Genomic DNA, 57,671 nt, shown 5'->3' with positions numbered 1-57,671 from the left:
AGAAGATACTTTTTATCGCAAGCATAACTCGAGATAACTCTCCACCTGAAGCAACTTTTGAAAGTGGCTTTAATGGTTCACCAGGATTAGTTGAGATAAAAAACTCAACTTCATCAATGCCATTTTTTTTATATTTCACAGGAGTTTCATTAGAGAAAGATGTTTCATGAATCCCCTCTTTTTTTGACAATGCAACGTCAAAGGTCGTTTTATCCATATATAAATGTTTAAGTTCTCTTTTAATATCTTTAATCAACAGCTCAGCATAGTGCTTCCTAAGACTGGAAAGATTTTTAGCCTCTAATAACAAATCAGCTGATATACCTTCTAGTTCTTTTTTCAGTTGAAGAACATGACTATCACGATTTTGAATCGTATCAATTTCTTCCTCGATTGTTGCTGCGTATTCAAGTATATCTTGAACTGTTCTTCCGTATTTTCTTTTCAAATGATTTAATTCATTCAAACGTCCTTCTATAAAATTCAGCCGATCTGGGTCATACTCGAGCTCATCTAATTGATTACGTATTTTATATGAAATTTCCTCCACCAAATAATAACTATTGGAAACTGTCTCAAAGGCTTCTTTTAAATTTGCATCATAGGTGGAGACACCATCTAGATGATTCATCGCAAGCCCAAGCCAATCTAACCCTCTTTGCTCTCCTAAAAGAGACTGATAAGTATTATGTAATGCTTCATATATTTTTTCAAAGTTAGCAATTTTCGTTTTTTCATCAAACAATTCATCATCTTCATTTGGAATCAGATTCGCTTCTTGAATCTCCTTCGATTGAAACTGAATTAAATCTAACCGATGTGCCATTTCCTGTTCATTGTCATTTAGTTTTTGGAGTTTATTCGTTAATTTAACATATTTTTTATAAAGAACATCATATTCACTAAGAGCTGACTTTATGTTCTTGCCGCCATATTGGTCGAGCAAATATAAATGATTGTCAGCAATCATCAGCTCCTGATGTTCATGCTGACCATGTATATCTACCAACGTAGCACCAATTTCTCTTAAAGTAGCAATTGTTACTAGCTTTCCATTCACTCGACAAACGCTTTTACCTGTTGTATACATATCACGATGTAGGACGACCATTCCATCACTTATTTCAATACCTAATTCTGCTGCTTTATTGTAGCACGAATGAGCATCATCATCGAGTAAAAAGAGCCCTTCAATTTCCGCTCTCTTTTCTCCATAACGCACTAAATCTGAAGAGCCCCTTCCTCCAGCGAGCAAATGGATGGCATCAATAATAATTGATTTACCTGCACCAGTTTCTCCCGTTAACACAGTTAGTCCCTTATCGAATGAAATCGAAAGGGAGTCAATAATTGCAAAGTTTTTTATTGTTAATTCTGCTAGCATACCACACCTCACTTACAGCATATCTAAAAACCGTTGAGATATGATCTCTCTATCATCAGGCGTTCTACAAATGATCAAGCAAGTATCGTCTCCACAAATTGTTCCTAATATTTCTTCCCAATCAAGGTTATCAATTAGAGCACCAATAGCATGGGCATTGCCAGGTAACGTTTTCATTACTAGTAAATGACTAGCGCCATCTATCCCAACAAATGCATCAATTAATGATCTTTTTAATTTCTGTAACGGATTAAAACGTTGATCTGCTGGCAAGCTGTATTTATATCTTCCATCCATGGTTGGAACCTTTACTAGATGGAGTTCTTTTATATCTCGGGATACTGTAGCCTGTGTTACATTAAAGCCAGCTTCCTTCAGTATGTCAACTAGTTCATCCTGTGTCTCTATCTCATTATTAGTAATGATATCCCTTATCCTTATATGTCTTTGCCCCTTGTTCATGCTAAGCACCTCTCATGTATAATTATTTCGTCCATTATAAAGGTGTGATACTCATAATCTTATATTACCTGAATGGTCGGCATGTGCATATTTGAATTATGCATTGTTTACAAAATAGTTAAAATTAGACCATGCTGTTTCCACATGGGTGGTTGTTAAACACCTACACATGCTAGAGGCATCTTTTCAACTGTTCAATAGAACAACATCTCATTTATATCCTCATCTTGATGTTCTAATTTGTTAACAATACAACAACGGTTACGACAGAATCCTTAGATAAAAAGATTCCATTGTAGTAACAATTATTTTTTCCTTAACTCTTCATGTGCATTCTCTACAACTTTTTCAATAACTTCAGTATGAAATTGGTCAACTTTCTGGTCTGTTGCAGACCATTTAAGATGAAGAAGGAATTCTATATTCCCATCACCACCTGTTATTGGAGAAAATGTAACATCCATAACATCATACCCTTGCTCATCTGCAAATTGAACAATTGCATTTAATACTGATAGATGAACATTTTTATCCCGAACGATTCCCTTCTTGCCTACGAATTCTTTACCTGCTTCAAATTGAGGTTTCACAAGGGCTACTACATCACTATTTTCCATAAGCAATGTTTTAAGTACAGGGAGTATTAAACGTAAAGAGATAAAGGATACATCTATTGATGCAAAATTTGGCATTCCATTTGTTAAATCTGTTGGTTTAATATAACGAAAATTCATTCTCTCCATCACGATAACTCTTTCATCCTGCCTCAGTTTCCACGCCAATTGATTATAACCAACATCAATGGCATAGGATAGCCTTGCACCATTTTGCAAAGCACAATCAGTAAACCCTCCTGTAGATGAACCAATATCAATCATCGTTTTATGTTCCACAGTTATATCAAAGTATTTTAGTGCTTTTTCAAGCTTTAACCCGCCTCGACTAACATATGGATGATCGTTCCCCTTCACAGATAAATGAATCGTAACATCAACTTTTTCACCAGGTTTATCGAGTCTAATTTCGTTTGAATAAATTAACCCTGCCATAATCAAGCGTTTTGCTTTTTCTCTGGACTCAGCTAACCCACGTTCCACTAATAACACGTCTACTCGTTCTTTCTTAACTTTCATTCTTTTATGCCCTTTTTTGAATTTTAGGTATACTTTTTCTTATTCTATCTGCGACTGCTTCACTGGTCAGCCCAATTTCTGCCAATAAGTCTTTTACACTGCCATGCTCTATAAATCGATCCGGAATTCCCATTCTCTCAATATGCGCGTCATAAAAGCTTTGGTCGTGCGCAAATTCTAGAATAGCACTGCCAAAACCACCTTGCAACACAGCTTCTTCAACTGTTACAATCGGTATCTTTCTTTTCAATATTGTTGTTAGCATCTTTTCATCGAGAGGCTTGATAAAACGTGCGTTAACGACTTGTACTGAAACATTCTCTTTCGCTAACATATCGGCTGCTTCCAAAGCCATTCCGATCGTCGTACCAAATGTTAATATAACAGCATCGGATCCATCCTTAAGAATTTCCCAACTACCAATCGGTATTGCTTTCAATTCTTCGTCTAAAGCAACACCTAGACCATTACCTCGTGGAAAACGAAGTGCAATTGGGCCATCATCATACTGTATTGCAGTATGAACCATATGTTGGCCTTCATTCTCATCTTTCGGCATCATCAGCACGATATTAGGAATATGACGGAGAAAAGCAATGTCAAATACACCTTGATGTGTTTCCCCATCAGCACCTACTAAACCAGCACGGTCAATTCCTAAAAATACATTTAAGTTTTGTCGGCAAATATCGTGGACGACTTGGTCATATGCTCTCTGTAAGAATGTAGAGTAAATCGCTAAAAAAGGCTTCATCCCTTGTGTTGCTAAGCCAGCTGCCATCGTGGCAGCATGCTGTTCAGCGATTCCTACATCATACATACGGTCAGGAAATTCACTAGCGAAGCCTTCTAACTTCGATCCTACAGGCATTGCGGGTGTAACAGCGACAATTCTATCATCGTTGCGTGCTAATTTACGAACCGTTTCACTAACTAAACCACTCCAAGATGGAGGCGTATTCACTGGTTTTATTAAATCACCAGTTTCTATCTTGTATGGCCCTGTTCCGTGCCATGTACCAACTTTATCAGATTCTGCTGGGTAATAGCCTTTTCCCTTTTTGGTAATGACATGTAGAAGAACTGGACCTTCAGTTTTTTTAGCATAATGAAGATTTTCGAATAAATCTTCATAATTATGACCATCTACTGGTCCTAAGTAGGTGAATCCTAACTCCTCAAAAAACACTCCAGATACTAGCAGGTACTTAAGACTATCTTTGACACGTTCTGCTGTTGTTGCAAGTTTCCCCCCTACTGATGGGATTTTCTTCAATAGCATCTCTAACTCATCTTTTACCCAATGGTATTTACCTGCTGTCCTAAGCCGACCTAAAACAGTATGAAGTGCACCTACATTCGGTGCAATAGACATCTCATTATCGTTTAAAACTACAAGAATATTCTTTTTTTCATGACCGATATGGTTTAGTGCTTCTAGAGCCATACCACCTGTAATTGCACCATCACCAATGATTGGTATAATGATGTCATTAGTTTTCTTTAGGTCTCTAGCTAATACCATTCCCATCGCTGCAGATAATGATGTTGAACTGTGACCTGTTTCCCAAACATCATGTTCACTTTCATTCATTTTCGGAAAGCCACATAAGCCTTGATATTTTCTAAGCGTATCAAATTCATTGGCACGGCCCGTCAATATTTTGTGAACATAGGACTGATGACCGACATCCCAAAGAAATTTATCCTTAGGGCTGTCGAATACTTTGTGTAAGGCGATCGTCAGTTCAACAACTCCTAAATTGGGTCCAATATGACCACCGGTCTTCGAGAGCTTTCCAATTAAAAACTTACGAATTTCTTCAGTTAGTTGTTCTAGTTCGTGACTTGATAAGTTTTTTAAAAAACGAGGATCTTTTATTGTCGATAGATCCATAGGACCACTCACCTTCATCTGGTTTTTCTTTGCTTGTTTTTCTTCTTTTTATCCTTTAATAGTTCAATATTAAACTTTTCTTCAAGAAAATAAAACAACTTACCAACTTGAAAAATAATCTCTGTAGAATATGCAAGTGCTAGTGATTTCCCCATTGCTTTTCCACCAACCGTCAATGCAGCCACTACACTTGTAAAAATCACTGATACAATAATTTGGAAAAACGAGCCTTCATTATAATGAAAAGATACAGTGAACTGGACAATCACTACCGCCGAAGCAGTTCCACTAATAATTCCAGATATATCACCAATTACATCATTACAGAAGCTCGCAAATTTATCTGCATTGCGAACGATTCGGATCGCTGGTTTTGCTCCATTTATTTTTTTTGAAGCCATTGAATGAAATGGCACTTCGTTAGCAGCAGTAGCAGCTATTCCTATCATATCAAAAAATATTCCAGTTAATACAATTGCTAAAACGATGAGCATGCCTAATCCCCAAGTTACGCCGCTTAACATACTTGTAGATACAACTGAAAAAAGAGCCGCTAACACAAAAGTGATAACGGCAATCCCCATGCTCCAATTTATTGATTGTCGAAAAACTTGTTTCATGTGGTATACTACACCCTATTCAACCGTATTTCCTATCTTATATTCAAACATAAATGTCAATTTATTATGTATAGTAGGGTGGTCATGAAAAGAGTAAAAATTACGGCTTAGGTCCAGTAGGTTTTCCCAAGCAAGTACCAAGCGTTGCCACTTTGGCGGTTTCCCTTCAAACTTGTTTTAGCTATGTCACCATATGCTAGACTGGATTACCACTTAGTCCGTACTATAATCCTCTTTTCATGTCAATGGAACAGTCTAGGAGTTTTCCTCAACAAACCTTAACCAAATCCTTATCCTCTTTTGCAGAGATGATTTCATATGGACTGATGAGGCATATATCAATGGCCAACTGATGTATACCTTAAACCATAATCCCCTCAAACTCCACTCAAGGCAGGCTACGCTGCTTGTAATTTGACTTACAGTGACAGGTTCATTCCCCATCCCATAGATTTAATAAATCTACAAGTATGGGCCTCCGCGGAAGCTGGGTCAACGCCCACATGCCATTGTGGATCGCCCAGCAACCTTAACTCCCAGCACCAACCCAAGGCTGGGCGCCTCAAGCCGACACAAGGAACTTCATCGATATGCCCTTTGGCGGATTTTTAGGCCCGCCTTCAGGAACGGTGGTTTGACTAGAATACTGCACCACCCCTAGCTAAAATTAAATATACCATAAAATTAAGTATTTCTCAATTGATCGTAATTTTAAGCTTAATTTTCCCTAGTTGCAATAAGATCACATATATATTCTAGAATATCATGATTGATATTCGCTTGCTGTAATTTAAACTTTGCATGAGTGATGTGGAAAGACAGTTTTTCTTTTGCACCACTCAAGGTTAATAAAGCTGGGTATGTCATCTTATCCAGTTCTTCATCACTACCTATAGGCTTCCCTATTTTGTCCTCAGAACCTTCAATATCTAATATGTCATCCCTTATTTGAAATGCCAATCCAATATGCATTGCGAATTCTTTCAGAACACTTAATTGCGCATCTGATGCTCCTGCAAGTATAGCTCCAGCAATCACACTGTAAGCAAGGAGCTTACCTGTTTTGTGCTTATGAATATATTCCAACGTCTCGATTGAAGGTGTTTTTCCTTCACTTTGTATGTCAGCAACTTGACCACCAACCATACCTTCGGGCCCTGCAGCTTGAGCGAGCTTTGTTATAAGTAACAACTTGACTTCAGGTGATACCGATGGATGGTTTATGTCAGCAATTAATTGGAAACTATATGTCAACAATGCATCTCCTGCTAAAATAGCCATAGCTTCACCAAACACTTTATGATTCGTAGGGTTTCCTCTACGCAAATCATCATCATCCATGCTTGGGAGATCATCATGAACTAGTGAGTATGTATGTATTAATTCTATTGCAACCGCCACATCAATTCCAAGATCTTCATTTTTGTTAAAAGCACGTAATGTAGCAAGTAACAACATTGGTCTTAGCCTTTTTCCACCAGCTTGAAGAGAATAATTCATAGATTCCTTTAAAATGTCAGGTGAGGACAATGCTTGTATGCCAGTTAATAAATTTTTTTCAATAACTTTTTTTTGTTCCGACAAATATTCTGCTACTTCTACTTGCATGTATGTCACTCATCCTCTCGAATAGTGAAAGGTTCAAGCTCACCGTCTTCACGAAGTATTTGATCCATTTGTTTTTCTACATTTTGTAGTTTTTCATGACAAAATGATGAAAGTTTCATACCTTCTTTAAAGAAATCAATTGCCTCCTCCAGAGGAACATCTCCTTCTTCAAGTTTCTCAACAATCTTTTCAAGCTGCTCCATTGCTTGTTCAAATGTTATCTCCTTATTCATCTATCATTCGCTCCTCTACACTGCAAACTTCACAAGCTACTTTACCATCTTTCATTTGTATTGTTAGGCTATCATTCACTTTTACTCTTTCAACACTTTTTACTATAAGATCATTTTTATCATAGACTAGGCTAAATCCTCTATCCATTACTTTCAGTGGACTTAAAGCATCTAATTTAGAAACATTAGAGGTAAATAAGAGTTGCTTTTGCTTTACAACATTTTGTATTTCTTTTTGAAGAGCTTTTGTTGTTAAAGAATGTTGCTCCAATGATTTATGAATTATTTCTTTAGGATGCTTTTGGATTAAACGTTTCATTAAATGCTCGGCACTGTCTTGTTTCACGCTAACTAATCGGCTAGCTGAACGTTTAAGCTGTTCTAGCATGCGATCAAGCTCTTGGTTTTTTTGGGCATAAAGTTGTTGTGGATACCGAAATGCATATGATTTTTTCATATGACTTAATTGATCTGCTTCATTAACTAGCCTTTGTTTCATCAACTTTATAAGACGGACTTTATTTTGTGATAACCGTTCAGCAACGTCGGATAATTTAGGCACTGCCATTTCAGCTGCTCCTGTGGGAGTAGGTGCTCTTAAATCTGCAACAAAATCTGAAATCGTAAAATCTGTCTCATGACCTACAGCAGAGATGACTGGTATCGATGAAGCAAAGATTTCCCTTACAACGCTTTCCTCGTTAAACGCCCATAATTCTTCAATTGAGCCCCCACCTCTACCAACGATTAATACATCTAAATATGCTAGTTGATTCGCATATTTTATTTTTTCAACTAGTGATTGTGGTGCATATTCACCTTGTACAAGAGCTGGTAATATTATTACATTCGCTATAGGATAACGCCTTTTAATAGTAGTTAATATATCTCTAACTGCAGCTCCAGTCGGGGAAGTTATAACACCAATGTTTCGTGGAAACTTAGGAATATTTTTTTTGTGCTTAGATAAAAATAGCCCTTCCTCATCAAGCCTTTTTTTTAGTTCTTCAAATGCAGTATACAAGCTACCTATGCCATCAGGTTCCATTTCTTTAACGTAGACCTGATATGATCCACTGGATTGATATACCGATATTTCTCCCCTGAGTAACACCTTCATACCATTTTCAGGTTTATATTTTAACGTGCGATTTTGCTTAGCAAACATGACTGCTTGAATTTTTGCTCCCTCATCTTTTAAGGTGAAATACATATGTCCACGGCTATGCAAGGTGAAGTTTGAAATTTCACCTTTTACCCATATATCTTGTAAATGAGGGTCAACATCAAACTTACGTTTCACATATTTTGTTAACGCAGTTACTGTTACAAATTTTTTTTCACCCATATAACAAAAACCCCTTGGAATATTGTTATGTCCTATTTATCGAATTACTTATTTTTGATAACACACCATTTATAAATTTCCCAGACTGTTCATCGCCAAAAAGCTTGCCTAATTCAATTGCCTCATCAATACTTACGTTTGTTGGTATTTCATCTATATACATCATTTCAAACACCGCAATGCGTAATATGGACCGATCAACATTTGCTACCCGTTCTATCGTCCAATTCTCTAAATGCTTACGAATATGTTCATCTATCTCAGCCTGGTGCTTTGCTACACCTATGACTATTTCTTCTAGGAAAGGATCGCTATGTTGTTCACCAATTACATTGTCAATAGCTTCCTTTGATTCAATATCACTTATGTCAATTTGAAATAATGCTTGTAGTGCCTTTTTTCTAGCAGTACGACGTTTCATAACTTCCTTCTCCTTTATAAACTTTACTACAACACGTACCATTATTTTATGAATGTTGTCAAATAGTAACTATATTGTCGATTTATCATAACATGATCATAACACAATTCAAACACCTTAGTACAATCACCTAAAGTAGAAGAGCATTGATCATCCCTGACAAGCGCTGAAGTCATATACTGGAGCTAGACACCAAGAAAAGAGTGGTGACGAGCAAAAAAAAGACTAGTGGAAGATTGTTTCTTTAACCTTCTTGAGCCTTTATGACCCCGAGCAGGTTGCACATCGTACTAGATCTCTAATACGAAAAACATCTGCAATTCTTGGATACGATAAAATGTGTTTACCCTAACTTTCTGGATGAGCTCTGAAGTTGATTCACTACAGTATATTTGAACATCAAGTAAGCAGTCGAAGTTTGTATTCCATCTCATTGAAACTAAGGTCAATAACACACTCTAACATATACTAAAAAACGCAAAAATAAGGATCAAACCACATTACTCCTAAAACCTTGTATAATATCTTCAGAATCACTCATTATACAAAGGTAGGTAGCGGGTTTGACCCTTTTTAGTCATTAGTTAATTTTTCAAACGATAATAACAATAGTTTGTAGCTGTATTAAAGTTCTTCTATTTCAGTCTCTTGTGTAGGGTTCTCAAATTGAACTCCTACTACGTGAATGTTAACTTCATCAACATCCAAAGCAGTCATATTCAATAGTGTCTGACGCACGTTGTCTTGTACTTGATGAGCTATACTCGGGATCGAAACTCCAAACTTCACCATACAGTACACGTCTATTGAAACACCCTCTTCAGTGAGTTCAACCTTAACACCTTTACCATGATTTTTTATACCTAGCCTCTCAACTACTCCAGAAGCAAAGTTTCCTCGCATTTGTGCAATACCCTCAATCTCAGATGCAGCTATGCCTGCTATAACCTCAATTACTTCAGGAGCAATTTCGATTTTCCCTAAACTATTATTCCCTTGGTTCATTTCTAATAAGTTGCTTTCCATTTTAATACACCTCCTATATTTTTATTTATTGCCCATTACATCATATAATTCAAGAAATTTAGTATTAAAATTTCCTTCTACAAATTTTTCATGTTCTAACAAATTCATATGAAAAGGTATAGTTGTATGAACTCCTTCGATTACAAATTCCTTTAATGCCCTTTTCATTCTATCAATTGCTTCATCTCTAGTTTTTCCATAGGTAATTAATTTTGCTATCATTGAGTCATAATATGGTGGAATCATATACCCAGGATATGCTGCCGAATCTACACGAACCCCGTAGCCTCCTGGCGGTAAGTACATATTAATTCTTCCAGGTGAAGGCATAAAGTTCTTCTCAGGATTTTCTGCATTTATCCTACATTCAATTGACCATCCAGTATATGTAATGTCTTCTTGGGTGTATGCAAGCTTTTCTCCAGAAGCTACACGGATTTGTTCTTTTATTAAATCAACTCCTGTTACCATCTCTGTAACTGGATGCTCAACTTGAATCCTCGTATTCATTTCCATGAAGTAGAACGCGTTTTCGTTATAGTCAAAAATAAACTCTACCGTTCCTGCTCCTGAATAGTTTACAGCTGCAGCCGCTTTAACTGCTGCACTTCCCATTCGTTCACGTATTTCTTCATTTAGTGCAGGTGACGGTGTTTCCTCTACAAGCTTTTGGAGACGACGTTGAATCGAACAATCACGTTCACCTAAATGAATGACATTTCCATAGTTATCGGCTAATACTTGAATCTCTACATGACGAAAATCTTGAACATATTTTTCAATATAAACTCCAGAATTCCCAAACGCAGTTGCTGCCTCTTGTTGAGTAATGTTGATACCATTTATTAATTCTTGTTCATCTTCTGCGACACGAATGCCTTTTCCTCCACCACCCGCTGTCGCTTTGATAATAACAGGATACCCAATGTCGTTAGCTAATCGTACTGCTTCATCCGTACTATTAATTATACCTTGGGACCCAGGTACAATTGGAACATCAGCTTCCTTCATAGTCTCTCTAGCTACATCCTTAGTACCCATTTTGTTGATCGCTTCTGGGCTTGGACCAACAAATGTAATATTACATTCCCTGCATAGATCAGCGAAATCTGCATTTTCAGCTAAAAAACCGTAGCCAGGATGAATAGCATCACTACCTGTAAGTGTTGCTACACTAATAATATTTGTAAAATTTAAATAGCTATCTTTTGACGCGGTAGGTCCAATACAATAAGCCTCGTCTGCCATTTGTACATGTAATGCGTCACGGTCAGCCTCAGAAAATACTGCAACAGTTTCTATTCCCAACTCTGTACATGCTCGAATGATGCGTACAGCAATTTCACCCCTGTTTGCAATTAATAATTTTTTTATCATTCGTCATTCTCTCCTGTTCTACTCCATCCTCTTTGTTCTCTTATTGAAAACTCACTTACACAGGCTTCACAAGGAACAAGGGCTGACCATATTCTACAAGTTGGCCATCTTCTGCAAGAATGTCTACGATTTCTCCTTTTACTTCTGCTTCAATTTCATTAAATAACTTCATTGCCTCTACAATACAAACTACTGTGTTGTTTTGCACACTATCACCTACTGAAACGTATTTGTCACTATCAGGTGATGGAGCAGCATAAAAAGTTCCAACCATTGGAGAAGTAATCTTATGTAAATCTGTATGTTCTTCAATATCTTTTCTTTCTTTTTCCACGCGTACGTTACTGCTTTCAGCGGTAACTTCTGACACCGGACTTGAACTTAGTTCAGTTGTTGGTGCAACAGGTTGATGCTTTTGTGCTTCCTCAACAGCAATGTTACTAATGATTTGTTTAGTAACGGTCCCTTGTTTTTTCATTTTAATTTTTGAACCTTCATTCTCATAAACAAATTCGTCAATATTTGATTGGTCAACTAGTTTAATTAATTCTCGAATCTCTTGAATTTTCAACATATGAGCACTCCTTATTTAACTTATACTTGTTTCTAGTATCTCATACCATCATCATACGATAGACACCTATTTCAATTCAACAGTTTAACAACATTCGTATAAAAATTATTCTACACTATTTTCTTTAAAGTACGTAAAAACCCAGCTGGCGCTTATGCCGGCTGGGTTAAAAAATATTTTTCCACTTACATTTATATTACCTTTACAAATACTATTAATCAGTTACCTATGTTGTTTTTTATGGATTGTGCTTAACTAGCACATCTTTCCTTTCTTGAAATTCCTCATTCACCTTCTTGATGATCGCATTAGCCTCGCTCGCAGATAAAGCTTCTGCCTGCACAGTTACTTCCACATTATTTCCATTTGTCTCAACAAGTGCAGCAACATAGCCCATGGACTCAATTAACACTTCTAATGTATCTTCTTTTGCACTTAATGTTTCAAGTTCCTCAAGTTTACTTGCTGCCTCGTTAATTTGAGCAATCGTGGCAGTTTTTGAAGCTGCAATGTCTTGTAATTTCTCCATCTCTTTACTTCTTATATCTTGTAGCTGCATGCGTTTTGCTATAATCCAATCGTCAGCAGACAAAGTAAGAGAATCTTCTTCCAATCCTTCTACCATATCGCTCATACTTCCTTGTTCACTAATTTCTACTACAGTTCCAGATTGTTCTTCTTCTACCATCTCTTGATTAATAAAAGCTAAATCATTTCTCGTTCCGCCATCACTAGTAATATAATATACAGATAATATTAGAACCAAAGCCACCATCGTTAACAACCATACAGTTTGTTTTTTTAAAAGCATCTACTCATTCCCCCTCAGATTTTTTCGGCAATACTTCTACTCTATGACTAGGTACATCTAACAATTTTATAACTGCATCCTTCACCCTTTTTTTAGCTTGCATATCTTCTAACTTCGCAACTACTAGAACCCCACGAACTTTAGGCTTTTTCGTTGTTAAAACAATAGGTGTCTCCTTCTCACCGTCTCGTATAATTATGGCTTGTTCATCAACAGACCAATCTTCTACTTCTCTTTTTCCACCTTCTCTATCAGTCTCTTTTGTCGTTTGGGTCGATGTTGTAGTGCTTTTCTCTAGCACATTTATTTCAGTTGAGTCTAAGTTAACACTCACTGCTACATCTCCTACACCCTCTACCTGTTCTAATAGATCCTTTAATTGATTTTCATAGTTCGTCTCATAATCACTCATTGATTCATCTTGCGTATTTTTCGCGCCAAAAACAGGTGTATCCTTTTGCTCTTCAGTTAACAAAGATGGATTCGTATATGAAGCTTCTTCACTAGGAAACATCACATTATTTAATAGTATTAAAACGACACCCAATACTAACAATATAAGTACATATATATACTTAGATTTTGTTTTATCATTGCTACCATTATTTTTTGAAAGGAAGTTTTGTATCCATTGTATAAACCCTCTATTTTTCTCCACTTGTTAACTACTCCCCCCTTCCATTTGTACATGTATGAGTTCTGAATCAATTTCCCATGCGTCCGATAAATGCTTAGAAATATCTTGTTCTGCTACTGACTTGTTATTTTTCTTCATTGGTTGGGAGGTATTTATACTAATTGATTTCACAACTGGAACTGTAACTCCATCTGCATGATATTTTGTCACCATCACTTCGACTCCGGTTACTGTGTCATCAGTAAGAAAGATTTCTATATCTTGAATCATGTATCCATACGTTTCTATCAACTCCTCTTCCACATCTTCTTTCATTTGGACAGCCGTTTGTTCTAAAATATATGCACGATGTGATGCTTGTATTTCTTTTTTCTTCATTTCAATTTCATTTTCTAACATTTCTTCTTGAAACTCTGATTTTGTATTCATTGATGAAAAGATTTGGTCGATGTCTGTTGACAGTAGTTGAAGAAGTGGGGTAATTATAATTGTAATTAATAATAAACCAGTGACCATTTTGACATATTTTTGTATGCTAGTATCCGGAATTAATAAATCTATGACTGTTGCAAGAAGAAGAAACAAGATGACATTTGTAATCCATTCAAGCAAAAACTCCACATCATTCACCTCATCAGCTATAAAAAACTACCTCACCATCATAGTCATATTTCCAACTGCAATAATTACTGTAATACTTAGAAAAAACATAAGTGATACGATTGCTAAAGCAGCAAAAATATAGATAATACTTTTGCTAATAATATCTAAGCAATCTATAACAGGACCACCGCCAATAGGTTGTATCAAAGCTGCAGTCAATTTATAAATAACTGCTATTGATAATATTTTCAGCGCTGGGAATACCGCAATTAATAACAATATTGCTACTCCAACTATACCGACAGTGTTTTTTAATAGTAAAGATGCACTTATGACTGTATCAGTCGTTTCAGTGAAGATCCGACCAATGACAGGGACAAAATTGTTTGTTACAAATTTAGCAGTACGAATAGTGATTCCATCTGTCACCGCAGAGGATGATCCTTGAACTGAAATAACGCCTAGAAATACAGTTAAAAAAGTACCGAGTAAACCAATGCTTATGCTTTTTAACAATTGAGCCAACTGCGTTACTTTATAATGGTCAGTTAGTGTACTTACAATACTTAATAATGCAGATAAGAATAATAGGGGTAGCACAATATAATTTATTAATAAACCACTTGTGTTCATCAAAAAAAGAATGATCGGATGAAAAAAAGCAGCTGAGATAATGCCTCCAGAAGTAGCAATTAGTGCTAGTAAAAGCGGAATTAACGCAATCATGAAATTCGTCATGACTTCTATTGCCTCTTTCGTAAATTGGATAACAATATGAAAGCTGTTTAAAGCAATGATGATTAGCACCATATATACGAGAGCATAAGCCACTTTACTAACCGTTTGCTGTTCAAAAGCATTTTGAACTGTTTGCAAAAACATACTTAAAATTGTTAGCATTAGTAAAGTTCCTAATAGCTTTCCATTTGCGGCAAGTTCGTAAAATAAAAATTTTACTAACCCCATTAACCACTGTTGAATTGAGAATTCTTTCTCACCACGGACAAAATCAAAAAAACTACCTTTTTGGCTTTCAGGTAAAAAGCCACCATACTTCGTCACTATTTCATCCCAAAACTGTTTAATTTCTTCAATCCCAAGTGCCTCCAACTGTTGATCAACAAAATCTTGTTGAGGGGAAGATGCTTGTACATTATTCGGAAAGAAAAAAAACAAAAACAAAGCTGAAGCGCAAAATATTAAACATAGTTGCTTCAATTTGTTTACCTCCTACACAAAGTGAACTCTTTTAGAACATTAGCATGCAAGGTATTTAATTTCCCCTCTATCCATATGTTTCATATTGATGGGATTAATCTTATGATCGTTTCAATGATGACAGTTAAAATAGGGATAGCCATCGTTAAAATTAATATTTTGCCGGCTAATTCTATCTTAGTAGCAATTGCTCCTTGACCTGCATCTTTAGTAATCTGCGCACCAAATTCTGCTATATATGCAATTCCAATAATCTTCATGATCGTTTCGATGTATACCATATTCACATTAGCATTCACAGCTATTTTTTCTATCATTCGAATAACTTCATAGATTTGATCTATTAGAAATAGAAAAATAATACAGCTAACAAACACAACGAGTAAAAATGCAAATGATGGTTTTTGTTCATTGACAATCATCGCTAAGAACGTAGCAATCAAACCAATACCAACAATTTGAACAATTTCAATGACTAAACACCTCGCTTACCCTTGAAACAAAAAGACTGACTTAATTTTTTTAAATAAGTCATCGACAATTGAAGCTACCATAAACAAAATATAAACAAAACCTAATAAGGTTACCCAATGTGCGTAATCTTCTTTTCCCATTTGTTTTAAAATTGTATGGAGAAATGCAACTACTATACCTACGCCAGCTATCTTAAATATGACATCCACATCTATGCCCACGATGTACTTCTCCTCCTAATCACTACAGCAATAAAATTATTAGTAATAAACCACCTAAAAATCCTAAACTTTTCACCATTTTTTCATATCGTAACTGTTGTTCCTTCGCCTCATTCTCTTCTCTTTCTAAATGATTTAAAGCTAACAGTATATGCTTTTGTTGTGAAGTACGGTCGTGCTGACCAAGAGTCTCGCCAAATTGCCTAAGTATCTCCATTTCTCCTGCTTTTAAAGATGTAAACTTCCATACTTCCTGTAAGCTCTTATTCCAAGCATCTTTTACACTTGTATCACTTGCCTCTAGATTTTTCGCAAAACCCTCAAACAACCAGGAGAGTGGTTTTTGAAGTTGAGTTGCCAAATTCATAGCTGCATCATGCAGCGGAAGATGACCATACATGATTTCTGCCTCGAGTGATTGTAATGCCACCTTTAACTGCCTAAGTTGACGTGGTCTCTCCGTTAATTGCTTAGCAGCTTCAAAACCTGTCCACGTAGAAGCAATTAGTATTATCACTGCACCAAGAAACTTCATTTAGGTCACTCTCACTTTACTCATGATGTTTTCACCTCTAGCATTCAATACTCGCGAAACAGTCCCTGGACCATTCCTTCTCGTCAATTCTATAAACCGATCAAACACTTCCATTTCAAGAATGGGCTTAAGAGATGGACGCTTTTTTAAATCCTGCCATTCGTATCCATGCACAGTCACAAATAATCTCACCCCTGCGTTTACTGCTTCTAATATCGCCTCACTATCTTCTACTCTACCAATTTCATCCACTACTAGTACATCAGGGCTCATAGAACGAATCATCATCATCATACCCTCTGCTTTTGGACAAGCATCAAGGATATCTACCCTTTCTCCAAGATCATGCTGTGGGATACCATTGACACTACCAGCTATTTCAGAACGTTCATCAACTATACCTACCTTACATGGCTGGATATTCTCATCAGCTATCCCTAAACTTATTAACCGCGTAATATCTCTGAGTAGAGTTGTTTTTCCAGTCTGCGGTGGACCGATTATAATCGTATTTAGCCATCGGTTGTTATATAAATAATTTGTTAAATGATTTGCCACACCTATCTTTTGCTTTGCAATTCGAATATTAAAAGAAGACACATTTCGAATCGCTTTCACATTCCCATTTTCTGTTATAACCTTTCCTGCCAAGCCAACCCGATGTCCACCTTCAATTGTAATGTACCCTCTCCTAAGCTCCTCTTCTAACGTATAAATTGAATATTGGCTGATTTTATTTAGAAGTTGGCGTCCATCCTCATGTGTAACCAAATATGGATGAAACTGTGGTTTACCATCAATGATAACTTCCAGTGGTTTCGTAACTCTTACTCGTATTTCTTCTATTTTTTTGAGGGTCGATGGAGAATATTTTGTAAGAAGAAGAGAGATTGACTGTGGCAACACATTATAAACCTCATCCATTTTTCCACCCCCTATTTAACGAACATCCCAATAATTTCATACTCTTCATAAATGAGTCTTTGCTAAAACCCTACTTCTCCTTGAATGTCCTTATAACACAATGTATGGTCAGCTTGACCACTTTATGACTGCAACTATTGAAGAAAAGCGGAAGCACATTGCTCATTCCCGACAAGCGCTGGAGTTATATCACTTGAAGGCGCTTTTTGCCTTCGATTGATATGACGAAGCGACCTCGAGGGGATATGCGCTGGAGCTAGACAAATAGAAAAGCGGAAGGCATTGCTCATCCCCGACAAGCGCTGGAGTTATATCACTTGAAGGCGCTTTTTGCCTTCGATTGATATGACGAAGCGACCTCGAGGGGATATGCGCTGGAGCTAGACAAATAGAAAAGCGGAAGCACTGGAAGCCATACACTAGAAGGCGTTTTTTGACTTCGGGTGTTTGGCTGAAGTGGCCTTGAGAGGCAAGGAGGCGAAGCTAGACAATTCTGAAATGCGGAGCCGACTGTTTTCACTAAGTTAGATTAATCACTCGGAAAAAGCGTACAAAAAAACACCCATGTACACTTGATTCAAGTACATGGGTGTTTTATGTTGAATATTACATTTTTTATTATTTAAACTCAGGTTGATTATCAGCTTGGATTACTCTCAACAATTATGCGCGTGAAACGTAAGTACCATCTGTAGTATTAATGACTAACTTATCCCCTTCGTTAACGAAGAATGGAACTTGAACAATTAGCCCAGTTTCAGTAGTTGCTGGCTTTGATCCTCCAGAAGCAGTATCGCCTTTAATACCAGGCTCTGTTTCTGTTACGACTAATTCTACAGAGTTCGGTAGTTCTACTCCGATTGTTTCACCTTGATACATCATGATAGCAACTGGCATGTTTTCTTTTAAGAATTTCAATTCATATTCGATTTGAGTCTCAGGTAACTCAATTTGTTCATAAGTATGATTATCCATAAATACATGTTGATCACCATTTGCATATAAATATTGCATTTTGCGATTATCGATTTGTGCTTTCCCTACTTTTTCACCTGCACGGAAAGTTTTTTCTTGAATAGCACCTGTACGAAGGTTACGAAGCTTAGATCTAACAAACGCTGCTCCTTTTCCTGGTTTTACGTGTTGGAAATCTATTACTCTCCAAATACCTCCGTCTACTTCTACCGTTAATCCTGTTCTAAAATCATTAACTGAAATCATCTCTGTTATATCCTCCCATTTTTGTTATGTGTATTTCAAACCCTATTAAATGAAGGTTACAATATAATTAGCTCTTTTGTTGAATGAGAAAGTGATTCATTTCCATCCTCAGTAATAACTGTATCATCCTCTATTCGTACCCCACCAAGACCAGCAACATATATACCTGGTTCCACTGTGACGACCATTCCAGGTACTAGTGCCGTATCAGATTTAAAAGAAAGAGATGGACTTTCATGTACTTCCATACCTAATCCGTGACCTGTTGAATGTCCAAAATATTCACCATAACCTTTTTCCTGAATATAATCACGTGTTAATGCATCAGCTTCTTTACCTGTCATACCAGGCTTGATTCCTTTCATTCCACGCATTTGTGCTTCTAAAACGATATGATAAATATTTTTAAGCTCTTCGCTTACCTCACCTACTGCTACTGTTCTTGTAATGTCCGAACAATACCCTTTGTAATAAGCTCCAAAATCTAATGTAACAAACTCCCCTTTTTCAATCACTTTATCGCTAGCAACACCATGTGGTAAAGCTGAACGATAACCAGAAGCCACAATAATATCAAACGAAGAGGAAACGGCTCCTTGCTTTCTCATGAAAAATTCAAGCTCATTTGACACATCTAACTCGGTAATTCCCGGTCTAATATATTCTAAAATATGTTTATAGGCAGCATCAGCTATTTGCGTAGCTTCCTTTAATATCTTAATCTCAGACTCCGACTTTATCAACCGTAACTTTTCAATCACACCTGAAACAGGAATTAACTCTGCACTGCACTCCTTTTCATATGATTTATATGTAGAGAAGGTCATGTTATCTTGTTCGAATCCTAATTTTTTAATCCCCATCAACTCTGCTTGTTTTGCAACCTCTTCCATAATGGGAGCTGTATGCTGAACAATATCAAAGCCTTTAATCTGTTTATTTGCCTGTTCAACATAGCGGAAATCAGTAATAAAAACCGACTTATGTAAGCTAACTAGTGCTACACCTGCAGTTCCAGTAAAACCTGTAATATATCGACGGTTATAGCCATTGGTAATTAACAATCCATCGATATCGTGTGAGGAAAATTGTTCGCGGAGTTTTGTTAATTTACTCATTATTTTCACTTCCCCTTATTTTTTCTATTAATGCTAATAAAGCAAGTTTATAACCATAGGTACCAAGGCCAACAATCTGTCCTATTGTAGCAGGAGCTGTTACTGACACATGTCGAAATGACTCACGAGCATGAACATTTGAAATATGGACCTCTATGACAGGTGTAGAGATACTTGAAATCGCATCTAAAATTGCATAGCTATAATGAGTGAAGGCACCTGGATTAATGATCACCCCATCATAGTTAACTGCTGCAAGATGAATTTTATCTATGATTTCACCTTCATGATTTGATTGGAAGCAATGAAGTTCTACCTGCTGGTCCTTTGCAAATATATCTAATTTTTTTTCTAATGATTCTAATGTCTCAACTCCATATACTGTTGGTTCCCTTTTACCAAGCCGATTAAGGTTAGGTCCGTTAATCAGTAAGACTCGATTCATAGCTTTTTATCTCCTTGCACAAAAAATGTTCAATCATAGAACATTCTACCATAAACTGAAGCTTCTTTCAGTCGCTTTTTCCTTTACGTAGTTTTCTTTAATACCAATGTTATTTGATTAAGAAATTGGGCTTATCTAATTTAAAAAATATAGCCACAAAGATTACAAATGCTGTTTTCAATTGATGGTTTTTTCGTTTGAAGAAATAAAAAACGTTTACAAGCTAGACATCCTTTCTTTTCTTTAAAAGAGGATAGTCATATTCAGTCTCAACTTGCTGTTTTAATTTTATTTCAATAGTAATAAAATAATATGAAAAGAGATATTTTGACAACTATTCGTTCTCTGTTGAAGGTTGTTGCGGATGACTTTGATCATTAAGTTCATTCACTTCAAAAGAAATGGAGTATCCGATAAATACACCATATAATATGTAAACACAGATTGTAGTGATAACAGTGTTCCTTGAAAGTTCGTTCATGTCTTTTAACCCAGGAAATATTGGATTAAAAAAATAAAATACAAGTAACCATAAACCAACTCCATATAATATCCCAACCCAAAGATTGTCGTATTTCTTAAATAATCCATAATATAGCAATGCTGTTAAGATTGACAAAAGACCAATAACAATGATGCCAATCACATTTCCTAAAACCTGGTTTTTCCAATCTCCTATTGCCCAAGGTAATAACACAAGGTTAGGACTCAATTCAGTAAAATTTAGGATGTACGCCAAGTACGAGATTGAACTCCATAATAACCCACCACATAAACCTATTACTATAACCTTTGTAACAAGTGGCAGCGGGGTTTCCTTTTGATTTTGCTCTAATGTTTGTTGCTCTGATTCCATATTTAGTCACCTCTTATACTAGTATATCCCCTCATTTTCTTTATATTTGTAAATTATAACTGTGGTACAAATAGGAAATTTTAGCAGAGATGTGTAAATATACATTGTAACGGGTATAATATATTTACATCGCTTGTTTTCGTATAATTTTTATACTATTCAGATATGAAATAGGTATGTATTTAGCAAAGGAGTTCTTCTTAATACATTAATAATCGTGTAAAATCTCTCAAATTGCTCTACTATAATAAAAAATATCAACAAAATTTACGAAAAGAGCCTTAACAATTGACACATCAACCTAGAGGTTTTTATTATTTTCTTGTAAAATATACATAGGATGAAGTTTCTCAATGAATTTTTTAGGTTGGTGAATTGAATGTCTCAAGAAAACAAACCGGTTTACGGTGGCCAAGCTGTTGTAGAAGGTGTCATGTTTGGTGGAAAACGTCACTATGTAACAGCAATACGAAGAAAAGATCAATCAATTGAATATTTTCGGCTACCTAGGAAATCAAAACAAGCTTTAACGACTATGAAAAAGATTCCTTTTCTTAGAGGAATTATTGCAATTCTTGAAGCAAGTGCAAATGGATCAAAACATCTTAATTTCTCAACAGAAAGATACGATGTCGATCCTAGTGAAGATGAAAATATTGATCATTCACAATCTGAGTCAAAGTTAGCAATGATACTTGGTGTTGCCGCAGTAGGTATTCTGTCATTTTTATTTGGTAAATTTATTTTTACTTTGATTCCAGTTTTTTTGGCGGAACTTACTCGTCCAATTTTTTCATCTGATTTATCACAAATTTTAGTTGAAGGATTTTTTAAATTATTATTGCTGTTAGCTTATATTTACTTTATTTCATTAACTCCTCTCATTAGGCGTGTTTTTCAATATCACGGAGCAGAACATAAAGTAATTAATGCATTTGAAAGTGACTTACCACTAACAGTCCAAAATGTTCAAAATCAATCAAGACTACACTATCGTTGTGGCAGTAGCTTTATTATATTTACTGTGATAGTTGGCGTTTTTGTCTACATGCTTCCATTTGTTGCAACAGAACCGTTATGGCTTAGAGTTGTGAATCGACTCGCATTAATTCCAGTAGTATTAGGAATTTCGTTTGAAGTGTTGCAAATTACCAATAAATTACGTGATATCCCATTGCTTCGTTATTTAGGGTATCCTGGATTATGGCTGCAATTACTAACGACGAAAGAGCCAACTGATAGTCAAGTTGAAGTAGCCATTGCTTCATTTAATGAATTATTACGTTTAGAAAATGACCCTAATGCTATAAATAAAACTGAAGAAATTGTATAACATTTGTCAACTTGACCTATTTTGGTTAATACAATAGTTATATAGAATGTTTAGGGAGGTGGATTCGTTGCAACGTCGCTCGTCTTTACCAATGATTATAATAATTAGTTTAAGTGGCCTGGGATTGTTGTACGTGCTTTTTAATAGACCTGAAACACTTATTTTAACTCTTATAACGGGACTGATTGTTTTTGGTATTTTTTATATGATTTTGCAGTTACTATCTGGTAGTAACAAAAGAAATACTGAACATTCTGCATACAAGAAAGCAGTGAAGCAATCAAACAAGCGATATAATGAACGTAATCGAAACAACCAAGTAGCTAGACCAATGTCAAAATCTGTTCAATCAAACAAAGCTGCTCACCCTAACATTCAAAAGCGTAAAAATCATCCACATTTAACTGTTATAGAAGGAAAAAAAGGGAAAAAGAAGAACCGAGCATCATTTTAACAGCTTGGTTCTTCTTTTTTTAGTAACTATTAGCTAAGTATTTGAGCTACTCTCTTTTCTATATACCACTACTAATAGGACCATTTTTTTAAAAAACTACTTGTTTGCTCATATCCAAGTTTCACTAACTCCTGCTTTTTTTCATCAGATATTGAAAATTCAGTTGTAACTGTATGATTCATTGGAATAAAGATTATATTTCTTTCGTGTCTTCGCGAGATGTGCCGTTCATCATGTGCTACCTTCATTGTCTCAAATAATGCTGGAAATAACTCAATTGCATTATTTATCTTATTATTCTGTTGTTCACTCTCTTTCGCACTTAATTTAATACCTAGTACAGGTCGTTTTTTTAGTTTCTTTTCTTCATCAAACAAAAAGATCGGAAAATTACTTAAAACTCCTCCATCAACAATCACAGGTTTTCCTTTTACTAATAATTTTACTGGTTCAAAAAAATATGGTAGGCTAGCACTCATTCTCACTGCTTTTGCAACAGAGAAACTATCTGGATTCATTCCATATTTAGGAAGATCATTTGGCAAGACAAGCATTTTTCCATTTGTTAAATCTGATGCAACAAAACGCAAAGAACCATTTGGTAAATCCCTAAAAGTACGTACACCTTTTTTCCTTAATTCTCTGCCAACCCACTTTTCTAACTCATCGCCTTTATACAATCCCATTCTCCAATAGAGTTGAATCCACTTGCCAATTGCAGCAGGCAAAATTGATTTACGAGCATCTAAAAATGTCTTTACATCTACTTCCTCCATAATTGAAAGTATTTCCTTACTGCTATATCCGGAAGCAATAAATGCAGTAATAATTGCTCCAGCGCTCGTTCCAGCAACTCTTGTGAAGTGTAAGCCTTTTTCTTCTATTGCTTGATAGGCGCCAATTAAAGAAAACCCTTTTATGCCACCACCCGAAAACACTCCATCAATATACATCTCTACTCCCCCTAAAAGAAATGCATCTTCTACATGTCTAATCAAAAATAGAATCAATTAGAACAAAACAGCACGGATACATCTTCTTAATAAGTAGAAAAATTGTCGTGATAACGCTTGTATCAAAAGTTGTTTAAAAAAGGGAATTGTATGTAGAACACTCAAAAGCAGGGATTAAAGCATTCCTAACAGTTTATGAGTTTAGAATGGTGTATTTTAGCATGCTTAAAGAGAAATTTAAAGGCCTCTTCTCGATTGAATATCGAGAAAAGGCCTCTCTAACATAATTCATTTTTTAGTTAAGTTGACATGGGGATGATACGTATATTCTTACTCTTATTTTATGAAGGATTCTCACCTGTTTTTTGTTGAATACGCTTTAAAGATTCAACTCTATTTGCATCTTCTTCAAAATATTGTACGACGTCACCGATCCGGTCTATTGCATTCCAGCTTAAATGATGCTCAATGCCTTCAACATCATTGTAAATTTCACTTTCATTTACACCGATAATTCGTAAAAATTGTTCTAACAATTCATGGCGATCAACTAAGCGTTTACCAATTTTCTTTCCTTTTGTGGTTAACATTAATCCTCGATATTTTTCATATATGAGATACTCATCTTTGTCTAGTTTTTGTACCATTTTTGTAACTGAGGAGGGATGTACAGACAAAGCTTCGGCAATATCTGAAACTCTCGCATAACCCTTATCTTTTATTAAAATATAGATTTGTTCTATATAATCTTCCATACTTGGTGTAGGCATGATATACCCTCCAATTACTCCATTTTTATAACAATAATCATTAAAAGTGTACAATATATGGAGAAGTGTTACAAGGGAATTTCACTTGTTTTTTTCATATGCTGTTTCCGCATTGATTGTTGTTTTTCGTATTAACAAATAAACAAGTCGTCAACTTGCGTTCGTGACACCTTTTCTTCTGTATACTTTTTATGGTACTAATTTGAAAACGATAGCAACAGAATTTACGTAAAGAGCTTTGCTAAAAGAAAAAGGATGGAGTATGTAAACATCCACCCTTGCTAACTTGTTGAATAAAGTAGTGTTATCTCGTTATAGTCCACATTTTAATTGTGCACCACAATTAGTACATGTATTACAGCCCCCAAGGTCTTCGACTGTTCCTTTACGACAAACCGGACATGTATTACCAATTTCAGATCCAATTGTTACATCAGTCGACCGCAAATCATTAATTGTATCTACTAAGACTACGTGGCTTTTTACAGAATCTCGTGAAGGAATTTCTGCATCTTTCTTATCAACAGTATTTTCTTCTGCTTTTAAAGTAAGTACTTGTGCATCTCGACTTCCGTCGACATAAACAGTCCCGCCTTTTGCGCCACCTTTATATAAGCGTTCATATACCCTCTCAACTTGCTCAACAGTATACCCACGTGGTGCATTTACTGTTTTACTAATCGAGCTATCAATCCAGTGCTGAATAGTACATTGCACATCCGCATGTGCTTGTGGAGAAAGTTCCATCGCTGAAATAAACCAATTTGGCAAATCATTAGCATCTACATGTGGATTTTCATCTAAATACTCTTGAACGATATCTGCTTTTACTTCAATAAATTTTCCTAATCTTCCACTTCTAAAGTAAGAGAATGAAAAATAAGGTTCAAGTCCTGTTGATACACCAACCATCGTCCCTGTACTTCCTGTTGGTGCTACCGTTAATAAGTGAGAGTTCCTAATTCCATATTTTTTAATATTTTCTTTTATATCTTCAGGCATACGTTTCATATAACCAGTTTCTGTGAAGGCTGTACGCAATCTAATCGTATCTTCTTCAGTTTCACCAACAAGAAATGGAAAACTTCCTTTCTCCTGCGCTAGTTCCACTGAAGCGCGATATGCAGTTGTTGCAATTACTTCAAATACCTGATCTATTAGCTCGTCACCAGCCTTTGATCCGTACTCTGTTTCACAATAAATAAGCAGGTCATGAAGTCCCATAACCCCTAAACCGACACGACGTTCTCCCAATGCTTGTTTCTTATTTTCCTGCAAGAAATACGGCGTAGCATCAATAACATTGTCCTGCATTCTAACGCCTACTTCAACCGTTTGTTTCAGTTTTTCAAAATTCACAGTCTTCGTATTTTTATCAGCCATTTCTGCTAAGTTAACAGCTGCAAGGTTACAAACTGAATAAGGGGCAAGAGGCTGTTCTCCACAAGGGTTTGTTGCTACAACCTGTTGTCCATAAGCCTTTGCATTAGTCATGTCATTCGCATTATCTATGAAGAAAATGCCTGGTTCGGCAGAGTAGGTAGCACAAATATTAATTAAATTCCAAAGTTCTTTTGCTTTAATTTTACGATATACACGAACTTTATACCCTAATTCTTCCCACTTCCTCACATCTCCTATTTTATGCCAATTCTCATTATATTCTTGCATTTCTTTTTCATTATAGCTTTCTACATCTGGGAACCTGAGATCATAATCACCGTCTGCTTCAACTGCTTCCATAAACTCTTTCGTTAAACATACTGAAATGTTTGCTCCAGTTAAAAACTCTGAGTTATGCACACTGTAAGTCCCATTTTCTTGTAATTTCTCTTCAGCGTCATGAATAATCTCTGTTGTAAAGCCACCAAGACCAGGCATGTTTTTATAGTTAACAATCCCTTGATACATTGCTTTGTCCTGCTCTGTCAAACGATTAAATTTAAGTTTATCTTGAGCACATTTTATAATTGTTTCATCACTTGTATTTTCTAATAAAAATCTCAAAATACGTGGATTTTGCATTTTCGAGATAATGAATTCAATAATATCTGGGTGCCAATCAGCTAACATAATCATCTGAGCTCCTCGACGTGATCCCCCTTGCTCAACAAGGTGAGTTAGCTTTGCAATATCATCTAACCAAGACACTGACCCTGATGACTTACCGTTTACACCCTTTGCTAAAGTATTGCGGGGTCTTAATGTGGAACCGTTTGTACCAACACCACCACCTCGACTCATAATCTCCATCACTTGCTTACGATGTTCAGATATACCTTCACGTGAATCTTGAACAAATGGCATAACATAACAATTAAAATATGTCACATCAGTGTTAGCACCTGCACCATACAACACTCTTCCTGCTGGGACAAAGTTCAGGTTAACTAATTCATCATAATACTTCTCAAACCACTCTTTACGCTTTTCTTCAGTTGACTCAACGGATGCAAGCCCAGTTGCATTACGCTTTGCAATTTGCTCATAATAAATCTCCAACGGCTTTTCAATTACGTCTAGTGAGCGTTTTACAATGCCTGTTTCAATTTCTTCAGCACGTTCAAGTGCACCACGATATTCTTCCTCTATCCTTACTTGTGCAAATTTGTTCTTCCAATCAATCTCTTCAATAAACCCAAGGCCACGGGCAGGAAATTTCGGGTCTTCCTTAATCGTTAACACAACAAAATCACCTGCTGATAAAGTAACTTTTTCAGTATCTTTAAACGAGTACCGATCAAGCATTACGAGCCTTGAAACCCCTTTGTGGGTTAACTTCATGTTTGGTGAAATTTGATGAACTTGGGGATAAAGTTGAATATCCTTATTTAATCTCTCTACGTTCACTTTCATTTTCTCTTTTAGCACAACAGTCATTGCTACAACTCCCTTTATTAATATCACTATTTTGTATGTACATTCTCACGAAGTATTATTGTTCATATGTTTAAAAATGATGTCATTGATAATTTACCATATTTCAGCCTACTGATCAATATATAGTGTTACATTTATATCATTTAATACTACATGTTGATTTTAGGTCAAGTGTTCTATGATTTGTCAAACAAAAAAAAGAACACATTTCATAGAAAAATGAAGGAAACAGTCGCATATGTAGTTTAATATACGAATTTCTAACTAATTTAGAAGTTGCATTATTTTATCTGTAGGAAGTATGTCCCAAATAATATATAGTAGTGGTGTAAAAAGGCTGTACTATCAATGAATTGTCAAGTCACTATTGCACAATCTACAAAAATAAAAGTAGAGTTCGTAGTTTTACAAAAAAAATAGATTGACTGTTTTTATTAGATTTTAGGAATAAGAACAAAAAGAAGCCAATGAAAAAAGGATAACTCATAAACGAAGGACATATCTCATACCCTATATCTTGTATAATAGTAAGGTGCATACCTCCTTCATATACAGCATATAGGGTATAAGACAAGTCATCCTGAGTTACCCTCTTCAATTTAATATACTCTTTTCGTAAACTTTGTTGGTATTGTTATCAGATTACATGTTAGTCTTCATTGTACTCAAGAAAAGGTGTCATTATCGTATTTAGCTTTAATTACGAAAAGCAATAATTAATGCGAAAACAGCGAATTAATGAGACTATTTTCTAACTGCTTCTAGCACATAAAGAACTAATAGTTGTGTTATCTATACACCTTTTAGGAAAAGAGCCTTCAGTTATTTGCGAAAATTCCATTCATCATTCTCATATCGTTTTGTTGCTATGTCGTTTACATACGCTAATTCATCTTGCGTTAATTGATACGGTTCTAAATCAATATTTAACCCTTTTGCAAACCCTGCTTTAAACGCAGATTTCGCCTCTCCAATTGTAACTTCCTCTTCCCTTAATTCATTGATCGCAACAGCTTTATTTTTAAACTGTCTTTGTAACCTTTCTTTAACACGTTCGTTAGGATATTTGAAAAGACTAAAAAGCACATCTTCATCCAAATCAAGTAATATGGAACCATGTTGGAGGATGACTCCTTTTTGTCTCGTTTGTGCACTTCCAGCTACTTTTCTTCCTTCAACGACTAACTCATACCAAGAAGGTGCATCAAAACAAACGGAAGATCGTGGATTTTTCAAGCTGCTTCGCTCTTCCTCTGATTTTGGAATAGCAAAATATGCATCTAAGCCAAGCTTTTTAAAACCTTCTAATAGCCCTTCAGATATGACTCTGTATGCTTCAGTTACTGAATGAGGCATATTAGGATATTTCTCTGAAACAATTACACTATACGTTAATTCATTGTCATGAAGTACCCCTCTACCACCAGTAGGCCTTCTTACAAATCCTAACCCGTGTTTTTTTACAGCATCTAAGTCAATTTCTCTCTCTATTTTTTGGAAATAACCAATTGATAATGTTGGTGGCGACCAGCCATAAAAACGAATTGTAGGAGGAATCTTACCTTGACTATGCCATTCTAATAATGCTTCATCTAATGCCATATTAAATGCAGGTGAACAATTTCCAGAATCGATAAACCGCCATTTTTCTTTCATATCTCTACCTCTTTTATTTAGCTTTCTTTTGCGTGTCTATAGTCTACCAAATGTAAGATATATTTGAAAAGTAATAAGGATTTCCTTTACTAATCAAAGCCTAGCCTTATATAATAATGTATGTCGATAGAAAGAGAAGAAAAGGGGTAGATTACTCGTGGAACTATTATTAATTATCGTTGGTGCTGTGCTCGTTTACTTTGTAATTATGACGGTATACCGCAGAAGAATATTAACTTCATTAACTGAGGAGCAATTTCGTGAGGGATATCGAAAAGCTCAATTAATAGATGTACGTGAGCAAAATGAATTTGAGGGTGGGCATATATTAGGTGCTAGAAATATTCCATTGTCACAATTGAAAATGAGAATTAATGAACTTAGACCTGACAAACCTGTATATTTATATTGCCAAAGCAGTATTAGAAGTGGAAGAGCTGCACAAACGTTGAGAAGAAAAGGATTTAAAGACCTCTACCATTTAAAAGGCGGGTTTAAGAAATGGTCTGGAAAAATTAAAGCTAAAAAGTAACTACAAGTAAGACACACCTACAATTTTCAATCATGCTGTTTCAAAATCTCTTGTATAGTATTAGTTAGTTCATTACACCTTTACTCTTTGAAACAATAGCAACATTAGTTTACAAAAAGAGCTTAAGAAAAAACAAAGGATTCGCCAGAGATTGGTGAATCCTTTGTTTTCGTTATTTTTTATATCTTAGAATCGGCTTACGGGCTGCAATTGTTTCATCTAATCGTTTTACTACTGTTGTATGTGGTGCTTCTTGAACAATTTCGGGATTCTCCTCTGCTTCTTTTGCTATTTGAATCATCGCATCAATAAAAGCATCAAGTGTCTCCTTCGATTCCGTTTCTGTAGGCTCGATCATTATACATTCTTCTACATTTAATGGAAAATAAATTGTAGGTGGATGGTAGCCAAAATCCAACAACCGCTTAGCGATATCAAGTGTACGCACACCTAGTTTTTTTTGTCGTTTTCCAGACAGTACAAACTCATGCTTACAATGCTTATCGAAAGGCAGATCAAAATGTGGTGCAAGACGTCGCATCATATAGTTTGCATTTAACACAGCATATTCGGTGACTGCATTCAATCCGTCAGGACCCATAGATCTGATGTACGTATAAGCACGTACATTAATTCCGAAATTTCCGTAGAAAGGTTTAACTCTGCCAATAGCTTGTGGGCGATCGTAATCGAATGTAAAACCTGCTTCACTTTTGACTAATACTGGTTTTGGTAGAAAAGGAAGCAAATCCTCTTTAACTCCTACTGGCCCTGAACCTGGTCCACCTCCACCATGCGGACCTGTAAATGTCTTATGAAGATTTAAATGAACAACATCAAATCCCATATCGCCAGGTCGTGCTTTACTTAATACCGCATTTAAATTAGCACCATCGTAATAAAGCTTCCCTCCAGCTCCATGGACAATCTCCGCCATTTCAACAATATTCTCTTCAAATAGTCCTAAAGTATTTGGGTTTGTTAGCATTAACGCTGCAGTATCTTGTCCAACAACACGCTTTAAATCTTCAAGGTCAACCAGTCCATTGTCATCAGATTTTACTGTTATAGTTTCTAAGCCTGCTACTGTTGCTGATGCAGGATTAGTACCGTGAGCTGAATCTGGTACAATGACCTTTGTTCGATTAAAATCATTGTTTGCTTCATGGTAAGCACGGATCATCATTAACCCTGTCCACTCACCATGTGCACCAGCTGCAGGCTGTAACGTTACAGTATCCATCCCAGTAATTTCTACTAAATGCTCTTGTAAATCATACATGAGCTCAAGTGCCCCTTGTACTGTACCCTCATCTTGTAAAGGATGAATGTTTGCAAATCCACTATATCTCGCCACATTTTCATTAATTTTCGGATTATACTTCATCGTACAAGAACCTAGTGGATAAAACCCTGAATCAACTCCATGATTCCGATTTGATAAAGCTGTGTAATGGCGCATAATGTCTAACTCGGACACCTCTGGTAACTCTGGCTCATCTACCCTTATATAATCACTAGGTAAAACATCATTAACATTTATATTAGGAACATCTAAATCTGGTAAGCTGTAACCAATTCTCCCTTGCTTTGATAACTCAAAAATTAATGGTTGCTCTTGATTATTCATTGCCATCCCCCAATTCCTTCACAAATGTATCAATCTCTAACTTAGTACGTAGTTCGGTAACCGCTACTAACATATGATTCTCTAGCTCAGCAAAATCTTTACTTAAATCGTATCCACCGATAATCCCTTTATCTAATAGCCTACGATTGATTTCTTTTACTGATTTTGGTAATTTAATGACAAATTCATTAAAGAAAGGACCTTCAAATGCTATTTCAAAGCCATGTGCTTTAAGTTGATTTTTTGCATATTGGGATTTTTGTATGTTTTGAGTTGCCATATGTTTAACACCTTTTTTCCCAAGCGCAGTCATTGCAACAGAGGCTGCTAATGCATTTAATGCTTGGTTTGAACAAATATTCGATGTTGCTTTATCTCTACGAATATGTTGTTCACGTGCTTGAAGTGTTAAAACAAAACCACGACGTCCATCTTCATCCACTGTTTGACCAACAAGGCGTCCAGGGACTTTCCTCATAAGCTTCGAAGTGACCGCAAAATATCCACAATGCGGACCACCATATTGGGTAGGTATGCCAAACACTTGTGCATCACCAACAACAATATCTGCCCCGAATGCACCTGGTGGTGTTAAAGCCCCTAATGATAATGGATTACTTGATACCACAAACATACTTTTTTCTGAATGTGTTATTTCTTCTATTTCTTTTAATGGCTCAATTTGTCCAAAGAAATTAGGGTATTGTACAATTACTGAAGCAACCGTATCATCCATTTCTTTTGCTAGTTCACTGACATCAGTTACACCATTATTTGTTGGTATTTCAACAACTTCGATATGCTGCCCCTTAGCATAAGTTTTCAAAACTTCGATTGATTCAGGGTGCACCGTCTTTGAAACGAGTACTTTCTTCTTACGTGTATGTCCTGCACTTAACATAGCTGCTTCAGCAAGTGCTGTTCCGCCATCATACATTGAAGAATTGGCTACATCCATCCCTGTTAATTCACAAATCATCGTTTGGAATTCAAAAATGGCTTGCAGTTCTCCCTGAGAAATTTCTGGTTGGTATGGTGTATAAGCTGTGTAAAATTCTGATCGAGAAATAACATGGTCGACTATAATTGGCATATAATGGCTATAAACTCCTGCACCTAGAAACGAAGCATGCGTTTGTGTATTTGCATTTTTTTCAGCAAGTGCAGCCATTTCTCGTGTTAATTCAGGTTCAGAAGAGGCTTGTTTAATATTGTATTCCCCATTAAATCGCACAGCTTCTGGAATATCATTAAAAAGTTCATCAATTGAGGTGACCCCAATAGCTTCAAGCATCTCTTTTTTATCATGTTCAGTCATTGGTAAATAGCGATGTTTCATAACTTAACCCCTCTCTTCTATAAAGTACTTATTTTTTTGGACGCTTATATAAAGGCGTTGAAACTACTTTTGCTCTCAATTTTCGTTTTCGAACTTGAACATCAACCTCTGTTCCTAGTTCAGTAAATTCAGTTTTTATCAAGGCGAGACCAACATTTTTTTTAAGAGTTGGTGATTGAGTTCCAGTAGTAACCTCACCGATTCTTTCATCTCCTACATACACATCATAACCATGTCTCGGAATGCCTTTATCAATCATTTCAATACCGACTAACTTCCGTACTGTACCCTCATTTTTTTGCTCAACTAACCGCTGCTTCCCGAAAAAATGATCAACATCTTTGTTCACTTTAACAGCAAAGCCTATGCCAGCTTCCAACGGTGAAATAGCTTTTGAAAGTTCTTGGCCATATAATGGTAGGTTAGCTTCAAAACGAAGTGTATCACGCGCTCCAAGCCCACATGGCTGAATCCCCTCAAGCTTACCTTCTTCAAGAATTTCGTTCCAAATATGAATAGAATTTTCGTTATCGCAATATATTTCAAACCCATCTTCCCCAGTATAGCCTGTTCGAGAAACAAGGGCTTTATATCCTTTCAAATCTACATTATCGAGAAATTTAAAAAACTTAATGTCTTGTAGATTCGTTGATGTTAGTTTTTGAAGAACATTCTCTGCTAATGGTCCCTGTATAGCAAGCTGTGCAACTTTCTCTGAAATATTTTCTAGAACAACATCTCCGAAAAGATGTAATTGTAACCACTCATAATCTTTAGTTATATTGGCTGCATTTACAACGAGCAAAAAATTGTTATCAGACTTTTTATATATTAATAAATCGTCTACCGTTCCTCCATCTTCATAACACATTGCTGTGTATTGAGCACTTCCATTCTTTAACTTTGATACATCATTTGTCATCATTTTTTGCAAATATGCTAAACTATCTTCACCTTTAACAGTGATTTCCCCCATATGCGATACATCAAAAAGTCCTGCACGTGTTCGTACTGCTTCATGTTCCTCTAAAATACTAGAAAATTGTACTGGTAAATCCCAGCCACCGAAATCAATCGTTTTAGCACCAGATTGTTCGTATACTTCAAATAGAGGTGTACGTTTTAATTGAGACATATTATTTCCTCCCCTTTGTAATAATTAAATGCGTAAGCGTCTTGTTTATCCCCCACAAGCACTGGAGACATATACTTGAAGGTCCCATTTACCTTCAGGTGATATGGTGAAGTAACCTCGAGTAGCTAAACGCTTGGACATCCAAACGTTACCCAAATGCACATGCAAAAAAAGACAGAGTAACTCCACAACATAGTTGTGAAGATCTCTGTCCTGGTACCTGAAAGTTTACCTTATTGATACGATTTTTGTTCGTTCAATAAAGCTTGCCCCTTTGGTAGTTCAGCATTTTCGCTATGTAATACGTTGCTGTCGCAAAAAATGAAGAACATTCTCCAGAGTTGCGTCAAGTAGAAGTCTTTTTGCCTGAGAGATTCACAAATTAATGCTTGCTCCTTCGGCGCTACAAATACGTAGTCTCTCCCTCTACCATCATTCGCTTTTAATATTAATTTTAAAACTTGCACATACTACAATAAAATATACTATCATCCTACCATTAGTTGGCCTGATTCGGCAATATAATATTTCTAACGTTATAGGACGGGAAAAGATTAAATGTTCGTGTTTTGCTAAAGTAAATCGCTTACAATACTTATTTTTAGTCAAATCGATATAAAACGATGATTTTCCCCGAAATAAGAAACTTTTTATAACAAGGGGGACATAGCATATGAAAGTTAATATTCAATTTGATGAAACCTGGCATGAAAACTTTTTAAAACTCATTAACGATGATGGGCCATGGGTAAATAACAACCTGTATAAGTTGGCAATTGAAGCAGCTGAACACTCTGTAATTCCAACATTTGATGGATTGCTAGCTCCTAAACATTTACCAAATCTCACACCTCTTCCTCATCAATTAGATGTGGCAAAACAGGTTGTAGAAAAAATGAACGGCAAGGCGATCTTGGCTGATGAGGTTGGTTTAGGAAAAACGATTGAAGCTGGACTCATTTTAAAAGAGTACATGATCCGTGGATTGGTTAAGAAAGTATTAATTTTAGTACCTGCCTCACTCGTTACACAGTGGTGTAAAGAATTAAATGAGAAGTTTTTCATTCCAGCAATTCAACAAAAGAAAAGTTATGTTTGGGAGCAGTGTGATGTTGTTGTTTCATCAATTGATACAGCCAAACGCAATCCACATCGAGAGATTATCTTTGAGCAAAGCTATGATTTAATTATTATTGATGAGGCCCATAAATTAAAAAACAATAAAACAAAAAACTATGAGTTTGTTCAGCATTTAAAGAAAAAGTTTTGTTTATTATTAACGGCTACACCTATACAAAATAAAATTGAAGAAATATTTAACCTTGTTTCGCTTCTTAAACCAGGACATTTAGGTAATCAAGAATATTTTGAACAAGCTTTTTCTGCTAAAAATCGCACTGTTGAAAATGATAAATATTTAAAAGAGCTTGTAAATAAAGTTATGCTCAGAAATCGTCGAGGCGATACTGGTATTGAATGGCCGAAAAGGCACGTTCAAACTGTGCCAATTGATTTCACGAATGAAGAACAAGAACTATATGACTCTATAAATAATATACGAACAAATAGTCATCTATACATAAATAGTCAATTTTCAATCATCACGTTACAACGAGAAGCATGCAGTAGCCGCGAAGCTGTATTTTATACATTAAAAAATATGCTTAATAAAAAAGATGAAGAAGGCAAGCCTATTCAGCCACCATTATTTATTGAAGAGTTACTTAAAAAGGTAGAAGGAGTTACACAAAATTCAAAAGCTATACAAGCTTTGGAATTAATCAAGTCCATAAATAATAAAGTAATTATTTTCACAGAATATCGTGCCACCCAACTATATTTACAATGGTTTTTGCAGCAACACGGTATATCATCAGTTCCATTCAGAGGAGGTTTTAAAAGAGGTAAAAAAGATTGGATGCAACAATTATTCAAAAACCATGCCCAAGTATTAATTGCAACTGAAGCAGGTGGAGAAGGGATAAATTTACAATTTTGCAACCATATTATAAATTTTGATTTACCTTGGAATCCAATGCGCCTTGAGCAGAGAATTGGACGAGTACATCGGCTCGGTCAAGAAAATGATGTATTTATTTATAATTTTGCTATTAAACATACTGTAGAAGAACATATGTTAAAGCTACTATATGAAAAAATACATTTATTCGAAAGAGTGGTTGGCGAGCTAGATGAAATTCTGACAAGATTAGACATAAAAAATTTAGAGGACCAGCTACAAGATATTTTATTCAACTCAAGGAGCGAAGGAGAAATGAAAATTAAAATGGATAACTTAACATCAGCCATACAATTTGCTGAACACATTAATAATGAAGTGAGGGAAAATCATGCATCAACAGGAAATTCATAATTTTTTATACCATTTTTTCACATCAAACGATTGTCATGTTATTGAAAATGAAAATGGCTATTTAACTGTACAATTATCAGTTGATCTTGATAAAGAATTGATGAACAGACCATTTTATTGGCATTATTTAGAGAAAACAGGAGGGATACCAAATCCAATGAAGCTTACACTCATTACGGATCAGAGCAAAGCTTCAACGACAAAAAAAGGTGAGGTTGTCCATTTTGGTTCGCCTCGTTTACATCAGATCTTTGCCTCGCTACAAAAATTAGCGGGGTACATTCGTTTATATGAAGATGACGTGACATCACCAAACCATTCAAGTATCCCTCTCTATCCTTGGATAGGTATCAATGTGCTAATATCGTACGAATGTGATCGCAAACGTGACTATATCTATTCTTTAGGTCTTCATATGATTAATGGCATGATAGTAACAAATTTCCAAGAGCAATTAAATAAACTTCGGTTAACACCTAAAATACCTGACCTATGCTTTACCATGTCACCACTTATTATGCCACAAAGTGGACTAGTACGATTGAAGCAACATATTAATTACACGATTGAACAAGAAGATCATTCTTGGGCTGATGAAGCACATGAAAGATGGAATGAGGATTTATCACTATTAAATCACTTTTATGAAGACGTAGAAGAAAAGCCTGATTGTTATGAAACAGAAAAAAGAGCACTACAGGAACAATACGAACCTACAATAAATGTAAAAGTAATAAACGGAGGCTTATTTTACCTTAGACAAACGTCCAACATTAAAAAAGATGCATAACGTCATGTTATAGCATCAAAAACAAATGGCTATATGTGTTTGGAATGTACTTATAATAAATGGTATTTTTTTCATTGATTGTTGGATTTAGAAATAAGAAATAATTACGTATAAATCAAGCTCTTATATGTTCTTTTCGCATTTACAATGAAGTAAATTGCATAAACTTATTTGTTGTTGTTATAAATCAGTTTCAATAGCAACAACGTTCATCCTACCTAAACTATATAGTAACAGTCTCACGTTAAAGGTTACTTATCAAAATATTCTTCTAGCGCTTGTTTTCTTGATTCTTTTTTTTGTTTCTTATTATCTTTATCTGTAAAATATTTGTCCGGCTGAAGGTCCTTTTTTTCCTCTTCCACATTCTGCTTTTTATTGTAATGCTTGCTTTCTCTTTTAAGTTTAATGTTTTCTTCAGTTAAATGTTTAATTTCCCTTTTAAGTTTATTGTTTTCTTCAGTTAAATGTTTAATTTCCCTTTTTGCTTTTTCCAACTCATGTTCATAAAAACTTTTATCATCAAAAAAATCAGTAGCAGCATCAACAGAACAGTCTAACTGCTCTTTTAGCCTTTCAAGTTCTTCTTGTTGTTCGTTTAATTTATTTAGCAGCTCTCGTTTTTCTGATTTAAGATATACCTTCTGTAGATACTCAATAGGGAAGCAGCCACTATAATTTTTTAGAAAAACAAGCCTTTCTCCATGTCGTTCATATTCATCAGTTCTACAAGTCCAAATTTTACCGTTATGTTTAATTGCCTCGTCACAACTATGCATTACCACTTTGTCACCCTTTTGAATCACCCCATATACCCTCCTTAAATAAAATACTGTCATATATAAGTAGTAAATGCAGGACGAATATACAATGTAAGGGATAGATGACTAATTAGCTATACTTTTTTCATTCAATTGACTATCATTTTCAACGCTACAAAGAACATCTTCATAAGTGAAGATGTTCTAATCCAAACATATTCAGTTTTTCAGAACTATCACATACACATATATGCGTGTAACACTTATGCTATCTGTATAGGCTTTTTCAAAAACTTTGTTGCTATTACCGCCAAGTTTATACTATAAAAAGTTGCTTTATATGTTAGTCATCATGTTACAAAAGAAAAGATGCCACAAACGCTAGTTATATTTCCTAATAGAATAAACAGTATTTAATGTCGAGAGTTTACTTCGTCTTTATCTTCCTGTGAACAAACATCGAAAATGCGAAAGGCAAAACACCAAACCATCGATTTCCAAAAGAAGTACGCTCATTTTTTCGTTTCTGACGATATTTTTTTCTTTCTTCCTTCGGTTGATCAATATAACTAACAATTTGTTGGGTAACGTATTTTACATAATCATTAGTAGACAACAGCTACACCTCCTACCATCTACTACTTATTATCTCCTCCTATGCTTTTTTTAACCTCTAAATTAATTTCATCTATAATTTGCGCTATACTTTTTTTTGTTGTATCAATTGTCACATTACAATCTTTGTAATATGGAAGTCTTGTTGTCAATATCTGTTCAATCTGTTCTTTGTTATTTTTCATTAACGGTCTAGAAGAGTCCCTTTCTATTCTTGAAATAATCTGATCTAGATCACAATGTAAATAAACAACAAAACCATTTTCATTCATCCATTTACGATTTTCTTCTTGAATAACGATTCCGCCACCTGTAGTAATCACAACATTTTCTATTGGTAGTGTAGGTAGCAATTCTCTTTCATATTGACGAAACGTATCCTCTCCATCCTCTTCAAAAATTTCACTAATTTTTTTACCCATTTTTTTTTCAATGTAATCATCAGTATCAATTACTGGTAACTTCCACTCTTCCCCTAAACGTTTTCCTACAGTAGTTTTTCCAGCACCCATGAAGCCTGTTAAGATAACTGCTTTCATTTTATCCCCCCACAGTAATAAAGTATTTAAATGATAATGTAGTTAATGTAATGCTGTAATACTTCCTCCTTAATTGCCGAAAACATTTGAATTTTTTGTACGAGTTCACTAACGGTTTTCTACCCATTTTATTATTCTACCCTCTTCTAATTCATAAATAAAGAAGGCATTGTAAAGACGTTTTTGTATTGTTTTACATTCAATCGATATTTTAAGCATACCTTCCTCAATTTGTTCTGTTGAGTACATTGCTTGTCCATTTGGATATGTGTATATTTTATTTCGAATAGGGTAAGCATTGTCATGAATGTCCTTTAAAATATCTGTAGTAGCCATTTGCATAATGTTTTCTAGTATATAAAGTTGTTCTATTTCATGGTAAAAGTTTTTTTCTACTACATACATTTCTATTTGATGAAGTAGCACTAAAAAAAATAACAGGCTCATAACTAACGTAACTGGAAAAATAAAACCATGTTCATTATTCTTTTTCACGGTAAGGCACCTCCAGAGTTACCATTGAAGAAATTCGCTCTTCGTATAATTCACCACTAAGATCGATAACTTGGATAATAATACCTTCTGTAACAGGACGAAAGATGACAGAGGAAATGTTTTGTATTAACACTTCATGGCCTGTCTCATCTACCCTACGCCTAAGTATAGTCTTGTACTGTTCATAGGAAATCGTTTTTTGCTGACTAGTCGTTAAATATAATGTATTGGAATTGACATTGATAGCAATTGCTTCTCTCAATTCAATACGCGCTTGTTGTAAAAATAATTCCCATTCTTGCTTATTGATTTGATCATCATTGTAATAATTTGGATGAATAATAGATATCATAGTAGGTAAAAATGCAACAATTAATAAAAAAATAGCTAGTGATAACAAAACCTCAATGAGCGTAAAACCTTTAGCAGTTCGAATTATTTGTTTGTATAACCACACCTTTTCTTTTCTTCCTTTCGAAAATCTGTATACGATACACATACTTTAGCTAATAATTCATTCGCGTCTTCCCAAGCAACTGTGAACTTATAATTGCTAACCTCAATTTGCTCATCTATAAAATACGATTCTGTATGATAAATTTGAAGTCTATTCGATACAATGTGATTAGCAGTATTGATCAACTGAATATTTTTTCGTTCCTGAACAATATGAGTTAGCGGAGGTAATAATATGAGGAGCAGAAGGAGCCATATACTTAAGGATATTAATAGTTCAATCATAGAAAAGCCATTACAATTCTTGAACATAAAACCTTCCCTTTCCTAGCAAAAAAACAACTTTATATTTCTTATTACGATGATTTACAATTAATGTGCCTGCTTTACTTATAGCACCATTATTACGAAAAGATATACTTAACCCTAATGTTCCTTTTTCAATGTTTAAACCTTTGTCAAATGAGCGTTGCATGATAGGAGAGCTCATACCATTAGAAAGAACATAATATGTTGAATGCTGATTTGAGAAAAGAAGTGTTATGCTTTTGTGATTGCTCAATGCATAAATTTGAGCGTAAAAAATATCATTTTCTAATTGGGCAAAAAAATGTGCCATCTTTCTTTTTTCAATAACAGGATTAATTTGTAGAACTGAAACGGAAGCCATAATAGAGACAATAGCTAATACAATTATTACTTCTATTAATGTATAACCCCGCTCATTGTCATTCTTCAGTCACATCACCTTCCTTCACACTACCATCGATACCCACTTCTATAACATTTCCACCTGGGCACGTATTTGTAGTAATATATCCTTCTTCTAAAAGTTCAGTTATTGTCGGAATCGTTTCATGTTCAATCTCATAAGCTTTCACCTGAGCTTGTACCATATTTATTAATGCATCACACCCTTTTTCGTTTATCACTTTACTATGTTTAGTAATATTAGGTATTGTTATAATTAATAGCACTGAAATTACCATAAGGACAATTAACATCTCGATTAACGTAAAACCTCTTTCATCCACCATTATCTCCTCTCTTTCACACATACTATAAAGCTTTAACTAACTGAAACATTGGAATCATGATAGCTAAATAAATGAACACAACGATCATACCTACACTTATAAAAAGAGCTGGTTGTAAAACATTTAAAAACGACATCACTTTTTCTTCGATTCTTAGTAATGTATATTGACTATAATGATACAATTCATTTGCAAGGTTTCCATTGGATTGTCCGTGAGAAATAACTAAGGCTAATTCTTTCTCGAAATAGGGTCTGGATTTAATAATTGCCTCTAAGCATTCCCCTGAAGTTAGCTGCTGACGAATACGAGCTGCTTCTATCTGAAAAAATGCTAAATGATACTGCTGCTCAAAAATTAACAGTGCTTCATTAATGGATAGGCCACCACTAAGTAAAGTACTTAATTGAAAAGAAAAATATTGGGAGTTTATTTGTGCTACTGATGAATGAAGGAACGGTATCTTACAAATGATATTCATTTGTAAAATAGGAGATTGTTTCTTGAAGAAGGTAAAGTAAAACGCTAACGATAAGATAAGGCCACACAATCCAATTAAAAAAATATAAGGTGTAATTGCGTACACATTATGCAGTATTGTTGAGAAAGTAGTTTTTGTTAATTTCATTGATTGATTTAATTGGTCAAATTGATTCAATAATACTTGTTGCACTGCCACAAATAATAACGACACTACGACGATTAGAAACACAGGGTAACGAATAACCTTAATAAACTTTTTATAATATGCGTCTTTTTTGGCTATAATTGAACTGCCTTCGAGCAATGCTTTTGCTAATTCACCTTGTTGCTCAGAAAAGTATAAATAGCTTAGTAAGTCCCTATGAAAGGATAAATGCTCTAATACCTCGTGAAGTAAGTAACCTTCTTTCATCTTTCCTATGCAATATTGTAAATCTTCTTGTTGTGATTTTGACAATTGTAAAGTGAGGAACTCAATACCTTGAGATAACGTATACCCTTTCTCTAGCAACTCACCTAACCTTCGACAAAATTGGGCTTGTTGTTTCAAATTCCATTTATTTTTCGATTTCATCTTTGTATACCCATTTATCGAATTCTTTAGTAGAGATAAATCCAAGAGCTATTGCTTTACTAATGATATCTTTCATTTTTTTATAACTATAGTCTACTGAATCTCCCTTAGCTTCATCAATCATTTTTGTTAATACTTTCCCGTACACAAACTCACTAATACTCGTTCTCCTATATGTGCGTAACGTTTTACAATATCTCGAACACTCCCCAGCACAAAATGGACATTTAATGTTCACCAACCTTTGAGCGGTAATTGCAATTAGAGTTTGAGATATGTCTTGTAATGGAACACCGAATTCTAACAGCCTATAAATGGCGCCTTTCGCTTCTCTTGTATGCATAGTGGTTAACACTAGATGTCCTGTAAGTGATGCTCGGACAGCAATTTTGGCAGTTTCTGCGTCTCGAATCTCTCCAACCATAATTACATCAGGATCATGTCGTAGTATCGCCTTTAGACCATTTGAGTATGTGATACCTGCCTTTTCATTCACCTGTACTTGGATGACTTTATCACTCCTTTTTTCAATTGGATCTTCAAGCGTAATAATGTTCCGATTTATTAGGTGTTGGGATGAATGAAGTAAAGAATATAATGTGGTTGTTTTCCCCGATCCAGTTGGACCTGTAAAAATGATTAACCCATGAGCATGCTTTAGTAAAGAAATTAGTTTTTTTGTCGTATTAGGGAAAAGGGTTAAAAAGTTGAGTGGATAAAATGAATCTGAAGGTAATAATCGAATAACGAGGCTTTCATTATTAATCGTAGGTAAGGTTGATAGCCGAAGTTGAAGGCTTTTGCTATTAATAATCATTGATAATGCACCATTTTGCGGCCTTCGTCTTTCACCAATGTCCATTCCTGCAAGAAATTTATAATGTGCTATTAATCGTTCACAAGTTGATTTACTTATCATTTCCTTTGCTGTTAGTTCGTTGTCTAGCCGAAATTGAATTAGAGCATCTTTCTTTCGAGGCATAAAGTGAATATCAGATACTCCCAAGTGTTGGGCTTCAGTTAATAAGCGATCACCAATTCGTTCAATCGCTGGCAAATGTATCGACCTCCTTTTTATATTGGTTCAAAAACATATTTCTACATAAATCTCCATTTCCCTTCTTTTTTTCCTTATAAAATTAAGATGTAAATTTAACTATCGGATGCTCCAGCTTAGCTTATTATGTAAGCATCAACAAGAGAAGAGCTTCACCTTTAGAAGTTGAACGATAAATAGCTATCTTGTTCACTCCACAATCAACGTAAATAAATAAGCTTGATCTGTCAATAATAACAAAATAATCAACAAATTGTGAACAATTTAGAACAACTAATGTTTACCACGTAAATAACATTTAAATGTATATACGCCTGTATTATAATGGAATTAAGATTCCATTGTTAGGAGTGAATTGTATGGAACAAACTTTAAAAATTACGAATGTATTATCTGATCCTACTCGTTATTACATCTATCAATATATAACTAAAAGACATAGCGAGGTAACAGTTCAAGAAATTGCTGATGAGTTTAAAATTCATCCGAATGTCGCACGTCTCCACTTGTCTAAGTTAGAAGATGTTAACATGCTTGTTTCAGAGGCAAAGAAGACGGGAAAAGGTGGTAGACCAAGCCGTTTATATCGTTTATCTGATGATGTGGTACAACTTTTTTTCCCATTTCGCGATTATCAATTATTAGCAAAAGTAGCCATACAATCAATGATGAAACTAGGTGAGGCTGGAAAAGAAGCATTATTTGATACAGGGAAAGCATTCGGTCAAGAAATAATCGATTCACAGCTTCACCCAAATGACACACAAACTACAGCACTGTCATTCGAACATAAGTTGAAAATACTAAAAGATTCTGCTACTACTTTAGGTTTTCACCCTGAATTTGAGCATAATGAAGATAAAACGATCATCTTTTTCCAAATCTTCAATTGTCCATTTAAAGAACTAGCTGATAAACATACTGACGCTATTTGTGGCATGCATTATGCTTTTTTACATGGAATGTTCGAAGTATTATTCAATAATGTAAAACTAATCGAAAAAGATAATATTATTCACGGCTGTGACTCTTGTTCATATCAAGTCAAAGTCACAAACTAGTATCAATCTTATGTTTACAATCGCCTGAATTGTACATTATAATATGTAAGTGGAATATAAGGGGATAAAGGAGGGACTTATACATATGGATCGTATGTTTCGTGTATTAGGGTTTTGGACAGGTATATTTGCTGTTATGTTTTATATTGGTCACATGGATGAAGTAGCATTGCTTTTCTTCGCTCAAACGGCCTTCTTTATTATTTTAGGTTATTTAAAACTAACTGAGCGCATGTATCTTTATATATTTGGTGCTTACTTAACAATTTTTTTCGCGGGCTTCACATACTATACTACATTCTTTATGGTACCTGGCGCAGGACATTAAGAGATTATAATCAAGAACAAAAAGCGATGGTTTTCCATCGCTTTTTGTTTTGATTATAACGAACTTTTTCATTTAAGATTTTAGAATACTTCCACATACTAAAGATACAACCCAGTGTAGAAGTATACCTATAATTTTTAACATTTTAACACATATAGTTTTTTTCCCAAGCTATATCCATGTTTTTTTGCATCATGATGACGTGAAAATATGAACTTATCCCGCCATCTAAAATTAAACTTCTTATCGCACGATTTCTTTTGCTAACTTCAGAAAAAGGATTCGTATCATTATTGTCTTGTAAATATTGTAATATACCAGCCTCAAGCAGGAATTGATCCTGCCTCAACATAGCGACTTCGGTAAATCCAGCCTTACGGTAGTAGTATTTAACGGCATCAAGATGAACGTGTGACGTGATGTCCATATTTCCTGGGTTTAATAGAGGATTATTAATGAGCTGATGACGGTGGTATCCTCTAAGACTTCCTCTCATATGAGCAGGATGTTGCCATTCTTTATGTGTATAGCCATAATCCACAGTATATACAACTGCTTGTTCTAGAGTGCTACTAAGTTCGTGGATAAAACTTTTCATCTGTAACGGAATTTCAAAGCGTTGACCATTAGTTAATTCAATGTTCTGTTCTTCTAAATATTTGATAATTTCTTTATTTGAAAGCGGTACGAAGTATTCTTCAATTTCGTTGTTATCATTTAGTGTCACCATAACCTCATGTAATTCCTCATTACGTTTTTCAATTACTTCTACTGGAAAAGCATCGAATAATTCATTCGTAAAAACAATCCCCTGATAAAAAGGATGATTTTCAATGAACTGTTGAAGATGTTCAAACTGAATCACTTTATCTTGTTCATTTATGAGCAGCTGCCTTTGCAGCTCACGATGATATGGACTAGTTTCAATCAATATATATGTAAGTTGCTCATACGTCTGGGGAGATCTTTCTTTCCATTCTTCTAGTACCGATTTTGCAAATCGACCACTACCTCCACCAATTTCAACAATTGTTGGGGACACTTTTTGCTGTTCTACTAAATCAATAAATATATTAGTAAACAAGACAGCAAAAACATTCGAAATATTACTACTCGTAATAAAATCACCTTTCTTACCGATCTTAGTTTGTTCTCGCATATAATAGCCATAATTAGGATGATACAATGCTAATTCCATAAATTGTGCAAAAGAAATCATCTTGTTTGGACTTGAACTAATCGCATCTTTAATAATAGTGTTCATATTCACCATAGTATTAAAACCCGTTTAAAAAAGGATTGCTGCTCATTTCAATTTCTATTGTCGTTTCAGGTCCATGACCAGCTAGCACAATCGTATCTTCAGGAAGAGATAATAATTTTGCATGAATGCTATCCAGTAATTGCTGATGGTCTCCACCAGGTAAATCAGTACGCCCTATACTACCCGCAAAGAGTGTATCACCAGAAAAAACCGTCTTAATACTTTCACAATAAAATGATAAACTTCCAGGCGAATGCCCTGGTGTTTCAAAAACAGTAAAATGAAATGATCCGATCGTTAGTTGTTGTTCCTTGTCAATGATTACGTCAGCAGGTCTATCACAAACAACAGCGCCTAATGAAAAAAATGCTGAACCATTCAATGAAGCATTTGTAAGCCAATCTTGTTCAGCTTTATGGATATAAACAGGGACACCCCACTTTTTTCTTACATCTTCAACAGCACCTATATGATCAAAATGTGCATGGGTAAGAACAATTGCTAAAGGCTGCAGAGATTTTCTTGTTAATAATTCATTAAAGGAATCTCCTTCACTTCCTGGATCAAAGATAATACACTCATTTTGTTCATTTCTAAGGATGTAAGCATTTGTTTGTAAGGGACCTAGCGGAATTTGCTCCCAATTCATCATTTTGTATTCCTCCATTGCAGTCATTCTAATCTTATTTTACACTAATTAAAGATGCTCAGAAAGATCGAAATAAGGTTGACTTTTAAGGAGTGTAGAAATTGATCACATATTATGGAGTAGAAATGCCGGAAGAAGTAGATGACTCTACTCATTTATTAGAAATAACAGCAATAATAAGTAACATTACCACTTTTGATTTTGATCAACAGCTGTTACTTTTTTCTGATTCAGAAGATGCTATATTAGCAAAAGAATATTTATTAACATATGATTATGATATAGAAGAGTACGTTTTATATCATGCAGAAAAAATAATACCAACTACTATTTTTACTGATTATGGATTTATATCTGAAAAAGGTAAATACTATATATACAAAGATATGGTTTCACCCTTCACAGTGAAAAGTGGTAAACCACAACAAATTGAAATGGCATTAATAGAAATAAATGAGTTTGTGGTTGCAATCGAGGATGGCCAGAAGATCATATATTTTGTTGATAAACAACACATCGAGTTAATATGTGGTATCGCTAAAGCTTATGACATAGAAGTGTCATTTTTTCATCTCGACAAATAAGATGAAAACGATTAAAATATAATAGGAATGTTTTGAGCCTTTACATATAAGCTAATAAGATCTAAAGGAGGCACAAAGATGGTACAGATGGGACTTGTCTTCATATTTGGGTTAGTTACAATTTTGGCAGCAATTGGAGTTGTTAGCTCACTTAAAAACAAAAATTTCCTAGGATTCTTTTTTGCTTTTGGAACAGTCGCTGTATTTGGTTTCTTTACTGTGATGACTGTTATTAATCATGGCTACCCTGCAGTTGCCCACTAAAAAGAGCTAACAAAATAATTAAACCATCGATCAAGTCAATCGATGGTTTTTTATTTTTTCACGTAAACTTTGTTGCTATAGTCCCTAATTAGAAGATAAAGGTATCGGGCTATAGAAGAAAATATGACACGAAATCTAGTTGAATACATGTGTATTTTATTATTACGAAAAACAATAATTTATGCCAAAACAGCCTTTATATAAAAGAAATTACTCGCAGAAAACTTATTATAGCTGAACAAGTTCATAGATATTTTTGTCATTAAGATTAATAATTTTTTCATTATAGTATCCATACAAACAAAGCTCACCATTTGGCGACATATTAATCGGTAGATTTGCTATATTTGACAAGATTGATTTTTTTTCACCAGTTAGTACGGAATAGGTAATTAACTCAAAATCATCGTGATAGCTATCATAATTACCACTACCGTATGGAGCAAACGTGATAAATTCATCCTTACTTTCAATAAAGTCAAAATAAGGGAAAAACCATTGTGAATAAAGAGCTAACAGCGGAATTTCCATTTGGGTCATTTTGTTAATAGGACTAACTTGATAAAAGGAATAATAAGCAATGCTGTCACCATCTGTTGTAATTGTCATTAAGAGATTATTTGTAGTGGCATACATCGAAACGTCCTCTATCAAATGCCGCCCTTGTTTCGTTTGTAGGTTTTGTTCATATAAAGGTGCCGAGTAAGATGGTTCATCTTGGTTCCACTTTAAATATGTAACTTCTTCAATTCCAGCCCATTGAATAAATGGTATATCTATTGTATTTTCTTGAACACTCTGTTTAGAAACATTTAACAAATAAGTTTCAAAGGACCAATCAGCAAAAAAAGTCGTTACATATAATAGCTCAGGATTATAAGGGTTCCATTCATAGTTTAATTCGTAAGAACCTGTAGCCCACTTGAATACCTCTTTCCCTTCCTTATCAACAATAACAAGCTCTGCCTCATACGTAGTCGGTAAAGTATGTAGCAAGAAATAACTTTGATTATGGTTCCCTTTTATTGTTGAAATTTCTGAGCTACTCTTATATAGTTGTTCCTTTTTCCCTGAGTAGATATTGTGCTTATACACAGTAGAACCTTCATTCTCGTTAGTAATATACAATATCGTCGTATCATCGTACCAATCCCCAACCGTTTGAATACTGCGTTCATCAACATCAATTGGTTGAATTGCTGAATTGGGTGTATACAACTGGTCTATTTTCCCTTTAGTTAGATCATTTACAAATCTTAATGAAGGCTGTTTATCTATCGTTTTTGTACCATTATTTATAAAACAACCAGTAACCACTGTTACAACTATGATTAAAGAAAAAACAAACCAAAACCAACGCATATTATCGTTCACCTCACCTACTTGTATATACGATTATGATGCGTGAATGGTTTCATTTCAAGAAGAAAACCTAAAAATCACATATACATAGAAGCTAGAAAGATTCCAACCGTTTTATTATAAATTTCATCAAACTGAGATAACGGCAATGGATTTATTCCTCTTCCAAGTTCTATAGTAAAACCTGATCTTCTCCACTCTTGGATAAACCAATCTTTGTAGCCTGCATGGCTATCAACGTACCGTACCGCTTTATATCCACTCGCTCTAACGAATTCTTTTACAATTGCTTCTGAGTATGGAGGCTCATAACCTTCATATCCCCAATAAATCTCTTCTCCTTGTGTATGGAATGCTAGCACTCTGTCAAAATTGCGGATTTCTGTTAGTTTTTCCATTGCTATTGCTTCAGGTTCTGTTAATGGGGCATCACCAGGATAATCTCGAGGAGCTGGTGCCTTTGGCTTTTTACGTTCTTTTTCAATTTCCCAATTTGCTGGATATTGATTATTAAGGTCAACACCTCTAATATTTGCTTTCCAATCAGAAAAATTCATACTTCCGTTATTTATTTGAACTACTTCAGTTTTATAAGGCATTTGGTTTGGTGGGCCGTTAATGACAAGATTGACACCATCAGGATTTACCATTGGGACAACTGACAGCATAACTGAATCATATAACTTCTGTGTTAAAATTCCACGAATGTACCCACTATTTGTGAGTGATAACAGATACTCATTTAAAAATTGCATAATTATAGCTGTTGTTATCCATTCATTCGCATGAAAAGAACCGTTCCAATGAACTTTTTTTGGACCTCTGCCAATGATAAGTTCTGGTATGTTTGAATTTAATACTGATTTCCCAGCTTCATTTAATTTAATAAATGGGTATGCCTTACATAGTTTATTAATATCTCTAACCAATGCTTGATAATCGTATAAGGTATTAGTATGGATGACACCATTTGAAATGAAAATAGGAATATAAATTTGTTGGCCAATATTTAACTTATTTGGATTTACGTGTTGATTTACGAGTAATAAGGCATCGGTTGCTAAATTAAACCTATGTGCAATATTCCAATACATGTCCCCTGGTTTAATTGTATATGGTCTTAAAGTAAAGCCTGGTATTTTCACCTCATCTCCAATAGACAAAATATTAGGCTTCTTATGTGGATTGGAATCAATGATAAGTTGCAGAGGAATCTGAAATAATTGGCTGAAATACCATAATGTATCACCTTTTCTTACCAGAACTTTCAATAGTAATTCCTCCTTATATCTTGTTACTACAAGGCTCTTTTCGTACATTTTGTGTTTATACGAAATTACCACAGTGAAAAGAAGTTTTATGTGACTATCATGAAAAGATATATTATAGACGTGTCCGTGTTTATTTATTAGTGTGGAAATAGCCTTTTTTAAACTTGTTATCGTGTTGAACTACATACGTTTATTGAGAAAAGCTTTTATGGGAATGTCATTGTTTATAGAAGAAAAAATGCCATAAGAACTAGTTATACGTGATAATTGTAGTAAGGGAAGCTATAACGAATGTGAAAACAGCCTAATACAACAATATGAGTATCAATAGTAAAACATGAATAAAAACGCTATGACCAACTTCATATGGCCATAGCGTTTAGTATTTCATTCGGTGTTTAATAAGCTCATTACTATTTTTCTTCTGTTAAATTTTCATTATAAGATGTTCCATCGTAAAACCTTAATAAATCCCCGTAGACAATGTTATCAGAGTACTCTAGCTCCTGCTTCGCTTTTTCTTCATAAGGCTCACACTTAGAACCATCCGTCTCTTCGCCTGTCTCTTTATCATAGCATGTAGATTTTGTATATACATAATCTTCAGTAATAAAGCTTCCATCTCTAAGCACAATAAAATCTAGTTTATCTTCTGAGAAAATATCAGATCCGAAGTGCACATCATCCTTCGTATCGACACCTAATAAATGCAGAAGTGTTGGCTTCACGTCAAGTTGACCTGTTACTTTAGAAATCATTTCTGGATTTTTATCAGTCACACCCGGTATATGAATAATGAATGGAACCTTTTGTAATTGTACGACATCTAACGGTGTGATGTCCTTCTCTAAAAACTCACCCATCGCTTTATTATGGTTTTCTGAAATACCATAATGATCACCATAAAACACGAGAATAGAATTTTCATATAAACCTTCTTGCTTTAATTGTTCAACAAAGCTTTTCAATGATTCATCCATATATCTTACCGTTGGGAAATAACGATTAAGTGTACGACTGTTTGACGTAAATTCATCTACCATTTTATCTTCTTCATCTAGCTCAAATGGGAAATGATTTGTTAACGTAATAAATTTTGTATAAAACGGTTGAGGTAATGTTTTAAGCTTCTCAACAGATTGATCAAAAAACTCAATATCTTTCAATCCCCAACCAATTGAATTTTCCTCGTTCACATCGTAATCTACTAATGAAAAGTAACGGTCATATCCAAGGTTAGGATAAATAACATCACGATTCCAAAAGCTTTTATTATTTGCATGAAAAACTGCGGAATAATAATCTTCTTCTTCTTTTAAAATCTCTGGTGTTGCACGGAACTCGTTTTCAGCATTCGTGAAGAAAACAGCTCCTCTACCTAAAGGATATAACGAGTTTTCAACTAAAAATTCTCCATCAGATGTTTTCCCTTGACCTGTCTGATGGTAAAAATTATCAAAGTAATAGCTTTCTTCAATTAAATCATTTAAAAATGGTGTAATTTCCTCGCCATTAATTGTTTCGTTAATCACAAAGCTTTGCAAAGATTCCATTGAAACCATAATGACATTGCGATCCTTTGCTATGCCAAAAAGGTCTTCATCTGGCTCTGTGTAATTTGCATTTAAATAGTTCTCAATTTCAACAAATTCACTGCTGTCTGCAAATGCTCTTTGTGCTTTTGTTTTTGACGTTAACACAAGATCATATATGTGATAATTGTACGACCCGATATTTTTCACAAGCATTTCACGATCAAATGTACGTGTTAACAACTGAGGACGTTCTGTTTCTGCAAGACCTAAGTTAAAAAATACAACTGCTGCGACCATTAAAAAATATGCCCTACGTTCTCTGTTTGTAAAAGTTGTTAGTGATGTACGTAAATTGTTTTTACGCATAATGAAATATAAGATGAGCACATCTACAAACATAAAAATGTCAGTCACATGTAATAACTCAAAGATACTATTACCTAAATCTGCTAGATTATTAGCTTGAAAGAGTAAAGGTATCGTAATAAAATCTGTAAACTCTCGATAATACATTACATTTGCGAATAGGATAAAAGAAACAATAAAACTCGTAATAAGAATATATCGATTACGTCTTTTTTCTTTAATAAACAGTGCTATACCAAATACAATGAGTAAAAAGCTTAATGGGTTTATAAAAAGAATAAATTCTTGCTTCCAAGATTCAATTTTAATATCAAAACTAGTTTTATAGACAATATATGTCTTAATCCATAATAAAACTGTTGCTATAAGAATTATAGACATTTTTGACAATGATGATTTTTTCATACTGAATTCCTCCCTAGATCATTGCATATCTAATGGAAAATTTTTTGTATTTTTTTACATTTATAGGCTATTAACAAAAACAACTAATGGTTATCTTAATACTTTTTTTACTAAAATGCAAATTAAAATTAACTATCTACTGTTAAAATAATCTTTTTATCTTATTCACCGGTTACTATAATTAGACGAATGAACTAACAAAAAGTTTCATGTACTTTTATATTCAGAATTGTTCCAATAATAACACAACCTAGATGAACCATCTTTCGACAGCTTTTATGTTGCGCTATTTACGCTGTTGCTGCGCTAACTTGTGTGTAGCCATACAATGACATAAAAGCGTTCGTGGTAGCTGTTCTTATCAACGGTCAAATCTAAAAACATAACATCCTTCTACTTAACAGTTAACAAAGGTTATAAAAAATAGCCTAAGTATAATAAACATGACAAGTTAACGAGAAATCAATGTTAGTAAGAAATGCAAATTCAACTGAATATAAATGAACTGTAACTCTAATCCTTTAAAGAAAGTTAAATGTGTACTAACAGTTATAGTACAGAATATACAATACTTTGTCTTACTCTTCTTGTCAATGGGTATATCTAACACATCGACATTCAACTATCTATAATGAGTGTAATATACTTGTATTACATCTTCTATCGTTATAGATGTCATTTTCCTTACAATGTTGTCACATAAATGAAAACAATGGACTCCTTTCTAGGTGAAAAAAAGTCGTTTTACTCAACCGTTTTGTAAAAAAGATGCTATGAGCACTAAGATACTAGGTTCAATTTTCAGTTTGTAAAGCATCAATCAATGTAATAAAGGAGAAACAAAAAAAGGTTGACAATGTGTCAACCTTTGCGTTTTCCCCTATTGTTTATACATTCTTTTTTACTAACCATGCAGCTCCAATTACCCCGGCATCATTTCCTAAAGTAGCTAAAGAAATAGATACACCTTGTGCTACCCTTGGAAAAAGAAATTGATTGAATTGTTCAGTTACTTTATCCACTAAAATTGCGCCTGCGTGTGATACACCGCCGCCAATAATTATTTTTTTAGGGTTTAAACCATTTGCTAAACTAGCTAAAACAAATCCTAGATGAAAGGCCATATAATCAATTACTTCGAGTGCCAATTGATCTCCTTCTTTTGCCGTATCAAAAACTAGTTTTGCTGAAATTTGTCCTTGCTGTTCTGAAAGCTCTCTTAATTTACTAGGAACGGTTGTTTGTTGAAGTTTTTCCTTAGCTACGCGAACGATTCCAGTTGCAGAAGCAATTGTTTCAATACACCCTTTTTTTCCACAGCTACATAAAGCACCATTTTCTAGTACAGAAGTAATATGACCAATTTCTCCACCTGCACCATTTATACCGTGGACGAGTTCACCATTAGCAATAATACCTCCTCCAACTCCAGTTCCTAACGTAACACAAATTAAGTCTTCAGCTCCTCCTCCTGCTCCCTTCCACATTTCACCAGCAGCAGCATTATTTGCATCATTATCGACAATAACGGGAAGGTCTGTTATCGCTTCCAAGTGACTTTTTAGAGAATAATTTTCCCAGCCTAAATTTCCAGCTACGTATACAACACCTGTTGCTGTATTTACTGGACCAGGAGCACCTACACCAATTCCAATTAAATCTTTTCGAGATTTTTGTAGCAGTGCTAGTTTATTATCTATAGCCTGCGCTATATGGTTTACTATATGTTCTCCATTGTCAGAAATATCTGTAGCAATTTCCCATTTTTCAATAATATTCCCTTCATTATCAACAAAGGCTAACTTTACTGTTGTTCCTCCAATATCTACGCCAACATACCATTTATTATCCATTCTATCTTTCATTCCTTTTATTAAATAAGTTTATCAATCGATACTACAAGAACTTTCTTTAAATGTATAAAAAATAATTACTTTATACGTTTTATGCCCCGTCTTTCAAACGTTGAACTTCTTGACGAAGTAACAGTAGTGCCATCTGGTAGTCCTTTACATCTACAAGCTGTGATTGATATAGCTCTTTTAATTCAGATTCCATTAATTCAAGATCGGCAATTCTATCACCAATGTATATTATTGTACCATATTTTTTTAATAATTGTTGAACGTCATACAATGTCCTCATAATAATTATCTCCTAACGTCAGACTATTTCAAATCACTTGTACATCACTTACTTTATAAAGAAATAGCTTAGTTCGTCAAGCTGAATAACAAATAACAAAAAATGAGTGCCAAAGATGACACTCACGACAAATTAATTCTTTAGTTCGAGTGGGATTTTCAAACATGTGGAATAATTCCCCATGATTTGCTCCATACCCACATTATTTAACCATTTTACTAGCGATCGGGATCTTTTGGATGTAAAATTGTAGGTCTCCTGTTTTTCAATGGAATCGGCGCACGAACTAATACATCTCTGAAAGCTCGATAAGAGAAAGGTAAAAATGGCCACAAATAAGGTGTGTGGAATGATTTCATACGTGCTAGCATCACTAGCCATATCGTAATACTAATAACAAAGCCTGCTAGACCAAAAGTGGCAGTAAATAATAAGATTGCAATTCTTATTAACCTATTTGCCATACTCATTTCATAGCTAGGTGTGGCGAAAGTTCCAACAGCTACAACAGCAAAATATAAAACAACTTCATTAATAAATATACCCACTTCAATTGCAACCTGACCAATTAAAATAGCTGCAACTAAGCCTAGCGCAGTTGCTAATGAAGATGGAGTATGTATAGATGCCATCCTTAACATATCCATACCTATTTCTATTAGCACAATCTGTAATAATAACGGAATTTCTCCTACATCCTTTGGAGCTAAATATTCCAGTCCTTCTGGTAATAATTCAGGATGGCTTGCAAATAAATACCACAATGGTAAAAGAAAGAGCGATGCCCAAATTGCTACAAAACGTACAAGACGCAAATACGCTCCTACAATTGGTTTATTTCGATATTCCTCTGCATGCTGTAAGTGATGCCAAAATGTTGTAGGCGTAATTATTACGCTAGGAGAACCATCGACAATAATAATGACATGTCCTTCATAAATATGAGCTGCTGCGGTGTCAGGCCTTTCCGTGTATCTAACTAAAGGATAAGGGTTCCAATGTCTACCCGAAATAAATTCCTCAATTGTTTTTTCTGCCATAGGTATACCATCTGTATCTATTTTATTTAATGACTGCTTTATATCTTCTACTAGTCCTGTGTCCGCGATATCCTCTAAATAACAAATACATATATCTGTTTTTGACCGTCTACCAACTTGCATATACTCCATACGTAATGTTCGGTCACGTATTCGTCTCCTTGTCAATGCAGTATTAAAGACTATTGTTTCAACGTAACCATCCCTTGCACCTCGAACAACACGTTCAATATCTGGTTCCTCTGGACCCCTTACAGGATATGTTCTCGCATCAATGATAATGACATGTTCAATACCATCAACGACTAATGCTGTAGGCCCTGCCAACACAGCATCTACTACAGTCTCTAAATTATCTGTCTTTTCAACCTCCACATAGGGAATATAAGTTTTTAGAAGCTTTTGCAATACTTCTTTTTCAAGTTGTTCTTCTGTTAACTCGGATAAGATTTTCATCAAATAATGGAGTATATCATCTTTAGCAAATCCATCAATTAAAAATAAGGCCATATCTCTTTTAGCATATTCAACGTCTAAATGAATAACATCAAAGCTCTTCTCAACACCCAATTCCTTGCGTAAAAATTGTATATTTTCAACTATGTTTTCTGAAACAGGTGTTACTTTAGTTCTCATATCCATCTCATCACCACCAAACAAACTTCTTCCACCATCATTGACTCTATTTCAAAAAAAAATACCTTTGAATGATCTATTAGTGGATATTTGTACAAGTTGATTCATACATATTTATAAAATACCTGTTAATGGTTATCTACAACTATTTATCAAATAGGTAGTTTTATAGTGTATAAAGATGTACTAAGAAAGTAGCAATTTTCGTATTATTTGTTGTTTTTCTTACTAAGTACCAAACATAAATACAGTTATCGTTTGTAGTATCCTTGCATCTTTCATCGATGACCATCTAATAAAATCTATTTCTGGATGTTCTAAGTTGGTAACAATTGCAACGATGTTTTCGCATAGAGTAAGTCCTAAAAAATGAGTTAGCTAGTTAGTAAACATCTTTCCTATGCTACGGAGGGTTAGTATGAAGAGACGATCGTTTTTTATCATTTTAGCTCTTTTTTCAATTTTCACAGCAATACTGTTCGTTTTTGTACAACATGACACTACACAAGAAAGCATCATTTACTTCCCTATAGATCCTGATGTAACGTTTACTCATACAGACAGCACACTTACGCTATTGGATAAACCAAAAAATAATAAATATATCATTGAATGGGATGTCACCTCAGTTTTAGATAGAGAAGCGTATTTAAGACAAGATATTTCTTTGCTGTATGCGAATGGGAGATTACTAGATACTCTCTCAGAGTGGGAGGATTACAGTGAGAAAATTGCCCAATACAAAAAAATCCAAGCGGATGAAAGCAGATACTTTGTGACAATCTCCTACCATCATGCTGAATTACATAATGATGATTTGAACATTAAAAGTAGCCAACAAATGAGTTTTGACGAGCTGTACGTAATTAATTCTTTATTTGCCCCCCTGCAATCATTTCGAATAGCGGAAAATAAGGAACAAAAGGAGTGGAAGTATGTTTTAGATCATGCTGTAAAACAGCAATTACAGTATAGTTGGAAGCGTTTAGTAGATCATTTTCAATTACCATTGAAAAATTATATACAAATTCCTCTTTCAGACATTGTACTATTTAATGACAAACCATTCATTAATAATAATGCTGAAAAGTCACAACAAATCCTGGGTAATTTATGGGAGGGGTTATACAAAAATTATTTCCTGGGCATTAAAAAAAAGGATGGTACCATTATAGAGCCAGTTGGTAGTACCATACCTCTTATTTTACTTAGTAAAGATTATACTCATCTGATTATTTTAATTGAAACAAGAGATGGTGAAGCTGTAAAACTTATTCAACAGATTCCTTCGAATTCATAAGTTGTGTATATAATTCTTTATAATCTTTATTATTTGGTTTTATATCTAATGCATCTTCCGACAACTCTAAAGCTTGTTCATAGTTACCTTCATGTGTATAAATCAATGCTAAATTAAAATAAGCCTCATCATATAACGGATCTATATCAATTACTGTTAGTAGGTTTTGTTTAGCTAAATCAAAGTTACCTTGTTTTATTTCTATATAAGATAATAAAAATAGTTGGTCTGCCTCATATTGATGGTCTTGTGATGTATTTCGCAATAAATCATAAGCCGCTTGGTAATCCTCCTTGTCTATATACTCTTGGGCAACTGACAGGGATACAGCAGGATCAAATTTAGGGTAAGAAAAACCTAAATAGGCAAACACAGAGACGAAAATCACAGTAGTTAATAAGAATATCGTCTGCTTCACTAAGTGCTTATGTTTAGGTAAATGGACAATACTT

60 protein-coding genes and 1 riboswitch (2 of these 61 cut by a window edge) are annotated in these 57,671 nt (G+C 34.8%); of the genes, 10 read left to right on the top strand and 50 right to left on the bottom strand.

The window, feature by feature from the left end; all coding sequences use genetic code 11:
- The 24 genes from recN to V1503_RS16150 form a co-directional block, all read right to left on the bottom strand.
- On the bottom strand, positions 1-1,384 hold the 5' portion of the coding sequence (gene recN, locus V1503_RS16265; protein WP_410628227.1) for a DNA repair protein RecN. Its footprint begins 341 nt before the window's first position; the window shows 1,384 of its 1,725 coding nt (coding positions 1-1,384); the start codon lies at positions 1,382-1,384; its stop codon lies off the left edge, out of view.
- A 12-nt stretch (positions 1,385-1,396) separates the two neighbouring features.
- Positions 1,397-1,846: a transcriptional regulator AhrC/ArgR gene (gene ahrC, locus V1503_RS16260; RefSeq protein WP_214480207.1), complete on the bottom strand. Its 450-nt coding sequence runs from the start codon at positions 1,844-1,846 to the stop codon at positions 1,397-1,399.
- A 305-nt stretch (positions 1,847-2,151) separates the two neighbouring features.
- Positions 2,152-2,979, bottom strand: a complete 828-nt coding sequence (locus V1503_RS16255) for a TlyA family RNA methyltransferase (RefSeq protein WP_410628225.1) — start codon at positions 2,977-2,979, stop codon at positions 2,152-2,154.
- A gap of 4 nt (positions 2,980-2,983) precedes the next feature.
- Entirely contained in the window at positions 2,984-4,876 is a 1,893-nt protein-coding gene (gene dxs / locus V1503_RS16250) for a 1-deoxy-D-xylulose-5-phosphate synthase (protein WP_214480209.1), read from the bottom strand.
- A 14-nt stretch (positions 4,877-4,890) separates the two neighbouring features.
- The gene (locus V1503_RS16245) at positions 4,891-5,496 is read right to left on the bottom strand and encodes a hypothetical protein (protein ID WP_214480210.1); all 606 of its coding nucleotides are present in this window, start codon (positions 5,494-5,496) and stop codon (positions 4,891-4,893) included.
- A gap of 717 nt (positions 5,497-6,213) precedes the next feature.
- Entirely contained in the window at positions 6,214-7,104 is an 891-nt protein-coding gene (locus V1503_RS16240; RefSeq protein ID WP_410628222.1) for a polyprenyl synthetase family protein, read from the bottom strand.
- A gap of 5 nt (positions 7,105-7,109) precedes the next feature.
- On the bottom strand, positions 7,110-7,337 hold the full coding sequence (locus V1503_RS16235; RefSeq protein ID WP_214480212.1) for an exodeoxyribonuclease VII small subunit: 228 nt from the start codon (positions 7,335-7,337) through the stop codon (positions 7,110-7,112).
- Complete coding sequence (xseA, locus tag V1503_RS16230; protein ID WP_410628219.1) at positions 7,330-8,685, bottom strand: exodeoxyribonuclease VII large subunit; 1,356 nt, start codon at positions 8,683-8,685, stop codon at positions 7,330-7,332. The genes V1503_RS16235 and xseA overlap by 8 nt, the downstream gene beginning before the upstream one ends.
- 25 nt (positions 8,686-8,710) lie before the next feature.
- Positions 8,711-9,106, bottom strand: a complete 396-nt coding sequence (gene nusB / locus V1503_RS16225) for a transcription antitermination factor NusB (RefSeq protein ID WP_214480214.1) — start codon at positions 9,104-9,106, stop codon at positions 8,711-8,713.
- A gap of 624 nt (positions 9,107-9,730) precedes the next feature.
- Positions 9,731-10,132: an Asp23/Gls24 family envelope stress response protein gene (locus tag V1503_RS16220; protein ID WP_320256878.1), complete on the bottom strand. Its 402-nt coding sequence runs from the start codon at positions 10,130-10,132 to the stop codon at positions 9,731-9,733.
- Between the two features lie 21 nt (positions 10,133-10,153).
- Positions 10,154-11,509 carry an acetyl-CoA carboxylase biotin carboxylase subunit gene (accC, locus tag V1503_RS16215; RefSeq protein WP_410628216.1) on the bottom strand — a complete coding sequence of 452 codons (1,356 nt, stop codon included), beginning with the start codon at positions 11,507-11,509 and terminating at the stop codon, positions 10,154-10,156.
- Positions 11,510-11,564: 55 nt separating this feature from the next.
- Positions 11,565-12,083 carry an acetyl-CoA carboxylase biotin carboxyl carrier protein gene (gene accB / locus V1503_RS16210; protein WP_320256877.1) on the bottom strand — a complete coding sequence of 173 codons (519 nt, stop codon included), beginning with the start codon at positions 12,081-12,083 and terminating at the stop codon, positions 11,565-11,567.
- Positions 12,084-12,321: 238 nt separating this feature from the next.
- On the bottom strand, positions 12,322-12,894 hold the full coding sequence (locus V1503_RS16205; protein ID WP_214480218.1) for a SpoIIIAH-like family protein: 573 nt from the start codon (positions 12,892-12,894) through the stop codon (positions 12,322-12,324).
- Positions 12,895-12,898: 4 nt separating this feature from the next.
- Entirely contained in the window at positions 12,899-13,552 is a 654-nt protein-coding gene (gene spoIIIAG / locus V1503_RS16200) for a stage III sporulation protein AG (protein WP_214480219.1), read from the bottom strand.
- A gap of 3 nt (positions 13,553-13,555) precedes the next feature.
- Entirely contained in the window at positions 13,556-14,152 is a 597-nt protein-coding gene (gene spoIIIAF / locus V1503_RS16195) for a stage III sporulation protein AF (protein WP_214480220.1), read from the bottom strand.
- 27 nt (positions 14,153-14,179) lie between these two features.
- Positions 14,180-15,352 (bottom strand): stage III sporulation protein AE, encoded by a 1,173-nt coding sequence (gene spoIIIAE, locus V1503_RS16190; RefSeq protein ID WP_320256876.1) that lies wholly within the window; start codon positions 15,350-15,352, stop codon positions 14,180-14,182.
- 80 nt (positions 15,353-15,432) lie between these two features.
- On the bottom strand, positions 15,433-15,825 hold the full coding sequence (gene spoIIIAD / locus V1503_RS16185) for a stage III sporulation protein AD (protein WP_320208060.1): 393 nt from the start codon (positions 15,823-15,825) through the stop codon (positions 15,433-15,435).
- Positions 15,826-15,840: 15 nt separating this feature from the next.
- The gene (spoIIIAC, locus tag V1503_RS16180; protein ID WP_214480222.1) at positions 15,841-16,047 is read right to left on the bottom strand and encodes a stage III sporulation protein AC; all 207 of its coding nucleotides are present in this window, start codon (positions 16,045-16,047) and stop codon (positions 15,841-15,843) included.
- 22 nt (positions 16,048-16,069) lie between these two features.
- Entirely contained in the window at positions 16,070-16,582 is a 513-nt protein-coding gene (gene spoIIIAB, locus V1503_RS16175; protein ID WP_214480223.1) for a stage III sporulation protein SpoIIIAB, read from the bottom strand.
- On the bottom strand, positions 16,583-17,506 hold the full coding sequence (gene spoIIIAA / locus V1503_RS16170) for a stage III sporulation protein AA (RefSeq protein ID WP_320256875.1): 924 nt from the start codon (positions 17,504-17,506) through the stop codon (positions 16,583-16,585). It abuts the gene before it with no gap.
- 663 nt (positions 17,507-18,169) lie between these two features.
- Complete coding sequence (gene efp, locus V1503_RS16165) at positions 18,170-18,727, bottom strand: elongation factor P (RefSeq protein WP_320207949.1); 558 nt, start codon at positions 18,725-18,727, stop codon at positions 18,170-18,172.
- Between the two features lie 56 nt (positions 18,728-18,783).
- The gene (locus tag V1503_RS16160; protein WP_410628208.1) at positions 18,784-19,845 is read right to left on the bottom strand and encodes a M24 family metallopeptidase; all 1,062 of its coding nucleotides are present in this window, start codon (positions 19,843-19,845) and stop codon (positions 18,784-18,786) included.
- Positions 19,838-20,290 (bottom strand): type II 3-dehydroquinate dehydratase, encoded by a 453-nt coding sequence (gene aroQ / locus V1503_RS16155; RefSeq protein ID WP_410628206.1) that lies wholly within the window; start codon positions 20,288-20,290, stop codon positions 19,838-19,840. Before aroQ ends, V1503_RS16160 begins: the two co-directional genes overlap by 8 nt.
- A 334-nt stretch (positions 20,291-20,624) precedes the next feature.
- Complete coding sequence (locus V1503_RS16150) at positions 20,625-21,146, bottom strand: YqhR family membrane protein (RefSeq protein ID WP_410628204.1); 522 nt, start codon at positions 21,144-21,146, stop codon at positions 20,625-20,627.
- A gap of 379 nt (positions 21,147-21,525) precedes the next feature.
- Here V1503_RS16150 and V1503_RS16145 point away from each other — a divergent pair, with 379 nt between their 5' ends.
- Together V1503_RS16145 and V1503_RS16140 are read left to right on the top strand one after the other, a co-directional pair.
- Complete coding sequence (locus tag V1503_RS16145) at positions 21,526-22,479, top strand: DUF1385 domain-containing protein (RefSeq protein WP_214480229.1); 954 nt, start codon at positions 21,526-21,528, stop codon at positions 22,477-22,479.
- 67 nt (positions 22,480-22,546) lie between these two features.
- Complete coding sequence (locus tag V1503_RS16140; RefSeq protein ID WP_410628202.1) at positions 22,547-22,933, top strand: SA1362 family protein; 387 nt, start codon at positions 22,547-22,549, stop codon at positions 22,931-22,933.
- A gap of 71 nt (positions 22,934-23,004) precedes the next feature.
- Here the strand turns inward: V1503_RS16140 and V1503_RS16135 are convergent, their stop codons facing one another.
- The 4 genes from V1503_RS16135 to V1503_RS16120 all read right to left on the bottom strand — a co-directional run bounded on the left by V1503_RS16135 (position 23,005) and on the right by V1503_RS16120 (position 29,192).
- Positions 23,005-23,886 (bottom strand): patatin-like phospholipase family protein, encoded by an 882-nt coding sequence (locus tag V1503_RS16135; protein WP_410628200.1) that lies wholly within the window; start codon positions 23,884-23,886, stop codon positions 23,005-23,007.
- Positions 23,887-24,227: 341 nt separating this feature from the next.
- A complete protein-coding gene (gene mntR / locus V1503_RS16130) occupies positions 24,228-24,656 on the bottom strand; it encodes a transcriptional regulator MntR (protein WP_214480232.1) in 429 nt (142 codons plus the stop codon).
- A 312-nt stretch (positions 24,657-24,968) separates the two neighbouring features.
- Positions 24,969-27,536: a vitamin B12-dependent ribonucleotide reductase gene (locus V1503_RS16125; protein ID WP_214480233.1), complete on the bottom strand. Its 2,568-nt coding sequence runs from the start codon at positions 27,534-27,536 to the stop codon at positions 24,969-24,971.
- Between the two features lie 822 nt (positions 27,537-28,358).
- A complete protein-coding gene (locus V1503_RS16120) occupies positions 28,359-29,192 on the bottom strand; it encodes a lipoate--protein ligase family protein (protein WP_214480234.1) in 834 nt (277 codons plus the stop codon).
- A 208-nt stretch (positions 29,193-29,400) separates the two neighbouring features.
- Between V1503_RS16120 and V1503_RS16115 the strand changes: the two genes are divergently transcribed.
- Positions 29,401-29,724, top strand: coding sequence for a rhodanese-like domain-containing protein (locus tag V1503_RS16115; protein WP_214480441.1), 324 nt, complete (start codon positions 29,401-29,403; stop codon positions 29,722-29,724).
- Between the two features lie 172 nt (positions 29,725-29,896).
- Here the strand turns inward: V1503_RS16115 and gcvPB are convergent, their stop codons facing one another.
- The 3 genes from gcvPB to gcvT are packed head-to-tail and all read right to left on the bottom strand — an operon-like array spanning position 29,897 to position 33,828.
- Positions 29,897-31,354, bottom strand: a complete 1,458-nt coding sequence (gene gcvPB / locus V1503_RS16110; RefSeq protein ID WP_410628196.1) for an aminomethyl-transferring glycine dehydrogenase subunit GcvPB — start codon at positions 31,352-31,354, stop codon at positions 29,897-29,899.
- Complete coding sequence (gcvPA, locus tag V1503_RS16105) at positions 31,347-32,693, bottom strand: aminomethyl-transferring glycine dehydrogenase subunit GcvPA (protein ID WP_410628194.1); 1,347 nt, start codon at positions 32,691-32,693, stop codon at positions 31,347-31,349. Before gcvPA ends, gcvPB begins: the two co-directional genes overlap by 8 nt.
- Before the next feature lie 28 nt (positions 32,694-32,721).
- Entirely contained in the window at positions 32,722-33,828 is a 1,107-nt protein-coding gene (gcvT, locus tag V1503_RS16100) for a glycine cleavage system aminomethyltransferase GcvT (RefSeq protein ID WP_410628192.1), read from the bottom strand.
- A gap of 344 nt (positions 33,829-34,172) precedes the next feature.
- A riboswitch (glycine riboswitch) is annotated at positions 34,173-34,264 on the bottom strand.
- A gap of 237 nt (positions 34,265-34,501) precedes the next feature.
- Between gcvT and V1503_RS16095 the strand changes: the two genes are divergently transcribed.
- Together V1503_RS16095 and V1503_RS16090 are read left to right on the top strand one after the other, a co-directional pair.
- Complete coding sequence (locus V1503_RS16095) at positions 34,502-36,202, top strand: DEAD/DEAH box helicase (RefSeq protein ID WP_410628190.1); 1,701 nt, start codon at positions 34,502-34,504, stop codon at positions 36,200-36,202.
- Complete coding sequence (locus V1503_RS16090; protein ID WP_320256866.1) at positions 36,180-36,992, top strand: YqhG family protein; 813 nt, start codon at positions 36,180-36,182, stop codon at positions 36,990-36,992. Before V1503_RS16095 ends, V1503_RS16090 begins: the two co-directional genes overlap by 23 nt.
- Positions 36,993-37,243: 251 nt before the next feature.
- On the opposite strand, the gene V1503_RS16085 is transcribed toward V1503_RS16090, so the two are convergent.
- From V1503_RS16085 to comGA, 10 genes are all read right to left on the bottom strand, one after another.
- On the bottom strand, positions 37,244-37,798 hold the full coding sequence (locus tag V1503_RS16085; RefSeq protein ID WP_410628187.1) for a hypothetical protein: 555 nt from the start codon (positions 37,796-37,798) through the stop codon (positions 37,244-37,246).
- A 382-nt stretch (positions 37,799-38,180) separates the two neighbouring features.
- Positions 38,181-38,369, bottom strand: coding sequence for a YqzE family protein (locus V1503_RS16080; protein ID WP_214480241.1), 189 nt, complete (start codon positions 38,367-38,369; stop codon positions 38,181-38,183).
- A 22-nt stretch (positions 38,370-38,391) separates the two neighbouring features.
- Entirely contained in the window at positions 38,392-38,907 is a 516-nt protein-coding gene (locus V1503_RS16075; RefSeq protein WP_410628184.1) for a shikimate kinase, read from the bottom strand.
- A gap of 108 nt (positions 38,908-39,015) precedes the next feature.
- Positions 39,016-39,402 carry a competence type IV pilus minor pilin ComGG gene (gene comGG / locus V1503_RS16070; protein ID WP_410628182.1) on the bottom strand — a complete coding sequence of 129 codons (387 nt, stop codon included), beginning with the start codon at positions 39,400-39,402 and terminating at the stop codon, positions 39,016-39,018.
- A complete protein-coding gene (gene comGF / locus V1503_RS16065) occupies positions 39,389-39,859 on the bottom strand; it encodes a competence type IV pilus minor pilin ComGF (protein WP_410628180.1) in 471 nt (156 codons plus the stop codon). Before comGF ends, comGG begins: the two co-directional genes overlap by 14 nt.
- Positions 39,838-40,170, bottom strand: a complete 333-nt coding sequence (comGE, locus tag V1503_RS16060; RefSeq protein WP_352222631.1) for a competence type IV pilus minor pilin ComGE — start codon at positions 40,168-40,170, stop codon at positions 39,838-39,840. Before comGE ends, comGF begins: the two co-directional genes overlap by 22 nt.
- Entirely contained in the window at positions 40,154-40,597 is a 444-nt protein-coding gene (comGD, locus tag V1503_RS16055) for a competence type IV pilus minor pilin ComGD (RefSeq protein WP_410629455.1), read from the bottom strand. The genes comGE and comGD overlap by 17 nt, the downstream gene beginning before the upstream one ends.
- Positions 40,587-40,895 carry a competence type IV pilus major pilin ComGC gene (gene comGC / locus V1503_RS16050; protein ID WP_410628177.1) on the bottom strand — a complete coding sequence of 103 codons (309 nt, stop codon included), beginning with the start codon at positions 40,893-40,895 and terminating at the stop codon, positions 40,587-40,589. Before comGC ends, comGD begins: the two co-directional genes overlap by 11 nt.
- Positions 40,896-40,917: 22 nt before the next feature.
- A complete protein-coding gene (gene comGB, locus V1503_RS16045) occupies positions 40,918-41,952 on the bottom strand; it encodes a competence type IV pilus assembly protein ComGB (RefSeq protein ID WP_410628175.1) in 1,035 nt (344 codons plus the stop codon).
- Entirely contained in the window at positions 41,936-43,009 is a 1,074-nt protein-coding gene (comGA, locus tag V1503_RS16040; RefSeq protein ID WP_320256858.1) for a competence type IV pilus ATPase ComGA, read from the bottom strand. The genes comGB and comGA overlap by 17 nt, the downstream gene beginning before the upstream one ends.
- A gap of 359 nt (positions 43,010-43,368) precedes the next feature.
- Between comGA and V1503_RS16035 the strand changes: the two genes are divergently transcribed.
- Both V1503_RS16035 and V1503_RS16030 read left to right on the top strand, forming a co-directional pair.
- Complete coding sequence (locus tag V1503_RS16035; protein ID WP_214480249.1) at positions 43,369-44,070, top strand: helix-turn-helix transcriptional regulator; 702 nt, start codon at positions 43,369-43,371, stop codon at positions 44,068-44,070.
- A gap of 85 nt (positions 44,071-44,155) precedes the next feature.
- Positions 44,156-44,398 carry a DUF2626 domain-containing protein gene (locus tag V1503_RS16030; RefSeq protein WP_214480250.1) on the top strand — a complete coding sequence of 81 codons (243 nt, stop codon included), beginning with the start codon at positions 44,156-44,158 and terminating at the stop codon, positions 44,396-44,398.
- A 145-nt stretch (positions 44,399-44,543) separates the two neighbouring features.
- Here V1503_RS16030 and V1503_RS16025 read toward each other — a convergent pair whose 3' ends face one another.
- Positions 44,544-45,671: a class I SAM-dependent methyltransferase gene (locus tag V1503_RS16025; RefSeq protein WP_410628172.1), complete on the bottom strand. Its 1,128-nt coding sequence runs from the start codon at positions 45,669-45,671 to the stop codon at positions 44,544-44,546.
- 4 nt (positions 45,672-45,675) lie between these two features.
- Positions 45,676-46,311, bottom strand: a complete 636-nt coding sequence (locus V1503_RS16020; RefSeq protein ID WP_410629454.1) for an MBL fold metallo-hydrolase — start codon at positions 46,309-46,311, stop codon at positions 45,676-45,678.
- Between the two features lie 101 nt (positions 46,312-46,412).
- Between V1503_RS16020 and V1503_RS16015 the strand changes: the two genes are divergently transcribed.
- Together V1503_RS16015 and V1503_RS16010 are read left to right on the top strand one after the other, a co-directional pair.
- Positions 46,413-46,895, top strand: coding sequence for a hypothetical protein (locus V1503_RS16015; RefSeq protein ID WP_410628171.1), 483 nt, complete (start codon positions 46,413-46,415; stop codon positions 46,893-46,895).
- An 87-nt stretch (positions 46,896-46,982) separates the two neighbouring features.
- A complete protein-coding gene (locus tag V1503_RS16010; protein ID WP_214480445.1) occupies positions 46,983-47,159 on the top strand; it encodes a DUF2759 domain-containing protein in 177 nt (58 codons plus the stop codon).
- Positions 47,160-47,387: 228 nt separating this feature from the next.
- Here the strand turns inward: V1503_RS16010 and V1503_RS16005 are convergent, their stop codons facing one another.
- From V1503_RS16005 to V1503_RS15980, 6 genes are all read right to left on the bottom strand, one after another.
- Positions 47,388-48,521: a YqgU-like beta propeller domain-containing protein gene (locus V1503_RS16005; RefSeq protein WP_214480252.1), complete on the bottom strand. Its 1,134-nt coding sequence runs from the start codon at positions 48,519-48,521 to the stop codon at positions 47,388-47,390.
- 77 nt (positions 48,522-48,598) lie between these two features.
- Complete coding sequence (locus V1503_RS16000; RefSeq protein WP_320256854.1) at positions 48,599-49,792, bottom strand: M14 family metallopeptidase; 1,194 nt, start codon at positions 49,790-49,792, stop codon at positions 48,599-48,601.
- A gap of 413 nt (positions 49,793-50,205) precedes the next feature.
- Positions 50,206-52,098, bottom strand: coding sequence for an LTA synthase family protein (locus tag V1503_RS15995; RefSeq protein WP_410628168.1), 1,893 nt, complete (start codon positions 52,096-52,098; stop codon positions 50,206-50,208).
- Positions 52,099-52,985: 887 nt separating this feature from the next.
- On the bottom strand, positions 52,986-53,951 hold the full coding sequence (locus V1503_RS15990; protein ID WP_410628163.1) for an ROK family glucokinase: 966 nt from the start codon (positions 53,949-53,951) through the stop codon (positions 52,986-52,988).
- A gap of 91 nt (positions 53,952-54,042) precedes the next feature.
- The gene (locus V1503_RS15985; protein ID WP_214480255.1) at positions 54,043-54,243 is read right to left on the bottom strand and encodes a YqgQ family protein; all 201 of its coding nucleotides are present in this window, start codon (positions 54,241-54,243) and stop codon (positions 54,043-54,045) included.
- 218 nt (positions 54,244-54,461) lie between these two features.
- Positions 54,462-55,919 carry a spore germination protein gene (locus V1503_RS15980; protein WP_410629453.1) on the bottom strand — a complete coding sequence of 486 codons (1,458 nt, stop codon included), beginning with the start codon at positions 55,917-55,919 and terminating at the stop codon, positions 54,462-54,464.
- Positions 55,920-56,337: 418 nt separating this feature from the next.
- On the opposite strand from V1503_RS15980, the gene V1503_RS15975 reads away from it, so the two are divergent.
- Complete coding sequence (locus V1503_RS15975) at positions 56,338-57,219, top strand: hypothetical protein (RefSeq protein WP_214480257.1); 882 nt, start codon at positions 56,338-56,340, stop codon at positions 57,217-57,219.
- On the opposite strand, the gene V1503_RS15970 is transcribed toward V1503_RS15975, so the two are convergent.
- Positions 57,191-57,671, bottom strand: partial view of a rhomboid family intramembrane serine protease gene (locus V1503_RS15970; protein WP_410628160.1) — the final stretch only. 1,067 nt of this gene lie beyond the right edge of the window; only the last 481 of its 1,548 coding nucleotides appear in the window; the start codon falls outside the window, past its right edge — the gene reads right to left on this strand; its stop codon occupies positions 57,191-57,193. The two genes, V1503_RS15975 and V1503_RS15970, sit on opposite strands and share 29 nt — an antisense overlap.

The organism is Nanhaiella sioensis, from assembly GCF_046557775.1.
GTDB classification, from domain to species: domain Bacteria; phylum Bacillota; class Bacilli; order Bacillales; family SM2101; genus Nanhaiella; species Nanhaiella sioensis.
Note: the sequence above shows the minus strand (reverse complement) of the source record. Positions and strands in the feature narration are given on the sequence as shown.

Excerpts from the sequence above, each read along its gene's own strand:
- V1503_RS16115 (WP_214480441.1), top strand. The coding sequence starts at position 29,401 with ATGACGGTATACCGCAGAAGAATATTAACTTCATTAACTGAGGAGCAA.
- comGC (WP_410628177.1), bottom strand. The coding sequence starts at position 40,895 with ATGGTGGATGAAAGAGGTTTTACGTTAATCGAGATGTTAATTGTCCTT.
- gcvT (WP_410628192.1), bottom strand. The coding sequence starts at position 33,828 with ATGTCTCAATTAAAACGTACACCTCTATTTGAAGTATACGAACAATCT.
- V1503_RS16125 (WP_214480233.1), bottom strand. The coding sequence starts at position 27,536 with ATGACTGTTGTGCTAAAAGAGAAAATGAAAGTGAACGTAGAGAGATTA.
- comGB (WP_410628175.1), bottom strand. The coding sequence starts at position 41,952 with ATGAAATCGAAAAATAAATGGAATTTGAAACAACAAGCCCAATTTTGT.
- V1503_RS16005 (WP_214480252.1), bottom strand. The coding sequence starts at position 48,521 with ATGCGTTGGTTTTGGTTTGTTTTTTCTTTAATCATAGTTGTAACAGTG.
- V1503_RS15985 (WP_214480255.1), bottom strand. The coding sequence starts at position 54,243 with ATGAGGACATTGTATGACGTTCAACAATTATTAAAAAAATATGGTACA.
- mntR (WP_214480232.1), bottom strand. The coding sequence starts at position 24,656 with ATGCCTACACCAAGTATGGAAGATTATATAGAACAAATCTATATTTTA.
- spoIIIAB (WP_214480223.1), bottom strand. The coding sequence starts at position 16,582 with ATGAAGTTTCTTGGTGCAGTGATAATACTAATTGCTTCTACGTGGACA.
- comGE (WP_352222631.1), bottom strand. The coding sequence starts at position 40,170 with ATGTTCAAGAATTGTAATGGCTTTTCTATGATTGAACTATTAATATCC.
- V1503_RS16020 (WP_410629454.1), bottom strand. The coding sequence starts at position 46,311 with ATGAATTGGGAGCAAATTCCGCTAGGTCCCTTACAAACAAATGCTTAC.
- V1503_RS16145 (WP_214480229.1), top strand. The coding sequence starts at position 21,526 with ATGTCTCAAGAAAACAAACCGGTTTACGGTGGCCAAGCTGTTGTAGAA.
- dxs (WP_214480209.1), bottom strand. The coding sequence starts at position 4,876 with ATGGATCTATCGACAATAAAAGATCCTCGTTTTTTAAAAAACTTATCA.
- V1503_RS16095 (WP_410628190.1), top strand. The coding sequence starts at position 34,502 with ATGAAAGTTAATATTCAATTTGATGAAACCTGGCATGAAAACTTTTTA.
- V1503_RS16220 (WP_320256878.1), bottom strand. The coding sequence starts at position 10,132 with ATGGAAAGCAACTTATTAGAAATGAACCAAGGGAATAATAGTTTAGGG.
- V1503_RS16135 (WP_410628200.1), bottom strand. The coding sequence starts at position 23,886 with ATGTATATTGATGGAGTGTTTTCGGGTGGTGGCATAAAAGGGTTTTCT.
- V1503_RS16235 (WP_214480212.1), bottom strand. The coding sequence starts at position 7,337 with ATGAATAAGGAGATAACATTTGAACAAGCAATGGAGCAGCTTGAAAAG.
- V1503_RS16030 (WP_214480250.1), top strand. The coding sequence starts at position 44,156 with ATGGATCGTATGTTTCGTGTATTAGGGTTTTGGACAGGTATATTTGCT.
- V1503_RS16010 (WP_214480445.1), top strand. The coding sequence starts at position 46,983 with ATGGGACTTGTCTTCATATTTGGGTTAGTTACAATTTTGGCAGCAATT.
- spoIIIAA (WP_320256875.1), bottom strand. The coding sequence starts at position 17,506 with ATGGATGAGGTTTATAATGTGTTGCCACAGTCAATCTCTCTTCTTCTT.
- V1503_RS15990 (WP_410628163.1), bottom strand. The coding sequence starts at position 53,951 with ATGGATAATAAATGGTATGTTGGCGTAGATATTGGAGGAACAACAGTA.
- V1503_RS15980 (WP_410629453.1), bottom strand. The coding sequence starts at position 55,919 with ATGAGAACTAAAGTAACACCTGTTTCAGAAAACATAGTTGAAAATATA.
- accC (WP_410628216.1), bottom strand. The coding sequence starts at position 11,509 with ATGATAAAAAAATTATTAATTGCAAACAGGGGTGAAATTGCTGTACGC.
- V1503_RS16150 (WP_410628204.1), bottom strand. The coding sequence starts at position 21,146 with ATGGAATCAGAGCAACAAACATTAGAGCAAAATCAAAAGGAAACCCCG.
- V1503_RS16120 (WP_214480234.1), bottom strand. The coding sequence starts at position 29,192 with ATGAAAGAAAAATGGCGGTTTATCGATTCTGGAAATTGTTCACCTGCA.
- V1503_RS16160 (WP_410628208.1), bottom strand. The coding sequence starts at position 19,845 with ATGAGTAAATTAACAAAACTCCGCGAACAATTTTCCTCACACGATATC.
- gcvPA (WP_410628194.1), bottom strand. The coding sequence starts at position 32,693 with ATGAAACATCGCTATTTACCAATGACTGAACATGATAAAAAAGAGATG.
- gcvPB (WP_410628196.1), bottom strand. The coding sequence starts at position 31,354 with ATGAATAATCAAGAGCAACCATTAATTTTTGAGTTATCAAAGCAAGGG.
- xseA (WP_410628219.1), bottom strand. The coding sequence starts at position 8,685 with ATGGGTGAAAAAAAATTTGTAACAGTAACTGCGTTAACAAAATATGTG.
- V1503_RS16205 (WP_214480218.1), bottom strand. The coding sequence starts at position 12,894 with ATGCTTTTAAAAAAACAAACTGTATGGTTGTTAACGATGGTGGCTTTG.
- V1503_RS16090 (WP_320256866.1), top strand. The coding sequence starts at position 36,180 with ATGCATCAACAGGAAATTCATAATTTTTTATACCATTTTTTCACATCA.
- aroQ (WP_410628206.1), bottom strand. The coding sequence starts at position 20,290 with ATGAATCGAGTCTTACTGATTAACGGACCTAACCTTAATCGGCTTGGT.
- V1503_RS15975 (WP_214480257.1), top strand. The coding sequence starts at position 56,338 with ATGAAGAGACGATCGTTTTTTATCATTTTAGCTCTTTTTTCAATTTTC.
- V1503_RS16035 (WP_214480249.1), top strand. The coding sequence starts at position 43,369 with ATGGAACAAACTTTAAAAATTACGAATGTATTATCTGATCCTACTCGT.
- V1503_RS16025 (WP_410628172.1), bottom strand. The coding sequence starts at position 45,671 with ATGGTGAATATGAACACTATTATTAAAGATGCGATTAGTTCAAGTCCA.
- V1503_RS15995 (WP_410628168.1), bottom strand. The coding sequence starts at position 52,098 with ATGAAAAAATCATCATTGTCAAAAATGTCTATAATTCTTATAGCAACA.
- V1503_RS16255 (WP_410628225.1), bottom strand. The coding sequence starts at position 2,979 with ATGAAAGTTAAGAAAGAACGAGTAGACGTGTTATTAGTGGAACGTGGG.
- V1503_RS16240 (WP_410628222.1), bottom strand. The coding sequence starts at position 7,104 with ATGCAAGTAGAAGTAGCAGAATATTTGTCGGAACAAAAAAAAGTTATT.
- ahrC (WP_214480207.1), bottom strand. The coding sequence starts at position 1,846 with ATGAACAAGGGGCAAAGACATATAAGGATAAGGGATATCATTACTAAT.
- V1503_RS16075 (WP_410628184.1), bottom strand. The coding sequence starts at position 38,907 with ATGAAAGCAGTTATCTTAACAGGCTTCATGGGTGCTGGAAAAACTACT.
- efp (WP_320207949.1), bottom strand. The coding sequence starts at position 18,727 with ATGATTTCAGTTAATGATTTTAGAACAGGATTAACGGTAGAAGTAGAC.
- V1503_RS16245 (WP_214480210.1), bottom strand. The coding sequence starts at position 5,496 with ATGAAACAAGTTTTTCGACAATCAATAAATTGGAGCATGGGGATTGCC.
- accB (WP_320256877.1), bottom strand. The coding sequence starts at position 12,083 with ATGTTGAAAATTCAAGAGATTCGAGAATTAATTAAACTAGTTGACCAA.
- nusB (WP_214480214.1), bottom strand. The coding sequence starts at position 9,106 with ATGAAACGTCGTACTGCTAGAAAAAAGGCACTACAAGCATTATTTCAA.